This is a genomic window from Brevundimonas sp. EU05-FHT14B11, from assembly GCF_058790835.1.
The window spans coordinates 1051820-1105600 of sequence record NZ_JBYTCY010000001.1; the positions used below are offsets into that span (position 1 = coordinate 1051820).

Genomic DNA, 53781 nt, shown 5'->3' on the forward strand with positions numbered 1-53781 from the left:
TTAGAAAAGATAACTAAGCAGACGCCGCGGCGTTACGAGGACGCCTGCGGGACCGCGCACGCGCTGGATCTGGTCGGCGAACGCTGGGCGCTGCTGGTGATGCGCGAGCTGATGCTGGGCCCCAAGCGGTTCGGAGACCTGAAGGCTGGCCTGCCGGGGCTGAGCGCGAATGTGCTGACGCAGCGGCTGGAGGGGCTGGAGGCCGTCGGGCTGCTCGTGAAGCGCCGTCTGCCGCCGCCCGCCTCGGTGCAGGTCTACGAGTTGACCGACTGGGGCCGGGAGGCCGAGCCGATCGTCGGTGCGCTGGGCAAATGGGCGGCGCGGTCGCCGATGCATGACCCGACCCTGCCGCTGAGCTCCGTCTCCATGATGCTGTCGCTGAAGACGATGTTCGACGCCGACAAGGCGGGCGACGTCTGCCTGTCGATCGGCTTCCGTTTCGGCCCGGAAGAGTTCGTCGTGACGGTTGCGGATGGCGTGCTGACCGCGGAACGGGGCGTGGCGGGGACGGCGCAGGTCGTGCTGACCGCGCGGCCGTCGGACGTGGCGGCGATGGTCTACGGCTTTCGGGCGCTGGACGACCTGCGGGCTTCGGGCGAGGTGGTCGTGGAGGGGGATCCGGCGGTGTTCGAGCGATTTACGGACTTCTTCGAACTGCCGCCCAAGGCCGGCGCCTGACCTTCAGACCGCTGTTCGGCAAGTGGACTTGGACGCCTGGTCGCGCCATGCTCGGCGCCTCGCGGAGTCGTCGCCATGGTCAGTCTGGCTCATCTGAAACGCCGTCTGGGACAGTACGCCGCCTTGTGGGTGGGGGGCTTCCTGCTGGCGGGGGCGGGTGTCTGGCTGGCGGCGGTGTTCGTGGACCTGATCGACGCGGCGGACCTGGTGCTGCCGGCGGTGATGGTCGGGGTGGTGCTGGGCCTCGGAGGGGGCGTGATCACCAGCCTGCTGTCGCGCGAGACCCTGGGGACCAAGCTGGCGGTGCTGGTCCTGGCGGCTGTGCTGGCCCTGCCGCTGCTGTGGGCGCCGGTGTCGGCTGCGGTGGCCATCGCCTTCTTCGCCGACCGGTCCATCGAATATTCGCAGGCCTACGCCGCCTTCCAGATCGGGGTGGCGCGGCTGCTGTTCCCGATCAGCGAGGCCATCGGCGACGGCGACCTGTTCGGCTGGGTGTGGACGGCGTTCCAGTGGATTTCGAGCGTGGTCGGCTTCTTCTCGGCCCTGGCCAACATCTGGCCGATGATCCGGCGGCTGTTCGGGCCGGAGCCCGCCGAGGTCTAGGCCAGAATGTCCAGCAGCCCGCCATACATCTCATCGGCGGTCTTCAGTACGGCGACATTGGCCTTCAGCGCGATTTCGGCCTCGATGCGCTCGACGCTTTCGCCAGCCAGATCGTCCAAAGGCGCGCGGGCGGTGCGTTCCGCGCTGGCGGCGAAGCGGGCCGTGGCGTCGGCGACGCCCGAGGCGGCGATGGCGAAGGCCTGCATAGAGATGCTCCTGTCGAGGCCGCCATCATGAGGGGCAAGGCCTTACCCGGCGGCTGACAGGGATGGTGAACGGGCGGCGCTTGACCCCACGGCGTTCCGGGCGGAACCTTCGCCCCCATGACCAGCCAGCCCGCCCCCGGCGAACGCTACCAGTCGTTCAGCCAGTTCTATCCCCACTACATCCACGAGCACTCCAACCGGACGTGCCGGCGGATCCACATCGTGGGCAGCGCCCTGGTGCTGGGGATACTGGTGTTTTCGGTGGCGACGCTGAACCCATGGTGGCTGCTGCTGATGCCGGTGGTCGGCTACGGCTTCGCCTGGGTGGGCCATTTCTTCTTCGAGAAGAACCGGCCGGCGACCTTCACATATCCGCTGTGGAGCCTGATGGGCGACTGGCGGATGTTCTTCGAGACGGTCTCCGGCAAGCGGAAGTTCTAAAAGAGGAACGCCCCGGCGCGCTCAAGGCCGCCGCCGCCAGCCTGCGTCATAGGCCTGGCGGACGGACGGGGACATGGCCCACATCAGCTGCACCCGCATGGTGGCCGGACAGTATCGCGCATTCGCACGCCGGTGGTGGGGCGTGACCACTTCGGCGTGGTCGCGGCAATAGTCGGCGGCGGCGCGGGCGACGCGACCGACCAGTTCGTCCTGATCCGCCGGTCGGCGCAGGTTCAGGTCACCGTAGACGAAGCGGGCCTGCGGGGCGGGCGCGTCGTCGTGGGCCAGGGCGGCGGTGGCGGGGCAGGCGGCGAGCAGCAGCCCGCAAACGATGGCGAGGGATCGCATCGGGTATCTCCGGTTTGGGGGGAAGATCCTGCCGTCAGGCAAGGGGGTGGCGTGACGCCGTGGAAGCGGCGCGGACGAAGGGGATCAGGGAGCGGGCATCAGGTCAGTCGGACATCACGTCGGCGGCCTGCCGTTCAAGATCGTCGGCCTGCCGGCGGAGGGCGGAGGCGTCGTTTCGAAGGTTGACGGCGTGATCGGCCGCCTCCTGCGGCTGGGACCGATCCAGCTCGATCCGTGCGGCTTCCGCGTCCATCCGGGCGGCCTGGTCGCGCGTTCGTCCGGCCCCCTCGCGCAGGCCGGCGGCGAGTCCCTCGCGGGCCTGCGGCGGAGCGGCGGGCATCACGAGCGGGACGGGAAGAGGCAGGGCGGCGCCGGCCTCTACACCCACGGGGATATTGGCGTTCACCGGCAGATCCATGCCCATCTGCGCCGACAGGGCGAGCAGACCCTGCAGCTCGGCGGCCATCTCACGCTCCTCCTCCTCCGACATGGGTTTCAGGGTGGCGGGATCGCGGGCGGCCAGATCGCGGGCCTGCGCGCGCAAACTCGCGGCTTCCGCCCTCAGCGCGTTGGCCTCCTCGAGCATTTCGGCGCGTTCCTCCGGCTCGGGGACCAGATGAACCCGCCGGCTGATCTGGTCCGCGCCGGCCTCCAGGGTGCGAGCGCCGGCCTCGAACATCTCCAGCCCGCGATCACGCTGGCGGATCAGGACGGCGAGGGTGTCCGGGGTCAGGGGCGTCGCCGGGTTCGCGTCGGAAGGAGCCGTGAGGCCCTGGGGCAGCAGGGCGACGACGGCCGCGGCGGTGGTGGGAGCGGCGGAAGCGGCGGGGCCAGACATCGGAGCGGCGGCGGGACGCAGGGGCGCGGGCAGGGCTTCGGGCGTCCACTCCAGCGCCGCCAACGGACCGGCCATGCCGATGAAGGCGACAGCGGCCACGGCGGTCGACCACGGACGACCCTTGCCGCGAGAAGACGCATCCAGGATGGCGGCGACCCGGCGCGCCAGGTCGCTGGCGGTCGGTCCCGCCATGCCCAGCGCGGCGTGCGGGCGTGCGCTCCGGGCCATGGCGACCAGGGCACCCGCGTAATCGGTCCGGCCGATGCGGCGCACGGCCCAGGCGTCGGCGGCGTGCTCGGACTGGCGCGCCAGTTCCTTCTGAAGGAGCCAGACGAAGGGGTTGAACCACTGCACGGCGACGACGGCGTGCGACAGCATCAGGAACAGCCAGTCGTAATGGCGGATATGGCCCATTTCGTGCGTCAGCACGGCGTCGGCGCGCTCAGGTCGCGACAGCGTTTCTTCATCGATCAGGATGACGCCGCGCGGCCAGCTCCAGCTCAGCGGCGAAGCGATGCGCGACGAGACTTTCAGGCGTGGCCGCCGGCCGCCGGCGACGGCGCGGTCCAGCGCCGCGCGCCAGGCCGGATCGCTTACCGGATCGGCGCGGCGGGTCCACAGGGTCAGCGCGGCCACCCCGCCCAGCAGGCGCAGCAGCAGGACGCCGACGCCTGCCGCCCAGACGGCGCCGAGCATGGCGAGCGGGGTGATGCGGTGCGGAGGCGCGGCGCGCGCCGACGCCACCGCAGCGGCGGGGCGGGGCGGAGCGGCGGTGGCGATGGAAGGGAGAGGGGCAGGCGCTGGGGCGACGGCGGGAGCGGCGGCCGATGCGGGCTCGAGGCGAGCGAGGGCGGGGGTCTGGATCCGCAGGGCCGGAACGACGGTCGTCAGCAGGGGCAGGGCCAGGACGACCACCACGCCGAGCCGCAGCAGGGCCACGCGCTCGGCGGCCGGGCGGGATCGCAGCAGGGCCGCGGCGGCGAGGACGGCGGCGGCGACCACCCCGGACTTCCACGCCAGGTCGAACAGGACGGCGGCGCTCACAGCCCCCGCTCCCGCGCCTGATCTATGGCCTTCTGAAGGGCGTCGAGTTCTTCGTCCTTCAGGCTTTCCGCCATCCCGAGCAGGGCGGTGGCGGCGCTGGCGGCGGAGCCGTCGAAGAAGGTGCGGACCAGCCGCTGCAGCGCGCCCTCGGCGACCGAGGACGCCGCGGGCGCGGGCGCATAGACATAGGCCTGGTTGACCGTGCGGTGGACGATCAGCCCCTTGGCGACCAGCCGACCCAGCAGGGTGCGAACGGCGGAGTCGCTGGGCGGATCGCTGAGGCCGGCGCGGACGGCGCTGGCCGTGGCGGACTCCAGCCCGCACAGCACCTCGAACACCTCGCGCTCACGGCGGGGCAGGGACTCGATCACGGCGACCTCCTGTACTCTGCTACATATGTAGCATGTTACAGGTGTAGCAGGGAGTCACATTAAATCGGTGTCAGGTCGGCCCGGCGTGTCTAGTTGGACGCGCCGGTGGTGCGGGCCGAGGCGGCCATCAGCGGAGCACGGCTGGGGGCGGCGTCCCACGAAGGCGGGCAGCCGTCGAAACGGCCGGCGTCGGCGATGGTCAGGGTGCGCATGTTCAGGCGCATGGCCTGCTGCATCGAACCGCGGCCGTGGCCGGTATACAGGTCGATCTTCTGGCCCTTGATCGCGCCGCCGGTGTCGGAGGCGTACCAGTAGCCGTCGTGGATGGTGCCGTCGGCCAAGCGCAGGCCGACCGTCTCGCGGATGAACAGCACGCTGCGGCGCGGGATGTAGCGGGGGTCGACGGCGACAGTGCGCATGGCGACCGGACGGCAGCCGAGGCTGTCGTTGCCCGTCGCGCCGCCGCCGCCCGCGTGATAGAGGCGCGCCGAGGCGCTCCAGCGGGCGTCGCCGTCCATCAGGGCCTGTTGTTCGGAGGTCAGCTCGACCACGGCGCCGTCGTTGGAACCTTCATGGGTCGCGGAGGTTTCCTCAGCGCCCCACGATTGCGACGACGCCGCTTCGTAGGAGACCGGATCTTCCGTGACGTCCGCCTGGGCGGGGAAGGCCATCGCCCAAAGCAGGGCGAACGCGGCGGCAGTGCCGAGCATGAACAGACTCGCGGAATCACCGGCCCCGACTTGTCCGGCGAGGGGCTTTTCGTTTCCAATTGTGTCAAAAGACAGACATTCGCGCCCAGGTGCGACCTCCTGTCCGGATCGCCCGTGGATAAGTGGGGCTTCTGGATGGTTAAGCGCAACCGGGCTTGGCTGATGATGACAAGTCTGTAAGCTGTATTCGCAGGTTACAAACTCTTTGCTGGTGAACGATGCTTACTGTCTATGGCGATATTCGTTCCGGCAACTGTTTGAAGGTCAAGTGGTTGCTCGACTGGTTGCGGCGTGATTATCGCTGGGTCGAAACTGATGTCACAACCGGTGTGACCCGATCTCCACAGTTTTTGGCCCTGAACCCGGCGGGACAGACGCCGACGATTGTATTGGAGGACGGTCGGGCGCTGGCGCAGTCGAACGCCATACTTGTCCACATGGGCGAGGGGACGGCGCTGATCCCCGCCGATCCCTACGACCGGGCCAGGATGTTCGAATGGCTGTTCTGGGAACAGTACAGCCACGAGCCCTATATCGCCGTCGTCCGGTTCCAGCGCGCCCTCGCGGGCAAAGGCGCGGACGAGATCGAGCCGCGCCTGATCGAGCGCGGCCAGGCGGCCCTTGCCCGGATGGAGGCGGGGCTGGCCGGGCGCGACTGGCTGGCGGGCGAGGCGGCTTCGCTCGCCGACCTGGCGCTGGTCGCCTACACGCGAGTGGCGCACGAGGGCGATTTCGATCTGTCAGCCTATCCGGCGGTCAGGGCGTGGGTCGGACGGACCGAGGCGGCGTTCGGGATCGCCTGACCCCTACTGCCGCGGTTGGGGCCGGCCGCCTTCGACCCAGTCGGGCTTGAAGTCGCTGGAGGCGAGCCAGCGCATGGGCTCGACCAGGGACTGGATCGCCCGGGTCATGAACGGGATGTCCAGGTTGGCGATGGTGTCGTCGGCCGTATGGTAGCTCGGGATGGTGGCCCAACCGGACACGGTGTGGGCGACCACGCCCTGCAGGGCCAGCTGATAGTTGTCCGAGCGCTCGAAGAAATGCTGGTCCGGATAGATGTCCGGCGCGATCAGGGCGCCGCGCTCCTTCAGGGCCGGGCCGAAATTGGAGCGCTCGAAGCCGGTGATCATCATGACGCCGGCGGGCATGTTGGGGTCCTGCTGGCCGATCATCTCGATCTCGAGATTGGCGACGATGTCCGAAATCGGCACCGGCGGGTTGCGGGCGAACCAGAGGGAGCCGAGCAGGCCCATCTCCTCGGCGCCGTAGCAGACGAACAGGATGCTGCGCTTCGGCTGCTCGCCGCCGGCCAGGGTGCGGGCCAGTTCCAGCACGGCGGCGACCCCGGAGGCGTCGTCGTTGGCGCCGTGCATGATGACGCCGTCGCGGACGCCGAGGTGGTCCAGGTGGGCCGAGATCATGATCACGCCCGCCGACGGGTCCGAGCCCTGAAGCCAGCCGATGGCGTTGGTGGTGATGCGTTCGGCGCCTTCGGGAGCGATGACTTCCCAGCGCGCGCGGCGGCTGGGCGGGATGGGCTCGCGGCGGACGACGCCGGCGGTCTGCAGATAGCTGCTCATGCCCGGCGCGGGCTTGAGGCCGTATTCGGCGAAGCGGGCCGCCACATAGGCGGCGGCGACGGCCTCGTCCGGCGTCGCGCTGCCGCGGCCGCGCAGGGCGTCGCCCGCGAGGAAGGCCTCGTGCGCCTCGACCCGGGCCTGATCGACGACCAGGGGCGCCGGCGCCGCGGCGGGCGCCGCAACGGTCTGGGCCTGGGCGGCGGTGGCGAGGGCGATCAGGCCGGCGGCCAGCAACAGGGAACGTTTGAACACGACGGACCTCACAACAGGGATGACCAGCGTTAGGGCGGGCGCGAGGCTGCGGTCAAGCTGGTGCCGCAAGAAGCCGCTGGACGCCGCCGCGAGGGCGATCTAACGCGGTCACATCCACAATCCGGACCTTGCCCCATGAAGCGTTTCGCCCTCGCCGCCGCCGCCGTCTGCGTGCTGGCCGCCGTCGCCGTTCCCGCCGCTGTGCAGGCGTGGGGCAACACCGGCCACCGGCTGATCGGGATCGCCGCGGTGCGCGCCCTGCCGGACGACATGCCCGCCTTCCTGCGCACGCCGGGCGCGGCGGCCGACATCGGCGAACTGGCGCGCGAGCCGGACCGCTGGAAGGGCGGCGGCCAGCCGCACGACCGCGAGCGGGACACGGCCCACTTCGTGGACATGGACGACAACGGCTTCATCATGAGCGCCGCGGGCCCGTCGATCGACGCCCTGCCGCGCCTGAAGTCGGAATACGACGCCGCCCTCACGACCGCCGGCCTGGACGTCAATGACGCGGGCTACCTGCCGTATGCCATCTGGGACGGCTATCAGAACCTGGTGCGCGACTTCGCCTACTGGCGCGTGCTGAACGCCCAGGAGGCGCGCGAGACCGATCCGGCGAGGAAGGAGTGGTACCGCGTCGATCGCGAGCGCCGCGAGGCCCTGATCCTGCGCGACATGGGCGTGCTGGGCCACTACATCGGCGACGGCTCCCAGCCCCACCACACCACCATCCACTACAACGGCTGGGACCGGAACACGCCCAACCCCGAAGGCTTCACCACCTCGCGCCAGACGCACAGCCTGTTCGAGGGCGCCTTCACCGCCAAGGTCGCCCGTCTGGACGCCATCGAGGCCGCGATGACCGCGCCCCAGCTTGACGGCTTCGACCTGCGCGCGCGGGTGCCCGTCTATCTGCGGGCGACGCTGGGCCAGGTGACGCCCTTCTACCGCCTGGAGAAAGCCGGGGGCTTCGGCGACGGCGACGCGCGGGGAGCCGAGTTCACCATCGCCCGACTGGCCGCCGGCGCCTCGGAGCTGCGCGACTTCTACATCCTCGCCTGGCGCGACTCGGCCGATGACTCGATTGGCTGGCCGGCGGTGAAGGTGGCCGAGGTCGAGGCCGGGACGGCCGACCCGTGGCTGGCTATGATCGGCGAGGACTGAGGGTTTCGCCCGACGGCCTGCGGGGGTAGGGACGGCCCATGCCCGACCTGACCCCGCCCGTCGTCATCCTCGACAAGTCCCAGCTGGCCGACAACATCGGCGCCGTCGCCCGGGTGATGGCCAATTTCGGCCTGAGCGAACTGCGCCTCGTCAGCCCGCGCGACGGCTGGCCGCAGGAGCGGGCCTGGGCCACGGCCTCGGGCGCCGACTGGGTGCTGGACGAGGTCAAGGTGTTCGACAGCGTGGCTGAGGCGGTCGCGGATCTGAACACCGTCTTCTCGACCACGGCCCGCCCGCGCGAGACGCGGATGCCGGTGCGCACGCCGCGCGAGTCGGCGCGCATCCTGTACGACGACACCGCCTCGGGCCTGAAGACGGGCCTGCTGTTCGGTGGCGAGCGGGCGGGGCTGGAGACGACCGACATCGCCCTGACCGCCGGCATCACCACCATCCCGATCGATCCGAAGCACCATTCGCTGAACCTGGCGCAGGCGGTGGCGATCAACGCCTATGAGTGGCGCACCCTGATCCTGGACGCCCCGCCGCCGCGCTTCCGCGAGATCGACCCGCCGGCGTCGAACGAACTGCTGATCGGGATGTACGAACATTTCGAGGCGGAGCTGGAGGCCGGCGGCTTCTTCTTCCCGCCCGAGAAGAAGCGGTCGATGAGCCAGAACCTGCGCGTCATGCTGGGCCGCTCGGCCTTCAGCGAGCAGGAGGTCGCCACCTTCCGAGGCGCCATCCACGCCCTGGCCAAGGGGCGCGGCCGGGTGCTGGCCAAGATGGCGGAGGCGCGGGCCGCGGCGGACCGGAAGGCCGCCGAGGAGTGAAGGCGCTGTGGATCTATCCGCTGGCGGCGCTGGCGGAGATCGCGGGCTGTTTCGCCTTCTGGGCCTGGTTGAAGCTGGACCGTTCGCCGCTGTGGCTGATCCCCGGCGTGGCCTTTCTGATCGCCTTCGCCTGGCTGCTGACCCTCGTGCCGGCGGCGGCGGCGGGACGGGCGTTCGCCGCCTATGGCGGGGTCTATATCTGCGCCTCGCTGATCTGGATGGCGATGGTCGAGAAAAGTCCTCCGGACCGCTGGGACCTGATCGGCGGCGCGGTCTGTCTGGCCGGGGCCGGGATCATCATGTTCGCGCCCAGAGGCTGAGGTCGGGGGCTGGAGGCCGCCGCAAAAACGCCTGTTTACGGTGGAGCTTGGACGGCATGTTGAACCGTCGCCTCGTCCTTGGGTCCGCCGCCGCCCTGCTGGCCGGCTCCACCTTCGCCTCACGCGCGCTCGCGGGCGACGCCGATGAGGCGACGCTGCGCGCCCTGGCGGCCGAAACCGGCTTCACCGGCGTGCTGATGACCGGCCGAGCGGGGCGAGCCGAGCAGACTATCACCCTGGGGATGCACGACGTCGAGGCGGGGGTCCCGACGCGGGCGGACGGCGTCTACTGCCTGGCCTCGATCTCCAAATGGCTGACGGCGACGGCGGTGCTGAAGCTGGTGGACCAGGGCGGCCTGTCGCTGGAGGCGCCGATCACGACCTGGCTGCCGGAGTACCGGGCGGACACCGGGGCGAAGCTGACCCTGACCCACCTGCTGTCGAACACCAGCGGCGTGCCGGCCCTCCTGGGCGACGTCATGCGGGCCGATCCGTCGTTGCGGACGCGGGTTATCCCGACCGAGGAGGCGCTGCGCCTGTTCTGCCAGGGCGACCTGAAGTTCGAGCCGGGCGCCCAGTTCGACTACGCCTTCACCAACTGGATCATCGTCCTGGGCATCGTCGAGCGGGTGACCGGGCAGGCCTTCCCGGACGCCATCCGGACCCTGCTGCTGGAGCCGCTGGGCCTGAACGAGATCCGCGGCGACGACGCCTTCATCGAGACGCCGCGCACGGCGGTGTCCTACCGCACGCTGGAGCCCCTGGTGCGCCAGCCCAATGAGCGAATGCCGATGATGCTGGCTGCGGGCGGCTATTACGGGACCGCCGCCGACCTGCTGAAGGCCGCGCATGGGGTGTTCGACGGCGACTTGCTGTCCACGGATTCGCAGCGCCGGTTGAGGACCGTCATCGCCACGGGCGACGACTACGCGCTGGGTGGGCGGGTGCGGACTCTGATGATCGACGGACAGGCGCGCCCGGCGGCCTGGAACACGGGCAGCACGGTGGGTTATCGCGCCTTGCTGGCGCACCGGTTCGACGATGGGCGCACGCTGGTGATCCTCAACAACACCAGCCTGCCCAATCCCGTGCGCGGCCGGCTCGGCGACGCCGTCTTCGGAGCCTCGCCGCCGGCCTGAGACGGGTCACGCGGTTGATCCCGCAAATCGGTTCCTGTAGGAGCCGCCTCGTTGGGGAGTAGCCGCCGGCGACGTTCAGCCGGGATCGCGTCAACACACTCGTAGCCTTCGATCCGAGGATTGGGGACTCGTGGTGCGATCAGCGGACCGAGTGTCCGCCTGGCGAGACCAGCGTGCTTCGCGGGCCCCTACCGGCAGGGTCGCGAACGCGCTGTCTCGTGCGCCCGGCGGATTCGTTCTCATGACCCCTCTTTCCATCGCGGTGCTGTCGCTCAGCATGTCGACGGACGCCTTCGCCGCCGCCGTGGGGCGCGGCGCGGCCCATCGCCCCCCTTTGGCCACGGCCGTCCGCAACGGCCTGGTCTTCGGCGTGATCGAGGCGATCACCCCGCTGATCGGCTGGTCTCTGGGCCTGATCGCCGCCGGCTTCGTCGAACAGGTCGATCACTGGATCGCCTTCGGCCTGCTGGGGGCGGTGGGCGCCAAGATGCTGTGGGAGGCCTTCCAGCCCGTCGACGATGAAGACGGCGGCGCGAGGGCGGCGCGCAACGGCGTTCTGGCCCTGGTCGCCACCGCCATCGGCACCTCGATCGACGCGGCCGCGGTGGGCGTGGGCCTGGCCTTCATCGGCGCCAACATCTGGATCATCGCCGCGAGCATCGGCTTCACCACCTTCGTGGCGACGACCATCGGCATGCTGATCGGCAAGGCCGTGGGCGCGCGGATGGGCAAGGCGGCCGAGTTCCTGGGCGGGGTGGCGCTCATCGTGATCGGCGCCTCGATCCTGGCCGAACACATGGGCTGGCTGGCCTAGCCCAGCAGCCGGTCCACGAAGGCGGGCACGGTCCGGGTCGCCGGACCATAGAGGACCTCGTCGAAGCTGCGGGCGCCGTGGGACGGGTCGAGATTGATCTCGACCGTGCGGGCGCGGGCGCGTCGGGCGTCCTGGACGAAGCCGGCGGCGGGATAGACCGCGCCCGATGTGCCGATGGAGACGAACAGATCGCAGTCCGCGATGGCCGCTTCGATCCGCTCCATGCGCAGCGGCATTTCGCCGAACCAGACGATGTGCGGGCGCAGCCGGCCTTCGCTGCTGAACGGACTGTCGTGGCGCGGGTCGAGGTCGTCGGGGCAGTCGATGACCGCGCCGGTGGCGGTGCAGTGCGCCTTCAGCAATTCGCCGTGCATGTGGATCAGCTCGAAGCCGGGGCCGGGCGGCTGCAAGGCATGGGCGCGGTCATGCAGGTCGTCGACGTTTTGGGTCACCAGCAGGAAGTCGCCCTCCCATCGCGCGGCCAGTTCGGCGAGCGCGTGGTGGGCGAGGTTGGGCTGAACCTCGGCCAGCTGGCGGCGGCGTTTGTTGTAGAAGTCCTGCACCAGGGCGGGGTCGCGGGCGAAGGCTTCAGGCGTGGCGACATCCTCGATCCGATGTCCCATCCACAGACCGTCGTCGGCGCGGAAGGTCGGGACACCGCTCTCGGCCGATATGCCGGCGCCGGTGAGGATGACGAGGTTTCCAGAAGCCATGGGTCTTCATAGCATCGACGGGGTCGGCCCCGCAGCGCGCGGCGTCGTCCGGATGGCGGCCCGGCGCCGCCGCCATCCGGACTGGGCCGCTAGCAGTTCAGGGGAACGAAGACCTCGTGCTCGGTGATCCAGGCATAGGGCTCGCCCGGGCCGGGGTAGGGGCCGTGGCGGACTCCATTGCATTCGACGATCTGGTACCCGGCCAGCTGGGTGTGGGCTTCATCCCAGTACCAGTAGGTCGTGCCGGCGTAGATGATGGGATCGCTGACGGCGACGGCGGGCGCGACACCGGCCGACAGACACAGGGCGGCGGCCATGGCCGCAACGGCGCTTCCAAGTTTCACGGTCGTCTCTCCAAGGGTGGTTTCAGACCTTGGGACTGTCGTTTCTTTTCGGCGCGACGGCAACCTTTGCTTGTGGTTTTCGGGCGTCTCACAACCTTCGGAGATTTTCTCGGTCGCGAGAGGTTGAAGTCCGTCCAGCGCCGAACGCCCAAATGGACACTCCGGAGTTTGCTTCCACCCATGCAGGCAGGGTGAGCTTCCGCCGGGCGCGTGCGGTCGTGCGACCGGCTTTGACGCATCCCTCCGCTACAGTCCTCCGGACGTCCCGGACGAGCGTGAGCGATGTCAAGTACGCTTTACAAAAGTGCACTATGTGCACTCCATTTTTTCACAGTGCACTTTTTGGCGTCGCGACGGTCTGGCCTTTGCGACGCACCTCGTGACACACAGGCGCAAATCAAGGAGCCCAGCCATGAAAACCCGCGCCGCCGTCGCCTTCGAGGCCAAACGTCCGCTGGAGATCGTCGAGGTCGATCTGGAGGGGCCTCGCGCCGGAGAGGTGCTGGTCGAGATCAAGGCCACGGGCATCTGCCACACCGACGCCTACACGCTGGACGGCCTGGATTCCGAAGGCATCTTCCCGAGCATCCTGGGCCACGAGGGCGCGGGCGTGGTGGTCGAGGTCGGGCCGGGCGTCACCTCGGTCGAGGTCGGCGATCACGTGATCCCGCTGTACACGCCGGAATGCCGCCAGTGTAAAAGCTGCCTGAGCCGCAAGACCAACCTGTGCACCGCCATTCGCGGCACCCAGGGCAAGGGGCTGATGCCCGACGGTAGCAGCCGCTTCAGCTACAAGGGTCAGGCCATCGCCCACTACATGGGCTGCTCGACCTTCTCGAACTACACCGTCCTGCCCGAGATCGCCCTGGCCAAGATCCGCAAGGACGCCCCCTTCGACAAGGCCTGCTACGTCGGCTGCGGCGTGACGACGGGGGTCGGCGCGGTGGTCAACACGGCCAAGGTCGAGCCGGGCGCAAACGCCGTGGTCTTCGGCCTGGGCGGCATCGGCCTGAACGTCATCCAGGGTCTGAAGATGGTCGGAGCCGACATGATCGTCGGCGTCGACATCAACCCGGACAAGGAAGAGTGGGGCCGTCGCTTCGGCATGACCCATTTCGTCAACCCGAAGGAAGTGTCGGACGTGGTCGCCCATCTGGTCGAGCTGACCGGCGGCGGCGCCGACTACACCTTCGACTGCACCGGCAACACCGTGGTCATGCGCCAGGCGCTGGAAGCCTGCCACCGCGGCTGGGGCGAGAGCATCGTCATCGGCGTGGCCGAGGCGGGCAAGGAAATCTCGACCCGTCCGTTCCAGCTGGTCACCGGCCGCGTCTGGAAGGGCTCGGCCTTCGGCGGCGCGCGTGGTCGGACGGATACGCCCAAGATCGTCGACTGGTACATGGACGGCAAGATCGAGATCGATCCGATGATCACCCACACCCTGCCGCTGGAGCGGATCAACGAAGCCTTCGACCTGATGCATGCGGGTGAAAGCATCCGCAGCGTCGTGGTGTTCTGACGGCGCTTGCGTCACGGAAAAGGTTGTTTAAAAAAACGGTCTCATTCCAGGGAGGGAAGAGATGTTCACCCACATGACGGTCGGCGCGAACGACATCGAGGCGTCGCGCAAATTCTATGACGCCGCGCTCGGCGCCCTGGGCCTGGAGCCTGCGGCCGGGCCGGACCCCAAGGGGCGCTACTGGTGGCGTTCGGCGCGCGGCGCCTTCGCGATCGGCAAGCCCATCGACGGGGACCCCGCCTGCCACGCCAACGGCGGCACCATCGGCTTTCACGCCAAGACGCCCGAGATGGTCCAGGCCTTCCACGACGCCGGGGTCGCCGCCGGCGGCCGCGCGATCGAGGACCCGCCCGGCGAGCGCATCGGCCCGTTCGGCCCGATGATCCTGGCCTATCTGCGCGACCCGTCGGGCAACAAGATCTGCGCCATGCACCGGCCGGGGTGAGCGAACGCGTGGAAACGACCAAGACCCACGCCGTCCACGGCGGCGTGCTGCGTTATCTGAAGCATGACAGCGTGAAGACCGGCACGCCGATGACGCTGTCGGTCTTCACGCCGCCCGGCGCGGGGCCGTTCCCGGTGCTGATCTGGCTGTCCGGCCTGACCTGCACCGAGGATAATTTCACCACCAAGGCGGGGGCCTACGCCGCCGCCGCCGAGTACGGGGTGATCATCGTCGCGCCCGACACCAGCCCGCGCGGGGAGGGTGTCGCCGACGATCCGGCCTATGACCTGGGGCAGGGCGCGGGCTTCTATGTGGATGCGACCCAGGCGCCGTGGGCGCCGCATTTCCGCATGGAAACCTATGTCGTCGAGGAGCTGATCGGGCTGATCGACGCGAACTTCCCGACGACGAAGACGCGCTCGATCTCCGGCCATTCCATGGGCGGGCATGGGGCGCTGACGCTGGCGCTGCGCCATCCGGACCTGTTCCGGTCGGTCTCGGCCTTCGCGCCGATCAGTTCGCCGACCCGCTGCTCCTGGGGCGAGAAGGCCTTCACCGCCTATCTGGGCGACGACCGGGCGGAATGGGCTCGGCATGACGCGGCCCGGCTGATCGAGGGCGGGACGGCGCGCGGCGTCTTTGACGACATCCTGGTCGATCAGGGCGACGCCGACGGCTTCCTGGTCGAGCAGCTGAAGCCGGAACTCCTGATCGCGGCGGGCCAGGCCAGCGGGCAGACGGTCACGGTGCGGATGCAGCCCGGCTATGACCACTCCTACTTCTTCATGGCCAGTTTCATCGCCGACCACGTGGCCTTCCATGCGGCGCGGCTGAAGGCGTAGGCTCCGGGCGAACCGGAGCGACGCCGATGAAGTGGCCTGTACTGATCCTGTCCGTCCTGACCCTGGCCGCACCCGCCGCGGCGCAGCAGCAGATGGGCGATCCGTCCTTCCATCCGGTGGTGGCGCGTCCCGCCTATGCCGGCGAGGGCCCGCTGATCCAGCTGGATGCGGCGCACGGCAGCGTGCAGACCATCGGCGGACGCTATGCCGGGTTCGCGGCGCTGGTGCAGGCGGACGGCTATCGCATCCGGGCGGGCGAGCAGAAGCTGGACCAGCCGGGCGCTCTGGACGGCGTGGACGTGCTGGTCATCTCCAACGCCGTGCGGCCCGCAGACGGCGGCAGTCCCGACGCCTTCACCGCGGCCGAGATCGCGGCGCTGGACGCCTGGGTTCGCGCCGGCGGCTCGCTGTTGCTGGCGGCGGACCACGCCCCCTACGGCAGCGCCAATGAGACCCTGGGCCGGGCGCTGGGCGTCGGCATGGGCAAGGGCTACGCCTTCCGCTTCGAGGATGGGCGGATCACCTCCCAGATGGATTTCTCCGCCCAGGCCGGGACGCTGGGCGACCACCCGATCCTGCGCGGACGCGACGCGTCGGAGTCGGTCAGCCGGGTGCGCAGTTTCACCGGCCAGTCGCTGTCCGGACCGCCGGGATCGACGGTGCTGATGGCTCTGCGGCCGGACGACCACGAGGCGGCGAACGTCCAGGTGCTGGGGCAGATCAACAACCGGGTGGAGGGCGACCCCTCGACCCGGGATGCGGTGCTGGCCGAACTGGCGCGGCCGGCCCTGCCGGCGCAGGGCCTGGCCTTCGAACACGGGCGCGGCCGGGTGGTGGTGCTGGGCGAAGCCGGGATGCTGACCGCGCAGGTGGTGAAGTTTCCCGCCGATTCCGGGCGCGAGGACATGGTTTTCGGTCTACAGACCCCCGGCCACGACGATCAGCAGTTCGCGTTGAACCTGCTGCACTGGCTGAGCCGCCTTGAGGGCCTGAGATGACCGACGCTTCCTATGACGACATGTTCGCGGCCCTCTGCACCGAGGTGGGCTTCTGCCTGCACGACAAGGGGCAGAAGCGAGTGATCGCGGCCCTGCCGCTGGGGCTGGACGCAGCGACCAAGGTCGCGTTCGAGGCGGCGGGCGTCGACTATATGGCGGCGCTGGGCGATCACCGCCGCGCGGTGCGCGACTGCCTGAAGGCCAATCTGCCGAAGGCCGGCTAGTCCTCGCCGCTGCAGCCAATCCGGGGACGCACGCGTTCCTACGTCGAAGATTTCCGCCGCCGCGCCTTGGGCCTCCGCCCCGGGCCGCCTACATGCGGACCAGACTCAACCTGTCGAAAGGAGCCTCCCCATGGCCTTCACCCTCCCGCCCCTCCCGTACGCCTATGACGCCCTGGAGCCGGCGATCGACAAGGAGACGATGACCTTCCACCACGATAAGCACCACCAGACCTATGTCGACAACCTGAACAAGGCCGTCGACGCCGATCCGGCTCTGCAGGGCAAGTCGCTGGAAGAGCTGTTCGCTGGCATGTCCAAGCTGCCGAAGGCCGTGCGCAACAACGGCGGCGGGCACTGGAACCACAGCCTGTTCTGGGAGCTGCTGGCCCCGCAGGGCGAGACTGGCGAACCGTCGGCCGAACTGGCCGCCAAGATCGACGCCGAGCTGGGCGGGCTGGACAAGTTCAAGGCGGACTTCGACGCCGCCGGCGCCGGCCAGTTCGGTTCGGGCTGGGCCTGGCTGATCCTCCAGGACGGCAAGCTCAAGGTCACGTCGACCCCGAACCAGGACAATCCGCTGATGGACCTGGCCGACGAGAAGGGCGCCGTCCTTCTGGCCGCCGACGTGTGGGAGCACGCCTATTATCTGAAATACCAGAACCGCCGGGTCGATTACCTGAAGGCCTTCTGGTCGGTGGTGAACTGGAACAAGGTCAACGAACTGTACGAAGCCGCCAAGTAAGGTCGGCCGGGCAGTCCGGACTTCGGAAAGGCGTCGCATCGCTGCGGCGCCTTTCCTGTATCCTGGGGGTGGCGTTCGGGCGCGGACGCCCCAGATCAGGCGTCGCCATATTCGCGCACCGGAGTTTCCATGACCTTCTACGCCCGTCTCGCCGCCGCCGGACTGCTCCTCGCGGCCCTCGGCGCCTGTTCGCCCGAAGCGGAGAAGAAGGCTGCGGCGCCCGCGCCGTCGCCCGCCCCGGCCGCGGTCGTGCAGGCGAACACCTACGCCTTCCGCATCGGCCAGTTGGAGGCCGTGGCGCTGAAGGACGGGACGCTGAACCTGCCGGCGGGCAATACGGAGGCGAGCCCGTGGGCGAACACCGCCGAGGTCTCGGCCCTGCTGAAGGCGTCCGGCGTCACGGACGACACCGTCCATCTGTCGATCCAGCCCTTGCTGGTGAAGGACGGCGACCGGGTCGTGCTGATCGATACGGGCGCGGGCGGCCAGATGGGCACGGAAGGCCAGCTGCAGGCCTCGCTGCGTGAGGCGGGCGTGACGCCGGCGCAGGTCACCGACATCCTGATCTCTCACGCCCACGGCGATCACGTCGGCGGACTGGTGGCCAACGGGGCGCTGGTGTTCCCCAACGCCACGATCCGGCTGAGCATTCCGGAATGGACCGCCCTGCAGTCCGACGCGGACATGGCCGATCTGGTCCGGGCGATCACGCCGAAGGTGCAGGCGTTCGCCCCGGGATCGGTGGTGGCGCCGAACATCACCGCCGTGTCGCTGGACGGCCATACGCCCGGCCATTCAGGCTATGAGATCGCGCAGGGCGGCGGGCGGCTGCTGTACATCGGCGACGCTTTGCACAGTTCGATCCTGTCGGTGCAGCGGCCCGACTGGAAGAACAACTGGGACGCCGACAGCGCCACCGCGATCACCACGCGGCAGGGACTGCTGGAGCGCGGCGCCTCGCAGAACCTGCGAATCTACGGCATCCACTTCCCGTTCCCGGGGCTGGGCCGGTTCCAGCGCCGCGACGACGGCTTCGTCTGGACGCCCGAAGCCAACTAGTCGGCGCCGTACTCCCAGTCATAGGGCACGCCGGTGTCGCCGAGGATGAAGCGGACCAGATCGGCGAAGCCGGGCTCGGAGCGGACGTCGTTGGACAGGATGACCACGCACCGCTGACCGCGCTCGATGCAGACCATGGTGTTGCCGGTCGTATCGTTGTGGCCGCCCTTGAAGAAGCCGGGGCCCTGCGGACCGGTGAAGGTGACGACGCCGAGCCCGGACTGGAGGTCGGGACGGCGCTGCGCGGGCGGCAGTTCGTCCTGCAGGGTCGGGAACTGGCTGGCGGTGGTGATCGGCAGCTGGGGCCGGACCAGTTCCGCGCGGGAGGCGCGGCTGAGTCCGTCGCCGCGGATCAGGGCGGCGGCGAAGCGGGACATGTCGGTGATGGTGGTGTCCATCGACCCGGCGGCGCGCACCTTGGAACGCTCGTCATGCGGCTCTGGCGATCCGTCGATCTTCCAGCCGTCCGCCATGTTGGCCGCGAAGTCAGGGCGCCAGATCAGGCTCGTGCGGGTCATGCCCAACGGGGCGAAGGTGCGGTCGCGGGTCCAGTCGCCCAGGTCCGGGCCCGGCCCGCGGTCGATCATGAACTGGAGCAGGGTCAGGCCCTCGCCCGAATAGGCGAAGCGCGAGCCGGGATCGAAATGGATGTGGAGCTTCTCGTCCGGCTCCAGCCAGTAGAAGTTCGCGAAGCCGGTGCTGTGGGTCAGGCTGTGGCGCGGCGTGATGGCGCGCCAGCGCGGATCCTCGGCCAGAGCGCGATAGTCGGAGTAGAGGTCGGCGAGGCGCTCGTCGTAGAGCGACGGCAGGTCGGGCAGGGCTTCCGAGATCGGGCGGTCGAGATCGACCAGGCCGTCATCGACCATCTGCATGACCGAATAGGCGAAGACCGTCTTGGTCAGGGAGGCGCCGTACATGATGGTGTCGGACGTCAGGGGATCGCCGGCCTCGTTGCGCTGGCCGTAGGCCTTCACATGGGCGACCTGGCCGCCGTCGATGACCGCCACGGCGATGCCTCGGGAACCCGTCTGCTGCATGAGGCGAGCGACGGCGGCGTCAATCTCGGGACCGGCGGGGGTCCGATGGGCGGTCTGGGCCACGGCGGGGGCGGCGCAGAGGCCGAGGGCGGCGGCGAGGGCGGCAAGCAGTCGGGACGTCATGTCGGGGCTCCTTGAGGGTCAGCTTCGCCGTACCACGGGTCGGCGCCGGCGTTGACTTAAGCTTTGTCCATAGGCATAAGCGCCGCCTTCGCGCACCCGACTCCGGTCGGGCGCGGGATTTATGACGGATGATGCGTGGACCGCCGTTGGGATTGTCTCTCCAGTTGGGGAGGGACCGGGCCGCATCGCTATAGAGAGTGACTTCATGTCCAAGCGCCACAGCGCCAAGTACAAGATCGACCGCGCCATGGGTGAAAACCTGTGGGGCCGTTCCAAGTCCCCGGTGAACAAGCGTTCGTACGGCCCCGGCCAGCACGGCCAGCGCCGCAAGTCGAAAGTCTCGGACTTCGGCCTGCAGCTGAAGGCCAAGCAGAAGCTGAAGGGCTACTACGGCAACATCACCGAGAAGCAGTTCTCGGCCACCTACGCCGAAGCCACCCGCCGCAAGGGCAACAGCTCGGAAAACCTGATCGGCCTGCTGGAGTCGCGCCTGGACGCGATCGTCTACCGCGCCAAGTTCGTCCCGACCGTCTGGGCCGCTCGCCAGTTCGTCAGCCACGGCCACGTGACCGTCGACGGCAAGAAGGTCGACATCGGTTCGTACCGCGTGAAGCCGGGCCAGGTCATCGAGGTCAAGGAAAAGAGCCGCGCCATGGCTCTGGTTCTGGAAGCCCAGCAGTCGTCGGAACGCGACATCCCGGATTACCTGGAAATCGGTGATCGCGGCTTCTCGGTCCGCTACGTCCGCGTGCCGGAACTGGCCGACGTGCCGTACCCGGTGAAGATGGAGCCGAACCTGGTCGTCGAATACTACTCGTCGTAAGGTCTGGCGCGTCAGCGCAATCAAAGTTGAAGGGGCCCCGGAGCAATCCGGGGCCCTTTTGCTTTTCCGGCCCCGAACGCCGGTTCACTTCGCCAGAGAACACGCGCACAATCCGGACGTTCAGGATTTGAGGCGGGAGGTTTGGATGAGGTCGAAGGCGGGCCGACGTTCGCGTCGCTGCTTATCCGTGGAGCGCTCGGCCGGTCCGGAGGCGCGGCGATGACCGCCGAAGTCTTCGCGGACGGGATCGGAGGCATCCGGATCGTCGGCGACACCGCGCGGATCGATTTCGTGAGCCTGACCGGCGACGGCCGTTTCGAGTCGCGCGTGCGGGTCGTGGCGCCCGTCAGCAACCTCAACAGCATGATCGACATCCTGACGAAGGCGCAGCGCAGCAGGCTCGCTGCGGCTGACGACGGGACGGAGATCCCGGAATGAGGTGGGCCGCCGTATTCGCCGTGCTCTCGCTGTCGCCGCTGATGTCGGCGTGCGCCCTGATGGGCGGCCTTCTGCCCGACCGGGCGCAGAGTGTCGCCGTGGGCCAGATCGAACCCATCCACGCCGCCGCCGTCGGCCAAGGACAGGCCGTGTTCTGGGTCAGCTCGAACGGGTGCACTCGCAAGAACGACCTGAACGTCATGGTGCGGCGCTCGGGCGACACCTCGATCATCACCCTGCGCCGGATTCGGCAGGATCTTTGCGCCGACATCCAGCCGGAAGGCGTCGAGATGCGGTGGTCGTTCGAGGAGCTGGGGCTTAAACACGGTTCGCGCGTGACGGTCGAGAACCCCTATCAGCTGAGACCGACGGCCTGACTGTTCCGCCGAGAGCGGGGATGTAGGCCGGCAGCCGCCTTGCCGATTGTTCACGTGCTATTCAGCCCAACGAACGTCACATTGTCCGCAAGCTTCACAAAGAAGCGCTCTCATCATCTGGAAGGGGATTTCCACATGCGCCGTATCGCCCTCGTTCTCGCTCTCGCCATCGCCGCTCCGGTTCTGAGCGGCTGCATCATCGTCGCCACCGACAAGCCGACCACCCGCGTGGTGCATCAGGCCCCGGCGGAAGCGGGTCAGTGATCCGCGCCCTGATCGCGGCGGCGCTGGCTGCGCCGCTGCTTTCGGGCTGCGTCATCTATGCCGATGACTCGGCCCAGAAGGACGTGATCGTCAGTTGGAGCGGCGACCAGTCCGCGCCGGCGCTGGAAGCCGTTCGTTCGGCGCGGATCGCCGACGGTCGCCTGACCGTGCGGGTGGAGTCGAACGGCTGCACCGACGCCTCCCATTTCGCGGTCGATCTGACCCCGGCCGGCGACGGCTGGACCGAGGTGGCGCTGCGCCGCACCGCCCAGGACCTGTGCAAGGCCCTGGTCCCGGACGGTGTCGACGTCAGCTGGACGCTGGCCGAACTGGGCGTCGAGCCCGGCACCCGGGCGCGCCTGATCAATCCGACGAAGCTGTAGAAAAGCGAAAGGGCCGGAGACGCACAGCGCTCCGGCCCTTTTCAATTCAGCGCTTCTGGAAGGCCGGCAGCATCTCCGCCGGGATGCGATGCGGGCGCATGGTCCTGGAATCCACCAGCACCCATTCCGAAACGCCCTGGGCGCACAGCCTGCCTTCGCCGTCCTCGATGCGGACGTAGCGGGCGAAGCGCGGCCCCTGTGGATCACCAACCCAGGTGCGCGCCCTGACGCCGGTCGCGTCGGGCATCAGGGGGCGGAAATAGTCGATCTCGTGCCGGACGCCGACCCACGACCACTTCGTGCGGGTGTCCTCGTCGAAGCTGGCGTTCCAGTGGGCCGTGCCGGCGTCCTGCAGCCAGCCGACGTAGACCACGTTGTTCACGTGGCCGTTCTCGTCGATGTGCTCGGGACGGACCTCCAGCGGGAGGACGAAGATCTCGCGGTCCTCGCGCGGCTCCAGCTGGGCGCGGGCCATCAGTCTTCCTGGCCCAGCGGCACGCCCTTTTCGGCCATCAGGGCCTGAAGCTCGCCCGCGTTGAACATTTCGCGCACGATGTCCGAGCCGCCGACGAATTCGCCCTTCACATAGAGCTGCGGGATGGTCGGCCAGTCGGTGAAGGCCTTGATGCCCTCGCGCAGGTTCTCGTCCTGCAGCACATCGACGCCGACGAACGGCGCGCCGATGTGGTCGAGGATCTGAACCGCCAGCGAGGAGAAGCCACAGCGCGGCGCATCCGGGGTGCCCTTCATGAACAGCACGACGTCGTGCTGCGCGAGCGTGTCGGCGATGAAGGTGTGGACGGGGTCTGCGACAGCTTGATCGGTCACTGGGTAGGCCTTTCGGTGAAGGGCGTCAGCTAGGGTCGGACAGGGCAGGGGTCAAGGGCGTGCGGCGTTACGCCGAAACGGGCGCGCGAACGTCGGCGGCCGGGAACGCTGCGGTGCAAGCCCTCCTCACGTGGAGAAGGACGGCGTCGTCAGGCCGCCTTGTTGGCGCCGGCGACGCGGGCCATTTCGATCTGGGCGGCCAGACCGGGGGGCAGGTCGCGGTCAGGAACCAGCGACAGGGTGTTGAGCCGCTCGATGTCCGAGGCCTCGATCAGGGCGCTGGCCACCGAGGGATCGGTCAGCGAGTAGGCCAGGCAGATGGCTTCGGCGGTCCAGCCGTTGGTCTGGTGCAGGAAGGCGAAGGTGCCGACGCCCGCCAGCGGATCGGTCTTGGGTCGCGAGGACTTGGCGAAGCCGAAGAAGCCCTTCTTCTCCTCTTCGTGAACGGCGGAGGCCTTCTTGGCGGTGTCGAGGCTGTCGGGGAAATAGCCGTAGACGAAGATGGCCATGTCGCGCTCGCGGGCGTCGCGCAGACGGGAGCGGATCTGCCAGGGCGAATTCACATGGAAGGGGGTGAACAGCACGTCGAAGGCGCCGGTCGAGACGTAGGTGTCCATCACCTCGCTCTCGCCCGAGATGCCCAGCAGACGGACGCGCTGGGTGGCGCGCAGGGCCTTCAGGGCGTTCAGCGAGGACTGGGGCAGTTCGTGATCGTCCGGTTCGTCCAGCACGGCCAGGTCGAACCAGCCCAGACCGGAGGCGTGCAGGGCGCGGTCGATGGCGCTGGTCATGCCCTCGGCGGAGAAGTCCCGGTCAGAGCCGCGGCGGCCGTCGCCCGCGCCGAGCATCAGCGATACCTGCACCAGCTTGCGGTCGACGTGGCGCAGGGCCTCGCCCAGCACCTCGGCCAGCACGGGGTCGGCGGACTGCAGACGGTAGCTGTTGATGCCGGCTTCCAGGGCCGAATAGATCAGTTCGCGTCCGGCTTGGGGGCCGTCGGCGATGTCGCGGGGCCCGAGGCTGAGGGTGACCACCGAGACGGCCTGGCCGAGGTTGCCGAAGGGACGATAGCGCATGGGGTCAGCCCTCCGTCGGGACCGAGGTTTCGAGGGCCAGGGCATGCAGTTCGCCGCCCATCTTGCCCTTCAGGGCGGCGTAGACGAGCTGGTGCTGCCGTACGCGCGGCATGCCGGCGAAGGCCGAAGAGACGATCCGCGCGCGATAGTGATCGCCGTCGCCCGCCAGATCGTCGATGGCGATCTCGGCGTCGGGAAAGGCTTCGGTCAGATGGCCGCGAAGATCTTCGACGGACATGGGCATGGGCGGACGCACTCCGGGTTCGTGGTGAATGTCGCCGGTAATCCTTAATGTCCGGCTACGCGCCGGCGTTTCAGGCCGCGTGACGCTCCAGCAGGATCACCGGCGCGCCCTTGTAGGCGGTCTCGGCGTAGGGCGTGTAGCCCGCGCGCGCGGCGAGCTTGAGCGACGAGGCGTTGTCCGGGGCGATCATGCAGACGGTGCGCGGGGCGTTCAGGGCGTCGTCGCACCAGGCCAGGGCGGCCGACAGGGCTTCGAAGGCGATCCCCCTGCCGTGGAAGCGGGGTGCGATCCCCCAGCCCAGTTCGGGGGCATCGAAGGGCGGGTCCATCAGGCGGCGGTAGTCGAAGGCGCCGACACCGCCGAGATATTCGCCAGTGGCGGTCTCGCGGATCGACCAGTTGCCGTAGTTCAGCGCCTCCCAGTGGCCGATGTCGCGCAACAGGCGGAACCAGACCTCCTCGGATGACAGAGCGGCGGGGAAGATGGCGGTGGCGAAGGCCGGATCGCCCCACAGCTTCACAAGGTCCGGGAAATCGGAAGCCTGCACCGGGGTCAGGGTCAGGCGGTCGGTGATCAGGGTGGTGGTCATGTGCCGAACAGGTCCAGCATTTGCCTCCTCACATCAATCCCAGCTGCTTGAAACTGGCCACGCCGTCGCGGCCGACGACGAGATGGTCGTGGACCGAGATGTCGAGCGCCCGGGCGGCTTCGACCACCTGACGCGTCATGTCGATGTCGGCGCGGGACGGGGTCGGGTCGCCGGACGGATGGTTGTGGACGATGATCATCGACTTGGCCGACAGCTCCAGCGCCCGGCGCACGACCTCGCGGGGGTAGACGGGGGCATGATCGACGGTGCCGCGGTTCTGGACCTCGTCGAGGATCAGCTGGTTGCGGTTGTCGAGATAGAGGACGCGGAACTGCTCGCGCGGCTCGTGCTGCAGCGACAGCCGGACGTAGGACAGAAGCGCGGTCCATGAGGAGATGACGGTGCGCTTGCCCGCCTGTTCCTTCGCGACGCGGCGGGCGACCTCGTGCAGGGCGGCGAGGTCCAGGGCGGTCTCGGCGCCGACGCCTTTCGAGCGGCCACGTGAATCCTCGGCTCGGACCGTCATCAGGTCCTCGATCGAGGCGGCGAGGACGGCGGCCAATGAGCCGAAGCGCGCCAGCAGGGCCTTGGCGATGGGTTTGATGTCGCCCTGCGGCTGGCTGCGGAACAGGAACAGTTCCAGCAGCTCGTAGTCAGGCAGGTTGTGGACGCCCGCGCCGCGAGCGCGGTCGCGCAGCCGTTCGCGATGACCCACGTGGTGGGGCGATTTCGGGGGCGGCGGGGGATCCAGCATGGCGCGTCCTGTGCACGCCCAGCCTGCACCAACCGGCGAGAACGCTCAACCTCAGGCGGTTTCAGGACGTCGCGGTGGGATCGAGCGAGAACAACCTATAATCAGCTGGATAACAGAACCGTGAGTTGCTCGCAAAGCCAAGCTCGCCCTCAGTTGCTCGTGCGCAAGAGGCGCTGTTTGGGGACTTCACATGATCGGTAAATTCAAGAGTGTCGCCATGGTTTCGGCCATGGCTCTGGCCGCCGCCGGGACGATGGGCATGGCCCAGAGCACCAATCCGGAGATGACCGGCTATCAGTACGACTACTATGCCGACGCCGCGAAGACGCAGTACCTCGGAACGGTCTACGATCAGGGCTGCGGGCAGGTGCTGGACTACGTCTACGTTGTCCGGGTTCAGGTTCCGTCGGCCTATTTCGATCAGACGCCGATCTTCACCTGCCAGGGCGGTCAGATCGGGCCCATCGAGGCCTAGGCTGATCAGACAGGAGGCCCCGGACATCGCGTCCGGGGTCATCCACTATCTGACCGATCAGAACTTCGGGCGGAACAGCCCAGCGGGGCTGGCGCTGAACAGTTCAACGCCGTCGTCGGTGACGCCGCAGGTGTGCTCGCACTGGGCGGACAGGGACTTGTCGCGGGTCACGGCGGTCCAGCCGTCGGACAGGACCTTCACGTGCGGCTTGCCCAGGTTCACCATCGGCTCGACGGTGAAGAACATGCCCTTCTTCAAGGTCGCGCCTTCGCCGCGGCGGCCGTAGTGCAGGACGTTGGGGCTGTCGTGGAACAGGCGGCCGATGCCGTGGCCGCAGAAGTCGCGGACGACGGACATCCGCTGGGCCTCGACCACCTGCTGGATGGCGTAGCCGATGTCGCCGAAGGTGGCGCCGGGCTTGATCACCGCCAGGCCGGCTTCCAGCGAATCATAGGTGACGTCGATGAGCTTCCTGGCGCGGGCGTTGATCGTCCCGACCGCGAACATGCGGCTGGAGTCGCCATGCCAGCCGTCGACGATGACGGTGTGGTCGATGTTGACGATGTCGCCGTCCTTCAGGACCTTGTCGCCCGGAATGCCGTGGCAGACGACGTGGTTGATCGAGGTGCAGACGGTCTTCTCGTAACCCTTGTAGCCGAGGCAGGCGGGCAGGCCGCCGTTGTCGAGGGTGAACTCGCGGATCAGGTCGTCGATCTCGCCCGTGGTGACGCCCGGCACGACGTGCGGGGTGATCATGTCCAGGGCGCGGGCGACCAGATTGCCGGCGGCGCGCATGCCCTCCCAGGCTTCCTCGTCCTGGTGGACGCGGATCTCATGGGTGCGGACGAAGGTGTCAGCGTCCAGTTCGGGGGTCTCGTACATGCGTCGTCTTTCGGTGCGGCCCCTGTATCCCCGACCTCTTCGTCAGGAGTTGGGCCGCCATGGCAGGGCGCGATCCAGTCGGATCGCTTCAGGCGTCAGGTGGCAACTGTAGCATAAAACCTCAACCCCATGGGAGGCGGCCTGCCGCAGGGCGGGGCCGTAGGCCTTGTCGATGTCGTCGGCGGTGGTGAAGGCCGTGCAGTCCATGCGCTGGACGATGAACAGCATGACCGCCCGGCCGCCCGCATCGACCACCCGCTCCAAGGCCTTCAGGTGTTTGCCGGCGCGCTCTGTCCTGCAGTCGGGAAATTCGGCGAGACCGGCGGTGCGGCTGAAGTGGACGTTCTTGATCTCGACCCAGGCGGACGGGCGGTCCGGCGGGAGCCCGCCCCACCCGTCGCCGGCTGCGCCGTCGCCACCCTCCCCAGAAGGGGAGGGAGAAGACTGGAGCAGGATGTCGATGCGGCTGTTCTCGTCGTAGCGGACCTCGCGCCGGAGGATCGGATAGCCGGCCAGTTCGGGAATCAGGCCGTCTGCGATGGCCGCCTCGCCGATGCGGTTCGGGTTCATGGTGTTGACGCCGACGAGCCCCGCGCCGGGCAGGTCGACCATTTCCAGCGTCAGGGGCAGTTTCCGCTTCGGATCCGGCGAGCGGGACATCCACACCGGCAGACCCGGCTCGGTCAGGCCCAGCATGGCCCCGGGGTTGGGGACGTGGATGGTGGTCTCCGCCCCGTCCGCCAGCGCGATGTCCGCCAGGAAGCGCTTGTAGCGGCGGATCAGGGTTCCGCGTTCGAGAGGCGACTTGAAGCGCATGGCTTTGCCTCTAGCTTGTCGTCATGACCGACGCATCCCCCACCGCCGCCGTTCTGATCATCGGGGACGAAGTCCTGTCCGGGCGAACGCAGGACACCAATCTGAACACCATCGCGCGGTTCCTGACGGCGCTGGGGATCGACCTGATCGAGGCGCGGACGGTCGGCGACCGGACGGAGCAGATCGTCGGGAATCTGAACGCCCTGCGCGACAGCCATGACTACGTCTTCACCACCGGCGGCATCGGGCCGACGCATGACGACATCACCGCCGATGCGGTGGCGAAGGCGTTCGGCGCAGCCCTGCCGGAGCATCCGGACGCGGTGGCGATCCTGGAGAAGCGCTACGGACCGGGCGAGTTCAACGCCGCGCGGCGGCGGATGGCGCGGATCCCGGAGGGCGGGACGCTGATCGCCAATCCTGTGACGGACGCGCCGGGGTTCCAGATCGGCAATGTCTTCGTGATGGCCGGCGTGCCCAAGATCATGACGGCCATGCTGGAAGACGTGGCGCCGCGCCTGCGGACCGGGGCGGTGGTGCTGTCGCGCACGGTGCGGGTCAGCGGGGTGGGCGAGGGGGCGATCGCCGACATCCTGACGGCGGCGGCGAAGGCCGAGCGCGAGGTCAGCTTCGGCAGCTATCCCTTCGGCCACGGCTCGGCGGGAGAAGTCGGGACGAACCTAGTCTTGCGTGGGCGCGACGAGGCGAAGGTGGAGGCGGCGGTCGAGGCGCTGCTGGCCGATCTGGCCGGAGCGGGCGTCGTGGCGAAACAGGTCTGAGATAACAGGAGCGCCCATGCGGCCCGACGCCGGTACGATTCTGATCCTTTCGACCCTGGTCGCCTTCGGCGGCCCGCTGATCCTGGGACTCGCGGGTCTGGTTCGGCGGGGCGACCGCGCGATGTCCGGTCCGTCCCCGGCCTGGGACTGGCGGCTGACCGGCGTCTCCACCCTGCTGCACGTGCTGGCCTTCAACCTGATCTTCTTCGTGCAGGAGGTCTTCCTGGTCCTGCCCAAGGCCCTGACGCCGGGGCTGGAGCCGGTGCTGTTCCACAACAACCACGACTGGACCGGCGACAATCCGCTGGCCGAGCTGTTCCAGGGGACCGGGGCGCTGGCGACCCTGATCGTCGGTCTGGCGGCCTTCGCGGCGCTGCGGCTGCGCTCGCCGGCTTCGACGACGGCGCGGCTGTTTCTGGTCTGGCTGGCCTTTCACGGGGTGTTCATGGCCCTGCCGCAGGTCGTTGTCGGGACCATGCTGCCGCCAAACGACGTCGGCCGTGCGATGACCTACCTGGGCTTCACGACGCCGGCCTATTGGGCGGCGACGGCGGCGGCGCTGGCCGGAATGGCCGTGTTCGGCGTGGCGCTGGCGCGGCCGATGCTGGAGGTCGCCTCTCATCCGGCGGCTGTAGCCGGACGGGGAAGCCGGACTCTTTTTATGCTGCAAGCGGCGGTCGTGCCGGGACTGGCGGGCCTGCCCCTGATCTTCGCCTATCGGGTTCCCGGCGGTCTGGACCAGGTCGTGCTGGTTCCGGTGGTCATCACGGTGCTGGGGCTGGCGTGGCTGGCGGGGGCGGCCTGGACGGCCTCGGACGTCCGAGCGCGGGGTGGCGCGGTCGCGTGGCGTTGGCCCCTGATCGCCTGCCTGGCGGTCCTGGCGATATTCCAGGTGGTTCTGAGGCCCGGTATCGCCTTCTAGGCGCCGGCCCGTCCGAAAGCACCCACGACCGCCTGATAGGCCGGATTGCCCCGACCCTCCGCGTCCAGAAGCAGCGGGCTGTCCTTGCTGCGGCCTTCACGGACCAGCCAGCTGTCGATGTCGCGCAGGCCCCAGGTGGTGAAGGCGTAGCGCTGGCGCTCAGGCAGGAGGGCGAAGGCCTCGGCCAGTTCGCCGACGCGGGCGACCTGCTGGGCTCGCTTTTCGGTCATGGAGCGCAGGTCGGGCCTGCGGCCGTCGCGCTGCATCGGGAAGTCCAACTCCGACACATGGATCGGCAGGCCCAGCGAGGCGGCGTCGCGCATGAAGCTGGTGATCTGTCCGGCCGGGATCTCGATATCGAGGTGCGACTGGGTCCCTATGCCGCCGATGGGCGCGCCCAGCTTCAGCAGGCGCTCGACCAGCTTGAGGAAGGTCGCGCCTTTCGCCGGGATGTTCTCGAGATTGTATTCGTTCAGGAAAAGGGTCGCGTCAGGATCGGCCGCCTTGGCCTGTTCGAAGGCGCGGACCATATAGCCGTCCATGCCCAACGCGCGGCTCCAGTGGCACTCGCGCAGCCCGTTTCCGTCCTCGGCCACCGGCTCGTTGACCACGTCCCAGCCGGCCATCTGGCCGCGATAGCGACCGACGAAGGTGGAGATGTAGCGGTCGTACTCGGCGGCGAAACGGGCGCGCGGGACCGTGGCGTCGTTGAAGACTTCCCCGCCCTGCGAATACCAGATCACCGTATGACCGTGGACGCGCAGGCCGTTGTCGCGGGCGAAGGCGACGACGCGGTCGGATGGTTCGAAGTCGTAGGTGAAGCCGGCGCCCAGCGTTCGCTCCATCTTCTGCTCCCACTCCGGGGTGAGCTGCGAGCAATGGCGGCGGACGGCGGCGATCCAGTCGGGCTGGTCCAGCTGCCAGGTCATGCCGGTGGCGCCGAAGGGCGCGGGGACGATGGTCTTCAGCGGCGCGGCGATGGGGCCGGGCGCGGGCTGGGCCGAGGCCAGCCGGTCGCAGGCGACCAGAGCCAGGGGAGCGGTCAGGCATGTCCGGCGCGAGATCATGGACGCAACCTAGGGCGCCGGTCGTACCCATTTGGTGAAGACGCGGTCCTGATCCTCAGGAGCCGCCGGACAGGCTCTCGAACCATGTCAGGGTCGGCGCATAGCTCTGCGCCGCCGCGCCCATGTGGTCGGCGCCCGGGACCGTTTGCGCCGTGACAGTCCCGCGCCGCCGGGCGTGGTCGAGGAGCGCTCGAGATGAGGCGGGGGGCACGTCCTCGTCCGCCGCGCCGATCACGATCCGGAGCGGGACGCGGGGCGTCCAGGCGGCGGTTTCGTTCTCGCGCAGGGCCCGGGCGAACCAGCCGTTTCCGGCCTTGAGCGCCGCCAAGGCTTCGGGCCGGAACAGCCGGCGCGTGTCGGAGGGCAGCTGGCCGACGATGTCCTCGGGCGAATGGCTTCCGTCGAACAGGCCGGGGACGATCCGCGCCAGTTCCGGCGTCAGGAGGGCGTCCAGCGGCTGGCCGTAGTAGTTCGCATAGGCCGTGGCGGCGAAGGCCAGATAGGCCACGTTGCGCGGGCTTTCGGCGTCGGGGCCGTCCAGCTTGCCGACGACCGCGCCGAGCAGGTCATGCGGTCCGGCGATGGCCACGGTGGCGGCCAGATCGTAGCCGCCGACGGGGCGTCGCTCGAGCGCGCGATGCAGGGCCGCGGCGCTTTGGCCGCCCTGCGAGAAGCCCATGAGAAACAGCGGCAGGCGCTCGGGAAGGCCGGGGACGGCGTCCACCCCTCGGATCGCCTTCAGCATGTCGGCGGCCGCATCGACCTGGGGCTGCGCCACCAGATAGGCCTGCGGCAGGTCGGACTCGCCCAGGCCGACGTAATCCGGCAGCAGGGTGATGTAGCCAGAGCCGGCGAAGACCGCCGCCTCCTGGTCGCCGTCGGCCCGGCCGGGCAGGGAGGGCGAGACGGCGCGCGTCGTCGTGGTGCCGTGCAGGTAGACGACCACTCCCTTGGGCGCGACGCCATGCGGAACGGCGACAAGGCCCGAGACCGGGACAGGCCGTCCCTTGACCTGGGTCCAATAGACCAGCCGGTACAGGTCGACGTCGTTGCGGACCCGGATCGCGCCCGGCAGGTCGTCTGCGGTCCGCTGGAGGGCGGCGCGATCCCGCGTCTCGATCGGGTCGAGGCGGATCACCCAACCGGGAAGCGGCGCCCCCGCCGCGGGGGGCGGGCGCAGCAGCGGCTCGCTCGGAGCGCCGACGCAGCCGGCGAGCAGACCCAGGGCGACGAGGCCGGACGCCAGAACACGAAGACGCATCACCGAACTCCCACATGTGCGAAACGCGGCGCAGGGCCGCGCGAACGGCCAAGCTCAAGGACAGATTTCGGGGGACTGTGGCGGATGTTGGCCGGGGCGGCGCGATCAGCTCGCGCGGCGGCGCAGGCCCATTTCGTCGAAGGCCGCCGTCTCGCGCTTGCCGGCGGCGATCATGGCGGCGAGGCGGGTCGTCTCGGCGACGTGCTCGAACTTCTTCAGCTCTTCGAAAGCGCCGGTCAGGGCGTCACGGGCGCCCACTTCCTCGGCGTCGATCTCGGCCACGTCGTTCTGGGCGGCGGATTTCCGCATCTTCCAGCCGTTGAGATAGGCCTGAAGCAGCATGGCGGCGTCGGCGTCCTGACGGGCGCGTTCCTGCTCGACCTCGACCTCGGCGTCGAGCACGGCCAGACGCATTTCAGCGGAGGCGCGGCGCGCGGTGATCTCGGCCAGACGCTTCTGCAGCGTCTCGACCTCGTAGTTGGAGATCCGGATCAGCGATTGGGCCCAGGCGGTCATTGGTCTACTCCGGTCACTGGCTGATCATGCCTTGGTTCAGAATTGCTTCCAGCCGGGTAAAGGAATCGGAAAGACCGGTGTGGTCGTCCTTGTCCTGACCCAGGAAAGCTTCCAGCGCGGGGTTCAGCGCGATGGCGCGATCGACGATGGGGTCGGCGCCGGTGCGATAGGCGCCGATCTTGATCAGCTCCTCCATGTTCGCATAGGCCGACAGGCATTGGCGGGCGCGCTTGTTCAGCTCGCGCTCGGGCGGCGTCTGGCAGCCCGGCAGGGTCCGGCTGACAGACTTCAGCACGTCGATGGCCGGGAAGCGGCCGCGCTCGGCGATCTTGCGGTCCATGACGATGTGGCCGTCCAGGATACCGCGCACGGCGTCCGCGATGGGTTCGTCATGGTCGCCGCCGTCCACCAGCACGGTGAACAGGGCGGTGATCGGACCGGCGGTGGTGCCGTCGGGCCGGACCGGACCCGGGCCCGCGCGCTCCAGCAGCTTGGGCAGTTCGGTGAAGACGGTGGGCGTATAGCCCTTGGTCGTCGGCGGCTCGCCCGCGGCCAGGCCGATCTCGCGCTGCGCCATGGCGAAGCGGGTGACGGAGTCCATCAGGCACAGGACCTCGAGGTCCTGATCGCGCAGGTACTCGCTGATCGCCAGGGTCATATAGGCCGACTGGCGGCGCTTCAGGGCGGGTTCGTCGGAGGTGGCGACCACGACGATGGCGCGCTTCAGGCCTTCCTCGCCTAGGGTCTCCTCGATGAACTCGCGGACCTCCCGGCCCCGTTCGCCGATCAGGCCGACGACGACGACATCGCAGGTGGCCTGCTTGGCCAGCATGGACAGCAGCACTGACTTGCCGACGCCGGAGCCGGCGAAGATGCCGAGGCGCTGGCCCCGGCAGGTGGTGGTGAAGACGTCCATGGCCCGCACGCCGAGGTCGAGACGCTCGCCGACACGGCCACGCGAGTGGGCTGGGGGCGGGGGCGCGCGCAGGGGATAGCTGGCCGGACCCTGGGGCAGCGGACCCTTGCCGTCGATGGGATTGCCGAAGGCGTCGATGATGCGGCCCAGCCAGGCGGTGGTCGGGCGGACGCTGGCGGCGGTGTCGATGATGCGGATGTCGGCGCCGGGGGCCACGCCCTCGACCGGGCCGAACGGCATCAGCAGGGCCTTGGCGTCGCGGAAGCCGACGACCTCGGCGGGCAGGGCGCTGAGGCCGCGTCCGCGCTCGATCTCGGCCCGTGCGCCGACGGCCAGACGGCTGAGCCCGCCCTTGGACTCGATCAGCAGCCCGCTGACGCCCGCGACCTTGCCGGTCACGACCAGCGGATCGATCGCTTCGACGGCGGCGGCGAGATTGCGCAAATGGGACCCCTGAACAGGCCTCCACGGATGCGGGATCGTGGTTAACCGGAGGTGAAGATCAGGGGCGAGCCGCCTCCACCAACGGTGCATAGCTCTTAAAGTCGTCGGCGGCGCCGGCGTAGAGGGCGAGAGCGGCCGCCTTGTCCGCTTCGCCCTCCTCGGTCCGCCCAAGCGCGATACGGGCCAGGCCGCGGCCGTAGAGGGAGGCCGGCAGTTCCGGGTTTTCGGCCAGGGCGGCGTCGTAGATTTCGAGCGCCGCGGCGGTGTTTCCTTGCTGCAGAAGAACCCGGGCCTTGCTGTCGAGAATGGCGGCCGAGCCGGGAGCGAGCGCGAGGGCCGCATCGCAGTCCTGCAGGGCCTGATCCAGCAGGGCGCCGACGAGGGCGGCGCTCCAGCACAGGTTGTTGAGCATGCCGGCGTCATCTGAGTGGGCGCTTCGGACGGTCTGGAAGTCCGCCGCGGCCTCGTCTGGACGCCCGAGCGTCAGCGCCGCACCGGCGCGCGCGATCAGCAGGTCGGGCGGCGGAGTCTCGCCATCAACGATCAGTCCGTTGATCAGGTCATAGGCTTCCTGCGCTCTGCCGTGGGTCAGTCGGTAGCGGGCCACCGGCAGAACCACCCGGGGATCGTCGGGATGTTGAAGAAGGATCTCGGTCGTCGCGGCCTCGAGATCGTCCTGACGATCGGCGAGCTGGAAGGCCGCGATCCGGAGCATCTTGGTGTCGATGCGCGACGGATCGGCCGCCAGCAGGGCGTCGATGTCCCGCAGAGCACGGTCAAACTGCTTCTGCGCCAGATAGGCGTTCGCCCGCATGCCGAGGGCGAACTCGTCGGTCGGCGCCTGGCGCAGGGCGCGGGTCATTTCGATCACCACATCCTGGTAGCGTCCCTCCGCCCGGGCGATCAGCGCATTGCCGTTCATCGCGATCCGTTCGGACGGATCCAGATCGACGGCCTTCTCCAGGTCGGAGGCGGCGCCCGCGCGGTCACCGGCCCAGAAGCGGTAGACGCCGCGATTGGCCCATGCCCGGCTGCTGTCCGGAGCCAGCGCGATGGCCTGGGTCGCCGCATCGGCCGCGCCGCGCGGGTCGCCGGCCCGCGACAGGGCGACGGCCCGGTCAAGCCAGGCGCCCTCCGTCGTCGGCCTGTCGGCAGCCAGGGCGGTCTGATCGGCCTCGGTCAGACGGTAACCGGTCGGGGCGATGATGCGCGGGTAGTCCGCCCGGCGGTTGTCGGCGGCGATGCGGCCCGCGTCGGCCTCGACGGCCGTGACCTCGGAGGTCAGGCTCTGCACCAGAACTTCGATCGTCGCGGTGTCGCCCTCAAGCCGGACGGTGCGGCTCATGTGATGGCCCAGCTCGGTGCGGTCGAACTGGCCTCCGGCGGTCCGGAAGCCCGCGCCGCCGTCCGGGAGGCGCACGGTCACCAGCTGCCGGTCGAAGACCGGATGGTTCACCGCATAGGGCGTGTGGCGGAACGGACCCTCGGTGCGTTCGATGGCGGAGAGCGACTGGTAGGTCGAGCCGGGCGGGATCAGGCCGCCGTTGCTCCAGTCCAGCGGCATGGAGCCCTTGACCGTCAGGGTCAGGACATTCGCTTCGCGGTCATAGCTGGAACCGATCTCGTCGATCACCACGTCGTGCAAGAGGCCGGTCCAGATGCCCCTCAGGCCCTGGTCCCTTTGCTGCGGGGTGATGAGGCCGATCTGGCCGGCGAGGGCCGCCGCCCCGTCGCCGCGCATGATCAGGGAGCCGGTGACCGGAGCGGGGGCGTGCTGCCCGGCCGTCGCGTCGAACGCGATGATGGTTTCCGACTGGGGGACGGAGAGCGGCGCGGTTTCGAGCCGTTCCAGCTGACCGTTCGCCGCGACGAGCGGCAGGGCCCAGTGTAGCGGGGGAACGATGATGTCCTCCAGCCGGCGGTCGCCCATCCGGGTGCCGTCGAGCCAGTAGGTCTTGTCCGCCACGACCGCCCGCACCAGGACGTGATCGAAGCCTTCGAGGGTCGGCAGGCGCTGGCCGACCAGGTCGCCCTGCGCGAGGCTGACGACCGCGGGTTCGGCGGAGATGCCAAGGCCGTCCAGCAGGGCGAGCAGCAGGGCCGTCTTGCCCTTGCAGTCGCCGAAACGCCGGTTCCAGGTTTCGTCGGCGTCGGCGGGGGTCATGGCGCCTTCGCCCATCAGCAGGGCGACATAGCGGATCTCGTCCTGGACCAGCCGCAGGGCGGCGGCGGCCTGAACGGCGGGGTCGTCGGACAGCGCCCGAATGCGGGCGATCTCGGCGTGCAGCGGAGAGTCCGGCGCCAGGCGGCGCGCGCGGTCGTAGAGGGGCGTGAGCGTGGCGGCGACCTCGGCCCAGTCGCGGTAGGCGCTCAGCTCGATCAGGTTGATGGCCTGGAACCGAACGGGAACGTCGTCGGGGATCAGGATGGGCTGGGCGTTCTCCCGCACGACATCGATGCTTGAATAGGCGCCGTTGCGGCGGACGGGCACAGGGATCCAGTTGTCGGTGGCGCGGACGGTGACGGGCATGGCGTTGGGCCAGGACGCCCTCACCCGCTGCCGCTCGACCACCAGGGGCATGTTCAGGTCGATGGCCTGGGCCAGTTTCTCGCCCGGGACGGAGTCGCGCGAGGTGATGGTGTAGGCGACGTCCAGCACATCGCCAACGCGCAGGCTCGCCGGCTGGAGCACCGCCGTCAGCCGGCCGTCGAGCATGGCCAGCTGCAGGTTCTCCTCACGGCGGAGCGTCTCGAAATCCTGCGACGCCAGCACGTCGATGGACTGGCCGTCGCGCAGGATGGTCACGTGGTGGATCGTGATGTCCTGGCTCTCCGGGCTCCAGGTCAGGGCGATGTTGCCCAGCGCGATCACGCCCTGGGGCGAGGCGGCCGTGCTGCGGGTCCGGATGTAGACGAACTGCTGATCGTCCTCGGCCCGGAGCTGGCTGTCGAGCAGCAGGAAGCGGAGGCCTTCGCCCGTGGCGGCGCGGGCGGGCGCGGCGGTTTCGTCGGACGGCAGGACCCAGGCGGGCGTCGGGCCCTTCAGAACCCGGCCGCCGGCCTCCGCCGGAGCGGCGAACGTCGCCAGCATCAACGCAAGGCCGATCACGGCTGTGCAGACGGCCCGCAATGAAGTCGGCATCCGGAGTTCCCCCACCCAAGGTCTCCATCGCTGATACAGCGTGAGCGCGAGAGGGCAAGCGGGTGAAACGCCGGAGGCGCGTGAGGCCCGGATTCGGCCGCGCGGGAAGTCAGTTCGCGGTCGGAACCGGGGCGTCGGACGGCGCGTCACGGCCGGTGGTCAGGATGGCGCCGACCGAGGCGACGATGATGCAGCCGATGGCCAGCCACTGCAGGCCGCTGAGCTGTTCGTGCAGCAGGATCAGGCCCGCAATGGCGCCGATGGCCGGTTCGCCGGAGAGCAGGACGCCGAAGGTGCGTTTAGGGATGTGGCGGAGCGCGATCATCTCCAGCGAATAGGGCAGGGCGCTGGACGCCAGCGCCACGCACAGGCCGACGATCAGAACGGCGGGCGCCAGCAGGTTCATCCCGGCGGTGGCGACGCCGAAGGGCAGGATGACCAGGGCGGCGGTGCTCATGCCCAGTGCGACCGACTGGCCCGCATGCATGTGCGACAGGCGTTTGCCGAAGACGATGTAGAGCGCCCAGAACACGCCCGCGGCGGCGGCGAAGGCCACGCCGACGGGATCCAGGGCATGGGCCCCGCTCCAGATCGGCAGCAGCATGCCCAGCCCCGCGACGGCGCAGGCGATCCAGACGAAATGGATCAGCCGCCGCGCGTGGATCAGGGCCAGGACCAGCGGGCCGGAGAATTCGATGGCGATGGCCAGCCCCAGGGGGATGGTGCGCAGGGACATGTAGAAGCTGAGGTTCATCAGGCCCAGCACCAAGCCGTAGAGCAGCACCCGTCCGGCGTCGGCGCGGTTCAGGCGGAACCGCCACGGCCGCCAGATCGCGACCAGCACCAGGGCGGACAGGCCGACACGCAGGGCCGAGGTCCCTTCGGCGCCGACGACAGGGAAGAGCTGCTTGGCGTACGACGTGCCGATCGCCAGCGACACCATTCCCAGCATCAACGCCAGGTAGGGCATGGCCGCCAGGAAGGCGGGGGAGGACAGGGAGCGGCGGGCGGCGGTCATGTACATAAGGAAAGCATAGTCCGGAACCGGTTGCGCTTCCCGGCGATTTCAGGTTCCAGTGCGACTGAAATCGTCATGAAGGTCCTGTATATGACGGAATTCGTCACCCTCGATGCGTTTGACCACAAGCTGCTCGCACGCGTCCGACGCAACAATCTGGAGCCGGCCCGGGTGACGGCCGAGGCCGTAGGGCTGTCGGAGTCAGCGGTTCTGCGCCGGTTGCGCCGGTTGCGGGCCGAGGGGGTGATCGTCGCCGACGTGGCGGTGGTCGATCCGGCGCGGGTGGAGCCCCGCATCGTGCTGCATGTGCTGGTGGAGATGAACACCCAGGAACGCCGCCACACCGACGCCTTCAAGGCCGCCATGGCCGCCAGTCCGGAAATCCAGGCGTGTTGGGACGTGACGGGAGAGACGGATTTCCTGCTGAATGTCTCAGTGCGGTCTATGGCGGAGTACGAAGCCTTCTGCCAACGAGAGATGACCACCGACACTCATGTTCGAGCCTTCAAGAGCATGATCACGATTCGCGAAGTCGTGAGCTTCGATCCGGCCCGGGCGGTCTTGTCCGGTCAGGGCTGATTACTTGAGGGTTAATAGCAACCTACGGGTTTATCCGCGAGACTTGGACAACCAATCGTAAAGCCACCGAGCAGCAGCATACAATCATGGGTGGCGACGCGATTGTGATCGCCCGATGCGGGAGGCTGTCATGTTCACCGGGCGTCGTCAGAACACTGAACTGCTGGACAAGGTGTCCGAACTTGAAGGGCGGATGGCGGCGATCGGCCGCTCGCAGGCGGTGATCGAGTTCAATCTCGACGGCACCATCATCAACGCAAATGAGAATTTCCTGCTGGCGATGGGCTACAGCCTGGATGAGATCCGGGGCGCGCACCACCGCACCTTCATGGACGCCGACGAGGCGGCCTCGGCCGAGTACGCGGCCTTCTGGCGCGCGTTGAACGAGGGGCAGTTCGCGGCCGGCAAGTTCCGGCGGCTGGCCAAGGGGCGCCGCGAGATCTGGCTGCAGGCCTCCTACAATCCGATCATGGGGGCGGACGGTCGCCCGGTTCGGGTCATCAAGCTGGCCGTCGACATCACCCGAGAGGAACAGGAGAGCCGCCGGAACGAGGCCACGCGGATCGAGGCGGAACAGGCGCAGACGATGCTGGTCGAATCCCTGGCCTCCAGCCTGTCGCGTCTGTCGGACGGCGATCTGACGACCTCGATCGAGGGTCAGATGAGCGGCGGGCACCAACGCATCTGCGAGGACTACAACTCGGCGATCGACAGCTTGCGCGCGGCGTTGACGCAGGTGACGGAGGCGGTCGGCGGATTGCGCGGCGGATCGGACGAGATCTCGTCGGCCTCCGACGACCTGTCGCGCCGCACCGAGCAGCAGGCCGCTTCGCTGGAAGAGACCGCCGCAGCGCTGGACGAAATCACCGCCACCGTGAAGCGAAGCGCCGAGGGCGCCCGGCAGGCCTCGACCGCGGCGGCGGGCGCACGCTCGGAAGCGGAACGCTCGGGCGAAGTCGTGCGCGACGCCATCTCCGCCATGGATGAAATCCAGAAGAGCTCGGTGCAGATCGGCGAGATCATCGGGGTGATCGACGAGATCGCATTCCAGACCAATCTGCTGGCGCTGAACGCGGGGGTCGAGGCGGCCCGGGCCGGAGACTCCGGTCGCGGCTTCGCTGTCGTGGCGTCGGAAGTTCGATCCCTGGCGCAGCGGTCGGCGGAGGCCGCCAAGGAGATCAAGGCGCTGATCTCGGCCTCGACAAGCCAGGTCGCGGCGGGGGTGAAGCTGGTGGACGAAGCCGGATCGGCCCTGTCGGCCATTGTCGTGCGGGTCGCGGAGATGGACGCGCTGGTGTCCGAAATCTCGGCCTCGGCGCAGGAGCAGGCGACGGGCCTGCAGCAGGTCAACAGCGCGGTGAACCAGATGGATCAGGTCACCCAGCAGAACGCGGCCATGGTCGAGGAGACCACGGCGGCGGCGGCGAACCTGAAGACCGAGGCCGCGCAACTGGCCGCCCTGGTCGAACGCTTCGAGACGGGCACCCGGACGGGAGCCGCGACGCCGACGGTGCACACCCTTCGGCCCCGCGCGGCTCCGCCCGCGCCGTTGGTGCGCGAGCGGGCCCGTATCGTCGCCTTCGCCGGCGGCGGCGCGGCGGGCGGGGCGGTGCAAGAGGACGGCTGGCAGGAGTTCTGATCGCCTGAACGGGCGCCACGCTGACCGCGAAGGCTTCATCCGGCCCTTGCGTCATGACGCGCCTACCCCAGATCGGAGAGGTTCAGTCCCGCAGAACGTGCTTTAATGTCACGCTCTGATCGCCGCCCGGAAACCTCCCCATGACCGACGCTTCGTACGACGCCAGCCGCCACCGCAAATCGGGCCGCGGCAAGATCTATGACTCCATCATCGACACGATCGGCGACACGCCGCTGGTGGGGCTGCCGCGCCTGTCGGCCGAATATCAGCCCAAGGCGCGGGTGCTGGCCAAGCTGGAGTTCTTTAACCCGATCGCCTCGGTGAAGGACCGGATCGGCGTGGCCATGATCGAGGCGCTGGAGCAGGCCGGGAAGCTCGGGCCGGGCAGCGTGCTGATCGAGCCGACGAGCGGCAACACCGGGATCGCCCTGGCCTTCGTGGCGGCGGCCAAGGGGTACAAGCTGATCCTCGTCATGCCGGAGAGCATGTCGATCGAGCGCCGCAAGATGCTGGCCCTGCTGGGCGCGGAGCTGGTCCTGACCCCGGCCGAGAAGGGGATGAAGGGCGCGATCGCCATGGCGCAGGACCTGATCGAGCGGACGCCCGGCGCCGTGAGCCCGGCCCAATTCGACAATCCCGCCAACCCCGCCATCCACCGCGAGACCACGGCCGAGGAAATCTGGGCCGACACGGGCGGCGCGGTCGACATCATCATCGCCGGCGTGGGCACGGGGGGCACCATCACCGGCGTCGGCCAGGCCCTGAAGGCGCGCAAGCCCTCGGTGCAGATGATCGCGGTCGAACCGACCGCCTCGCCCGTGCTGTCCGGCGGCGAGCCGGGGCCGCACAAGATCCAGGGGATCGGCGCGGGCTTCATCCCGACCATCGTCGACCGCTCGGTCATCGACGGCGTCGAACAGGTGTCGAACGAGGACGCCTTCGAGATGGCGCGCAAGGCGGCGCGGCTCGAGGGCATCCCGGTCGGCATCTCGTCGGGCGCCGCGCTGACGGCCGCTTTCCGGGTCGCGGCGCGCGAGGAGAACGCGGGCAAGACAGTGGTGGCGATCATCCCGAGCTTCGCCGAGCGCTATCTGTCGACGGCCCTGTTCGAGGGGCTGTAGGCGGGTCTGTTACCGGTTCGTTTCAGGCGCATGGCGGAAGCGGGTCGAACCTGACCGAAGCTTAACTTTACAGGATGGGCGCGGCGCGGCGCATTGGCGGACCCTTGTTCGTCGATGGAGCGGTCATGCGCGCCCTTCTCGCCTGTCTGAGCCTGCTCGCCGCCTCGCCCGCCCTGGCGCAGGACGACCTGACGACCTTGTCGGACGAGTTCAACGACGGGGCGCTGACCGGCTGGAGCCGCTTCGACCAGACCTTTGGCTGGCCCGACAAGATCAAGGCCCTGGATGTCGGCGAGAGCACACCGGGCGCGCTGCATCTGGAGCCCTATCATTCGGCCTGGGTGCGCGACCTGAACGCGCCCTTTCTGTTCCGTGAGGTACGGGGCGATTTCGACGTCCGCGCCCGGGTGAGGGTGCGCGGCCATGCGGGCGATATCCCCGGCGGGACCTGGTCGCTGGGCGGGCTGATGACGCGGGTCCCCAGCCGATTGAGCGCCGCGCAATGGGCGCCGAGGGCCGAGAACTGGCACTTCATCACCACCGGCGTGGGTCATGTCGCCGGCGAGCCGATGACGGAGACCAAATCCACCTTCAACAGCTATTCCTCGCTCAAGCTACGGCCGTTCCCGACGGGATGGGTCGAGTTGCGGCTGGTGCGGGTCGGCATGGTGCTGATCGCCCTGGCGCGGCCGGAGGGCGAGACCCATTGGCGGGTGCGCGACCGCTTCTATCGAATGGAGAACAGCCTGGTGATGCAGGTCGGGCTGATCGCCTACACGACCAGCGACGCCGTTCCGCCGGGACCTGAGAATCCGGAGGTCATCAACCGCGAGGTCAATCGCGACGCGCCGGTGGATATGATCCTGGAGGCGGACTGGATCCGCTTCTCGCGCCCGCGTCCGCAGGTTTCGCCGGACTGGTACGGGCAGGTGAGAGCCAATCCGCTGGCCGATCCCAACCTGCCGGAGGCCGAACTGCTGGCGCTTCTCGGCGACTGATGAACAGGCTTTACCCTAGGTTGTCGGAGGCCGGCGGTCGTCACAGGCGGTTAACCGCGCGCGATCTATCGTGGGCACGATATGTCCGAGCCCGCCGCCCAGCCCGAGGAGACCGCGCCCGTCGCCGGGCTTCGCGCGCGCCATGCGCTGCTGAAACGACTGGCGGACGTGGTGTCCCTGCCGGCCAGCCGGATCAATGCGTTCGAACGGTCGGTGACCGGCGACCTGCTGGTCGAGATGCTGCGGCTGGCCTCTCCGGAAGACCGGCGCAGGGTGGCCGCGCGACTGGCCCCGCTGGCGGAGCTGCCCAACGCCCTGGCGCGGATGCTGCTGCGTGACGAGCCGCAGATCGCCGGCCTGCTGATCGAGCAATGCGCGTCGCTGTCCGACGCCGATCTGGTCGCCTGCGCGCGGGACGCCGAGGTCGAGCACCGCTTCCTGATGGCCAGCCGTCGCGGCCTGTCGGAGGTGGTCAGCGAGACCCTGCTGAGTTTCGGCGAGAGCCAGGTCATCGAGGCGGTGCTGCGCAACACGACGGCGCGGCTGAGCCAGGTGGCGGTCGAAGGGGTGGTGAGCCTGAGCCGGACGGACCGGCACCTGTGCGCCCACCTGCTGAAACGGCCTGAGCTGCGTCCGTCGGGCGCCTACGTCATGTTCTGGTGGAGCGGCCCGGAGGATCGCCGGACCATCCTGCAGCGGTTCGCCGTGTCCCGGGAGGTGATGCAGGAGGTGTCCGAGGACGTCTTCGCCATGGCCGCCGAGGAAGGCTGGCAGGACCCGGTGTCGCGCAAGGCGCTGCAGTTCATCGAGCGCCGCCAGCGGAACCGCGCCGCCATCGCCAAGAGCCCTTACGGTGGCCTGGAGGAGGCGGTGGCCGCCGCGGGCCAGATGGGGCTGTCGCGAGAGATCGCGACCGAGATCGCCTACCTGTCCGGGGTGAAGCCGATCACCGGGGCCAAGATCCTGGGCGATCCGGGCGGCGAGCCGCTGGCCATCCTGTGCAAGGCCACGGGGCTTGGACGGGGCGAGCTTCAGTTGCTGTGGCGATCCATGCGGCGTCCTGAAGCTCTGTTGGACGGCTCTCCCGATCCGGTCTGGGAACGCGTGCAGATCACCTATGAGATGCTGGCCGTTGACCGGGCGCAAACGGTCCTGCGCTACTGGAACTGGTCGCTGTCTTCAGCCCTGACCCCCGCTCTACTCAGGGCGATCCGGGACGGCGAGGAGGAGGGGGTGGACGACTATTCGGCCCCGGAGCGCGCGGCGATGCTGGCGTTGGCGGAAAACTTCGGTCGCTGAACGATCAAGCCGTGGTGCCTCATCAGATTTGAGGTGCTGACACGGCGCCATTGCTTTCAAAACAGAAGCTCTCTATTCAAAGCGCCGACGATTGGTCGATGCTGATTCAGTCGAACCGAACAGAGATTGTAGGCGGGATGGCTATGGAAGAGACTTCGCAACTGCTCGAGATGACCGCCGATATCGTGTCGGCCTATGTCGGCAACAATAACGTGCAGGCTTCGGAAGTTCCTGGCCTGATTTCGAGCATCCACGCGGCGCTGTCGCAGGTTTCGACCGGTGCGGTCGAGCCGGAGCCGGAACCCCGCGAGCCCGCCGTTCCGGTCCGCAAGTCGATCACGCCGGATTATCTGATCTGTCTGGAAGATGGTCGCAAGTTCAAGTCGCTGAAGCGCCACCTGCGCACCAAGTACAACATGAGCCCCGAGGAATACCGCGCCAAGTGGAACCTCCCGAAGGACTATCCGATGGTCGCTCCGAACTACGCCAAGGCGCGTTCGGATCTGGCCAAGCAGATGGGCCTGGGCCAGGGCGGCCGTAAGCCGGCCCGCACCGCGACCCGCGCCAAGAAGTAAGCGTCCGCAAGGACAGACGAAGACGCCCGCCGGATCGCTCCGGCGGGCGTTTGCGCGTGTGAAGTGACTAGTGGCCAGTGATTAGTGGCTAGCCACCAGCGTGCGGCCGCGCCGTTCGAGCCGCCCTTCCGCGACCAGAGAATTTGCAAACACCAGCCACTTGTTATGCGGCCTGAGCGCCGCGGCGCATGCGCCAGAAGCGCAGGGTGCGGAGCGCCGCCTCGCGGCTGAGTTCGGCGTACATGCGGGCGTAGGAGTGGGCCTTGGCCATGGCGTCGCCGTCGTCGTTCAACAGGACCACGGCGTAGGTGAGGAACAGGGCGCGATCGAGATCGGCCGCCTTGCAGACCACGGCGAGGGCGTCGAGTTCGCGTCGATCGACGATCTGGCGCGCGGTGTGGAAGTCGATGTCCGACAGCTGGGCCAGGGCGATCAGGAAGGAGGTCCGACCGCCCGAGCGGAGGAAGCGAGCCAGCATCTGGGGCGTCAGTTGCCCAGCGGCCTTCAGCTCCTCGACGTAGGCGAGACATTCCGAATAATCGGCGGGCAGTGCGCCGTCGTCGGTGGCCACGCGCGCGCGGCCGGCGGCGAGCGCGGCGTCCAGCAGGGCCGGATCCATGCGCGCGTTCTGTTCGAGAATCTGGTTCCGCAGACGCGCCTCGACGACGAAATACATATCGTTGAGCAGGTCGGCGGGCAGGCCCACGCGAGAGACGGTGGCGTCATGCAGGGCCGGATTGGCCTTGGCCCGCTCGACGGCGACCTCGGAGGCCTTGCGCGACAGGCGGGCGCCGTCGTTGCGCAGCAGGGTCCCGAGCGTCTCGTCGTCGCCGCGCTCGACAATGACCTCGGAGATGGCTTCGGAGACCGAAGGGCGTGCCGAGACGGCGCGCAGGTGATCCTGGCCATGGTTGCGCACGACGCCCAGCAGGTCCTCGTCGGTCAGCACGGGCGAGTGGGCCAGGACGGCGCCGGCGACGGCGGCCTCGTCATTGGCCAGGCGGCGGATCAGGGCGTGGGGCGCATCCGGGGTGTTGGCGAAGCGGCTGGAGAGCTCCGCGCGGACGGCCGTCTCCATATCGTCGGCCAGCTTGGCCAGGACGGCGCCGTAGAGGGTGTCTTCGGTCGCGGTGCGCGCGGGCGAACCGAAGAAATGCTCGGTCAGTTCGCGCAGCAGGGCCCGGCGCTTCTCGCTCGACCCTTCTTCAGCGAGGGCGATCAGATCGGGCAGGCGCGACACGGCCACGGTGTCGCTCACTGATAGTCCCCTTCCGGCGCGGCGGGCTGGGCACGGACACGGCCCTGGGCGTCGCGGATCAGGGTCGGCGCCTGCTCCGGCTGGGCGAGGTCCTGGGATGCAATGGTCACGGGCGTGGTGATGGCCAGGGCGTCGACATAGGTCGGCTGGGGCAGGGTCAGGGCGTCGGGTTCGCGCCCGTTCTGGCGATGCACCGAATAGTAGCGGGCGCTCTGGGCGGAGGGACGATCCTCGGGGTTGGCGGCGACCATGGCCACGCGAGGGGACGGGGGCGCGGCGCGGGCGGGCTCGACCTGCTCCTGAGGGGCCGGGGCGGCCTGCGCCGCGGGAGCCGGCGTCCGCTGCAGGCGGAAGATCGGAGCGTCGCGGCGAGGCGCCATGGGGTCGTCCGACGGACCCGCGACGGCGGCGGCGGGAGGAGGAGCGGCGAGGGCGATCTCGGCGGGCGCCGGCTGACCCCGTCCGCCCTGGTCAGGGAGGAAGTCGGGAACGGCGCGGGCCGAAGGCGCTGGTGGCGGTGGCGTGACCGGGGCGGCCATGGCCACCGGCGCCGGCGCCGCAACGGGCGCAGGCGCGCGGAGCCAGGCGGTGGCCGGGGTCAGGGTGCGGCGCGGCGCGTCAGAGGCGACGGTCGGGGTTGCGGGAGGCGCCTCGTAGGCGCCGCCGTGAGGAATGACACGATTGGAGCGGCGCGGTTGCGCGTCAGGGCGGGCCGAGACGTCGGCGAGCGCAGGCGCGGCGGCGCCGGCTCCGCGGCCGGCCCAGTTCAGATAGCGGGCCTGGGTCGGCGCCGGGGTCTGGGCGGCGGCCACGCCGACGGCTCCCGTCGTCGCGAGGACGAGGACCGCAAGGCCGAGGGTCTGGCAGTTGGCGCGACGCAAGGGGCGTCTCCGAACGCGGGGAGTTGGAGAGGCACGGTATCCGCGGCGGGCTTAACCCGTCGCTAACGCCCGGATCAGGAGAGATACGCCCGCACGCGGCGCTCAACGAGACCGACCACACCGCTGAGCGCCAGCCCCATGGCCATCAGGCAGATCAGGGCCGCCAACATGTCGGCGGTGCGCAGGCGGTTGCCGGATTCGAGCAGCCGCCAGGCCAGGCCCTGGGTCGCGCCGGAGCCGGAGACGAACTCTGCGACCACCGCCCCGATGACCGCCAGACCCGAGGCGACGCGAAGGCCCTCCAGCGCGAAGGGCAGGGCGGCGGGGATGCGCAGGCGAATGAGGCGCTGGATGCGTGAGGCGCCGTAGAGGTCGAACAGGCGTTCGAGGTCCGGGTCGGCGGACTTCAGCCCCGTCAGGACGCCCGAGAAGATCGGGAAGAAGGCGACGGCGGCGGCCAGGGCGACGACCGCGCGGTCGGCGTGGTCGAGCCCGGCCCAGATCAGGACGAGGGGCGCGATGGCGACGATCGGGGTCACCTGCAGGGCCACGGCGAGCGGACGGACGGCGTGCTCGGCCGTGCGGCTGATCGACACCGCCAGAGCCAGGCCGCCGCCGAGCAGGGCCGCGACAGCCAGGGCCTGCAGCGCCATGCGGAAGGTCTGGAGGGCGGACCCGGCGAGAATGGGCGCGCGTTCGACGAGGGAGACGACGACCGCGCTGGGCGGCGGCAGGAAGTAGACGGGGACCTGCCACAGGCGGCAGGCGATCTCCCAGACCGCGAGCAGCAGGGCGATCAGCGCCAGCGGGGCGACAAGGCGGCTCACGCGACGCGGTCCGGCATGGCGTGGGCGAGGGCGGCGGCCAGGGTCTCGACCGTCTCGCGGTAATCGGGATCGGCGCGCCAGCCCGCCTGGCGCGGGATATCGCCTGGCGTCGGGCGTGCCATGGCCACCTGTCCGCTGACGGCGTCGAGCACGACGGTGCGTCCGGCCAGATAGACGGCTTCCTCGATGTCATGGGTGACGAAGACGATGGCGGGGCGTGGCGACCGTCCGGCCCAGAGGCTGTGCAGGTCCTCGATCAGATGGCGGCGGGTGACGCTGTCGAGCGCGGCGAAGGGCTCATCCAGCAGGAGCAGGTCGGGCTGGGTGACCAACGCCCGGGCCAGGGAGGCGCGCATGGCCATGCCGCCCGAGAGCTGGCGCGGGCGGGCGGTCAGGCGTTCGCCGAGGCCGACGGAGGCGAGGGCGGCGGCGGCCAGGGCGCGGGCCTCGTCCTTCGGCGTTCCGGACAGCTCGAGCGGCAGGGCGACATTGGTCTGGGCGTCCGCCCAGGGCATCAGGGTGGGAGATTGGAAGACGAAGGCGGTGCGGCCCGGGGCGGTGGTGATCGCCTGGCCCTCGGATGGGCGCTCCAGTCCGGCGAGCAGGCGCAGGGCCGTCGATTTGCCCGCACCGGAGGCGCCGACGACGGCGACGATCTCACCCGGGGCGACAGACAGGTTCAGGGGGCCGATGGCGGCCCGGTCCGCATAGCGGACGACGGCGCCGGTCAGCGCCGCGACGACGTCAGCCACGGCCACGCCCGGGCAGGTATTGGGTGGTGAAGGCCTGCCGCCAATCCAGGTTGGTCGGATAGACGCCGGCCTGGCTGGTGACGTCGAAGAAGGCCTGCCAGCGCTCGTTGGTCATGGTTCCGAGGCCATAGAGGGCGGCGTCTCCGCCATCGACGATGCCGTTGGCCTTCAGCTTGGCGCGGGCCTGATCGAGAATGTCCTGGGTCATCTCCGGATTGTCTTTCCGGATCAGGGCGTCGGCGGCCTTGCCGTCGCCCTGGATGTAGTCGCGCCAGCCTTCGGCCGAAGCGGCGATGAAGCCGCGCAGGGCGTCGCCGTTGTCGCGAGCGAAGGCGTTCGGGGCCAGCACCATGGTGGCGTAGGAGGGGTAGCCTTCGTCGGCGAGCAGGAAGACGCGCGGCTCGAAGCCCGCCTCCTTCTCGATCGTGTAGGGCTCAGACGTCAGATAGCCCTGCTGCACGGCGCGCGGGTCGGCGAGGAAGGGCGCGGGGTTGAAGGTGTATTTGCGGACCTGATCGTCGGTGAAGCCGTACCTGGCCTTCAGCCAGACCCAAAAGGCGTTGATCGAGGCGTCGGCCAGAAGGAAGGGGCGTCCCGCCAGGTCCGCGATGCTCCTCAACGCGGGATCCGGGTGGGCGATGAGGACCTGCGGATCCTTCTGGAAGAAGGCGGCGACGGCCTTCACCGGGGCGCCCTCGGCGACCAGGCTCATGGGGATGAAGCTGTTGGAACCCATGCCCAGTTCGACGGCGCCGGCGGCAAGCAGCTGAGGCACGTTCACGCCCGGGCCACCCTGGATGATCTGGACGTTCAGGCCGCGCTTTGCATAGGCCCCCGAGGCGAGCGCCTGATAGAAGCCGCCGTGCTCGGCCTGGGCGCGCCAGTCGGTCGCGAAGCGCAGGCGAATGCGGCCATCGGCGTCGGGTTCGACCTCGGAACGGTTGCAGCCCGCCAGCACGGTCGTGGCGGCCAGAGCCCCGGCTCCGGCGAGCAGGGTGCGGCGGTCGGGTGCGAAACGGCGATTCCCACGCGAGGTCATGGCCTTATGTACGGCCAAGGCGATGGCGGCGAAAGGGCGAAGGAGAACGGCGCCAGACGCCGGAATTGAGCGAGGGGACGAAGGGCCTCGGCGAACCGGTGCTCCTCGTCCCCTCGCCAAGTCCGGGTTGGACTTGGCCTTTGAGGTTTCAGACCCTGGCTTCAGCATCAGCGGAGCGAACCCCGGCGATGGTCAGCTGTATCTTCTCGCGCTCCTGGTCTCCGGCGTTCCACAGGTCTGGCCTGCGCCGTCCTTCGATCCTGATCCGGTTCCCTTCCGGTTCCGTCTCTGGCCGAAGCCTTCGACATTCCCTTGGAGCCTTGATCCTGCCTCCCGCCCGTTACGGTCCAAAGACCGCCCGCAGCGTCGGGTCAGAGAGCCGGGCCGGTTCGCCTTGAGCCCCGGGTCTCCCCGGATTTCCGCGCCGCCGTGTCCCTCGGCCTGATCAAGCTCGCTCTAAATCCCGGATCCAGCAAGCACCCCGAATCATCCGGTTGTGGACGATTTTCGGGATAAAACTTGTCCGAACCCTGTATCGACTTTCGTACGGCAACGAATTTCTTCGAATTGTGAAGCTATTGCAGCGTTATTCACAGGGGCGCGAAACAGGGTCAATTCTGATCCGAATCGCCCGGAAATTCGCTCACCCGGAGACGTTGCGGTCCAGCCAGCCGCTGATTTCCTTGAGCGCTCGCCGGGCGACCGGACCGCCGAAATGGATGAAGCCGTGTGGGGCGAGCGGAATCTCGATCAACTCCGAGCGCGCGGCGGCGGACCAGGCGTCGGCCATCAGCAGGCTGTCGTCGCGCAGGGGATCCAGATCACCGGCGATGAAGAGAGCGGGTGGGAGACCGCGCATTGAGGCCTGCAGCGGGGAGACGTCGGGACGACGGCGCCCGGCCTCGTCGCGATCAGGCAGCAGGCGCCCGAGATCGGCGGCCAGGGTCGGGCCGTTGAGGATCAGGGCGTCCCGGCCCGCGGCGCGGACGGACGGCGTGCCGCTGAGATCGTAGACGCCATAGACCAGGACGCAGCCGCGCACCGCGCCGAGGCGGCCCTCGTCGCGCAGGGCCATGGTGGTCAGGGCGGCCAGGTGGGCGCCGGCGGACTGGCCGCAGATGAAGACATCGGTCGTGCCGAAACGGGCGGCGGCGTGGTCGATCAGCCAGCGCCCCGCGGCGGCGCAGTCGGCGATGGCGTGCTGGAGCAGGACGCCTCGGGTTTCGCTGAGCAGGCGATAGTCGACCGAGACGACGGCCAGGCCGGCTTCGGCGGCGAGGTCGGCGTTGAGATGATCGTTGAGACCCGCGCTGCCGACAACCCAGCCGCCCCCGTGCATGTCGAGGACCACGCCGCGCGGCGGGCCGGGCGGATGCAGGATGCGCAGGGTGACGTCGCCGTCGGGAGAGGAAATACACAGGGTCTCGACGCGGACGCCGCGACGGCGGAGCCAGGCCGCAGTGACCGCCTGGGCCGCTCCCCCGAAGGCGCCGCTGGCCCACTGGCCGGCCTGCAGTCGCCAGCCGTCGGTCTTGAGGCGAGGCATGACGCCGAGCGCGGCGTTGGTCCGGGCGGCCGCGCGGCGTTCGGACGGGGTCAGCTCAAGACGGCGGACGGCAGCGGGCATGGCGGAAGGCTAGGCCGAACGGCCGCGCTTGGCGATGCGGCGTTCGGACGCCGAAATCAGGCGCCGAGCGCGGCCTTCTTCTCTTCCAGCTCGAGCCATTCCAGTTCGGCGTTCTCGAGCTGCTCGCGCGCCCGGGCGGCCGCGGTCATGGCGCGGTCGAAGGCCTTTGGATCGCGGCTGTAAAGTTCGGGATCCGCCAGGGCGGCGTCGTGCTTGGCGATCTGGCCGGGCAGGCTTTCAAGCAGGCCTTCCAGCTCCTTGAGGCGATGGCTGTCCTTGAAGGTCAGCTTGCCGGGCTTCTTGGGCGCGGCGGCGACGGAGGCCGGGGCGGGGTTGGCCTCGGCGCGTTTGGCGGCCTCCTTGTCCTGTGGGCGCGGATTGGCGCCGGGCTGGAGGAACCCGGGGTTCTGGCGAATGAAGTCGGTCCAGCCGCCGGGGGTTTCGACGATGTCGCCGCGGCCATTCATCGCGATGGTCGAGGTGGCCAGGCGGTCGACGAAATCGCGGTCGTGGCTGACCAGAATCAGGGTGCCGTCATAGGACTCGAGCAGCTCTTCCAGCTTGTCGAGCGTGTCCATGTCGAGGTCGTTGGTCGGCTCGTCGAGGACCAGCATATTGGCGGGCTTGGCCAGAGCGCGGGCCAGAAGCAGGCGGTTGCGTTCGCCGCCCGACAGCGTCGAGATCGGCTGGCGCAGCTGGGCCTCGGAGAAGAGGAAGTCCTTGGCGTAGGCGGCCACATGCTTGGAGACGCCGCGCACCAGGATGGAGTCGCCGCCGCCGGGGGTGAGGGCGTCCCACAGGGTCATGTCGGACTTCAGGCCCTCGCGGGATTGATCAAGATAGACCGGGTCGAGATTGGCGCCGAGGCGGACGCTGCCCTCGTCGGCCTGGAGTTCGCCCAGCAAGACCTTGACCAGCGTGGTCTTGCCCGCGCCGTTGGGACCGACGATGGCCAGTCGGTCGCCGCGGATGACACGGGTGGTCAGGTTCTTGAAGATGATGCGATCACCGAACCGCTTGCTGACGCCCTTGAGGTCGGCGACCAGCTTGCCGGAGGTGACGCCGCTGTCGACGCCGAGCTGGAGCTCGCGCGGCAGGTCCTTGACCCGATCGGCGCGGTCGGCGCGCATGGCCATCAGGGCGCGGGCGCGGCCCTCGTTGCGGGTGCGCTGGGCGGTGATGGAGCGGTAGAAGGTGTAGGTCTCGGCCTCGATCTTCTTGGTCAGGCGGCGCAGCGACTCCGCCTCTTCTTCCATGACCTTGTCGGCCCAGTCGTCGAAAGCGACGAAGCCCTTGTCGAGCGTGCGCACGCGGCGACCTTCGAGCCAGTGCACCGACTGGGTGACGCGGTTCAGGAAGGCGCGGTCGTGGCTGACGACCAGGACGGAGAAGCGCGCGGAGAGCAGTTCGCTCTCCAGCAATTCGATGGCCAGGATGTCGAGGTGGTTGGTCGGCTCGTCGAGCAGGAGCAGGTCCGGTTCCTCGGCGAAGGCCTTGGCCAGCGCGGCGCGGCGGGTCTCGCCACCGGAGAGATTGACGGCCGGCTTGTGCGGGTCGAGGCCGAAGGTGGTCAGCCAGCTTTCGGCGGTCCAGGGCTGGGCGCCGCCCGAGGCGGCGTAGTCGAGCAGGGTCTCGCCCGCGATGTCCGGCTCCTGCGGGACATAGGCGAAGCGAACGCCGGCCTGGACCGAGCGGTCGCCGGCGTCGGGCTCGATCAGGCCCATGACCATCTTCATCAGGGTCGACTTGCCCGCCCCGTTGCGGCCGACGAGGGCGGCGCGGGTGCGCGGTTCGATGGCCATGTCGACACCGTCGAACAATGGGCGTTGACCGTCCTGAAGACGGACATCCTTGAGGGCGACGAGGGGGGGACGGGCAGCCATGGCGGGCCATATAGAGGAGGGGGCGACGCATCGCCACGGCCTTGCGCGATTGACCCTTACCGTCCAGCCGGTATGTAAGGCGAATGGACATCAAGACACGCCGCCGCGCGCCCGACACCACCCGCGCCGAGATCATGGACAAGGCGCTGGAAGTCGTCGCCCAACTGGGGCCCCGAGGCTTCACCCTGGACGCGGTCGCGGCGCGCACCACGGTCAGCAAGGGCGCGCTGCTTCATCATTTCCCGACCAAGATGGCCTTGCTCGAAGGCGTGGTGGACTATCTGGGCGAGACGTTCAGCGCATCGGTCCTGGACGAGGCGGCGCGCGATCCGGAGCCGTACGGACGGCTGGCGCGCGCCTATCTGCGCGTGACGATCAACGATGCGGTGACTTCGGAAGACGTGAGCATCGGGCGGGCCATCCTGGCCGCCTGCGCCATCGAGCCGTCCCTGCGCGAGCGCTGGTCGACAGCGACGGCTCCGGTGCGGGCGGACGATCCGACCGACCCGGTCGGGGCGGATGACGCCCTGCTGTTGCGACTGGTGGCCGACGGCCTGTGGATGTCGGACATCTTCGGAGTCTACGACGTATCACCGGACCAGCGCCGGGCGCTGCTGTCGCTGCTGACGCCGGGCCATACCCTGATGGAGACGGCGCGATGAACCCGCTGACCTGGGCCGCCCTGGCGGGCGCCATCGGGCTGGAAGTGGCGGGGACGACGATGCTGCAGATGTCCCAGCAGTTCACCCGGCCGTGGCCGACGCTGGGGATGGGCCTCTGCTACCTGATCGCCTTCTACCTGCTGTCGATCGCGCTGAAGCAGATTCCCGTCGGGCTGGCCTACGCGATCTGGAGCGGGCTGGGCGTGGTGATGATCGCGGCGATCGGGGCAGTGCTGTTCAAACAGAAGCTGGATCTGCCGGCCATCGCCGGGCTGGCGATGATCGTCGGCGGCGTGCTGGTGATCAACCTGTTCTCCAGGTCGGTCAGTCACTGACGATCAGGCCAGCGCGCCGGGTTTGCGCTTCTTGCGGCCAGGCTCGGGAAGGAAGGCGGCGGCGCCGGTGATGACGCCAGCGATCACCAGCCAGACGGCGAAGGCCGCAGGAGCGGTCTTCGCCATTGCTTCCCCAAAGCCCGAGACGAACAGGGCGCCGAACCAGCCCGTCGTGAGCCAGATGCGCCGGAACTGGAATGCGGGGCCGAAGCGATCCGTCGCCAGGGCGCGATCCATGAAGGCGAAGCCGCAGACCAGGCCGACAGCGAGGCCTGGCGCGCCGGTCCGGGCGGTGAGGACGGCGAGGCCGCCCACCACGACGGCGCCGACGATCAGAACCAGGGAAGTCAGACGCTGGCGATCCGGGCTCTGGTAGAGCCATTCCTGTACGATGGCGTGGCCGCCGAAGCGGAAGACCAGGGTCGCGCTGACCATGGCGGCGATCAGTGTCGGCTGCGAGGCGGAGGCGGGCAGGGAGAGAACGTAGAAGAGGATCGGGACGACGCCGATGAATTCGGAGATCCGGTAGCGGGACATGGGCGGAGGCGGGATGTGGGCGGTGACGATCCGCGCCCAGGCGACGAGGCCCAGTCCGGCCAGCAGGATCCCTGGCCACAGCCAGTCCATGTTGGGGAAGAAGGGGGCGACTGTGAGCAGGGCTGCGGCGGCCGGGGCCCAGCCCAGGCGCTTCCACAGGGGGGCGTCCCACGGATAACGATCCGCCCATTCACGGGCCGGCTTGAGCACGCCGTTGACCCAGGCCGCGCCGATCCCGGTCATGGCGGCCAAGGCGACCACCCAGGCAGCGAGGATGTTGAGCAGGGCCGTCGGACCGAATGCGCCCGTGCTGACCGCGATCAGAGCCAGGATCGGCGGTACGATCAGCAGGCTGAGCAGGAAGAGGGCGC

General features: G+C 69.1%; 63 protein-coding genes (2 of these 63 only partly in view). 32 read left to right on the forward strand and 31 right to left on the reverse strand.

What is annotated here, in order from left to right:
- Both AC3WRV_RS05170 and AC3WRV_RS05175 read left to right on the forward strand, forming a co-directional pair.
- Window positions 1-678 carry the 3' portion of a winged helix-turn-helix transcriptional regulator gene (locus AC3WRV_RS05170; RefSeq protein WP_492312401.1) on the forward strand. The gene continues 6 nt to the left of window position 1, outside the view, so only the last 678 of its 684 coding nucleotides appear in the window; its start codon lies off the left edge, out of view; it ends in the stop codon at window positions 676-678.
- A 75-nt stretch (window positions 679-753) separates the two neighbouring features.
- Window positions 754-1281 carry a hypothetical protein gene (locus AC3WRV_RS05175; protein ID WP_492312402.1) on the forward strand — a complete coding sequence of 176 codons (528 nt, stop codon included), beginning with the start codon at window positions 754-756 and terminating at the stop codon, window positions 1279-1281.
- Here the strand turns inward: AC3WRV_RS05175 and AC3WRV_RS05180 are convergent.
- Complete coding sequence (locus AC3WRV_RS05180; RefSeq protein WP_291836610.1) at window positions 1278-1487, reverse strand: flagellar hook protein FlgE; 210 nt, start codon at window positions 1485-1487, stop codon at window positions 1278-1280. The genes AC3WRV_RS05175 and AC3WRV_RS05180 overlap by 4 nt on opposite strands.
- 117 nt (window positions 1488-1604) lie before the next feature.
- Between AC3WRV_RS05180 and AC3WRV_RS05185 the strand changes: the two genes are divergently transcribed.
- On the forward strand, window positions 1605-1928 hold the full coding sequence (locus tag AC3WRV_RS05185; RefSeq protein ID WP_492312403.1) for an Mpo1-like protein: 324 nt from the start codon (window positions 1605-1607) through the stop codon (window positions 1926-1928).
- A 21-nt stretch (window positions 1929-1949) separates the two neighbouring features.
- Here AC3WRV_RS05185 and AC3WRV_RS05190 read toward each other — a convergent pair whose 3' ends face one another.
- The 4 genes from AC3WRV_RS05190 to AC3WRV_RS05205 form a co-directional block, all read right to left on the reverse strand.
- Window positions 1950-2276, reverse strand: coding sequence for a UrcA family protein (locus tag AC3WRV_RS05190; RefSeq protein ID WP_492312404.1), 327 nt, complete (start codon window positions 2274-2276; stop codon window positions 1950-1952).
- A gap of 103 nt (window positions 2277-2379) precedes the next feature.
- On the reverse strand, window positions 2380-4158 hold the full coding sequence (locus tag AC3WRV_RS05195; protein ID WP_492312405.1) for a M56 family metallopeptidase: 1779 nt from the start codon (window positions 4156-4158) through the stop codon (window positions 2380-2382).
- Window positions 4155-4529 (reverse strand): BlaI/MecI/CopY family transcriptional regulator, encoded by a 375-nt coding sequence (locus tag AC3WRV_RS05200; protein WP_492312406.1) that lies wholly within the window; start codon window positions 4527-4529, stop codon window positions 4155-4157. Before AC3WRV_RS05200 ends, AC3WRV_RS05195 begins: the two co-directional genes overlap by 4 nt.
- Window positions 4530-4618: 89 nt before the next feature.
- Window positions 4619-5239, reverse strand: coding sequence for a 3D domain-containing protein (locus AC3WRV_RS05205; protein ID WP_492312407.1), 621 nt, complete (start codon window positions 5237-5239; stop codon window positions 4619-4621).
- Window positions 5240-5457: 218 nt separating this feature from the next.
- Between AC3WRV_RS05205 and AC3WRV_RS05210 the strand changes: the two genes are divergently transcribed.
- Window positions 5458-6042 (forward strand): glutathione S-transferase family protein, encoded by a 585-nt coding sequence (locus tag AC3WRV_RS05210; protein ID WP_492312408.1) that lies wholly within the window; start codon window positions 5458-5460, stop codon window positions 6040-6042.
- A gap of 3 nt (window positions 6043-6045) precedes the next feature.
- Here AC3WRV_RS05210 and AC3WRV_RS05215 read toward each other — a convergent pair whose 3' ends face one another.
- Entirely contained in the window at window positions 6046-7071 is a 1026-nt protein-coding gene (locus AC3WRV_RS05215; RefSeq protein ID WP_492312409.1) for a M28 family metallopeptidase, read from the reverse strand.
- Between the two features lie 135 nt (window positions 7072-7206).
- Here AC3WRV_RS05215 and AC3WRV_RS05220 point away from each other — a divergent pair, with 135 nt between their 5' ends.
- The 5 genes from AC3WRV_RS05220 to AC3WRV_RS05240 all read left to right on the forward strand — a co-directional run bounded on the left by AC3WRV_RS05220 (window position 7207) and on the right by AC3WRV_RS05240 (window position 11338).
- A complete protein-coding gene (locus AC3WRV_RS05220) occupies window positions 7207-8235 on the forward strand; it encodes a phospholipase C/P1 nuclease family protein (RefSeq protein ID WP_492312410.1) in 1029 nt (342 codons plus the stop codon).
- A gap of 38 nt (window positions 8236-8273) precedes the next feature.
- Window positions 8274-9065: an RNA methyltransferase gene (locus tag AC3WRV_RS05225; protein WP_492312411.1), complete on the forward strand. Its 792-nt coding sequence runs from the start codon at window positions 8274-8276 to the stop codon at window positions 9063-9065.
- The gene (locus tag AC3WRV_RS05230; protein ID WP_492312412.1) at window positions 9062-9385 is read left to right on the forward strand and encodes a YnfA family protein; all 324 of its coding nucleotides are present in this window, start codon (window positions 9062-9064) and stop codon (window positions 9383-9385) included. Before AC3WRV_RS05225 ends, AC3WRV_RS05230 begins: the two co-directional genes overlap by 4 nt.
- 56 nt (window positions 9386-9441) lie before the next feature.
- Window positions 9442-10524, forward strand: coding sequence for a serine hydrolase domain-containing protein (locus tag AC3WRV_RS05235; RefSeq protein ID WP_492312413.1), 1083 nt, complete (start codon window positions 9442-9444; stop codon window positions 10522-10524).
- A gap of 241 nt (window positions 10525-10765) precedes the next feature.
- The gene (locus AC3WRV_RS05240; RefSeq protein WP_492312414.1) at window positions 10766-11338 is read left to right on the forward strand and encodes a manganese efflux pump MntP; all 573 of its coding nucleotides are present in this window, start codon (window positions 10766-10768) and stop codon (window positions 11336-11338) included.
- On the opposite strand, the gene AC3WRV_RS05245 is transcribed toward AC3WRV_RS05240, so the two are convergent.
- Together AC3WRV_RS05245 and AC3WRV_RS05250 are read right to left on the reverse strand one after the other, a co-directional pair.
- Window positions 11335-12051: an NAD-dependent deacylase gene (locus AC3WRV_RS05245; protein WP_492312415.1), complete on the reverse strand. Its 717-nt coding sequence runs from the start codon at window positions 12049-12051 to the stop codon at window positions 11335-11337. The genes AC3WRV_RS05240 and AC3WRV_RS05245 overlap by 4 nt on opposite strands.
- Before the next feature lie 89 nt (window positions 12052-12140).
- On the reverse strand, window positions 12141-12395 hold the full coding sequence (locus AC3WRV_RS05250) for a hypothetical protein (RefSeq protein WP_492312416.1): 255 nt from the start codon (window positions 12393-12395) through the stop codon (window positions 12141-12143).
- Window positions 12396-12807: 412 nt separating this feature from the next.
- Here AC3WRV_RS05250 and AC3WRV_RS05255 point away from each other — a divergent pair, with 412 nt between their 5' ends.
- The 7 genes from AC3WRV_RS05255 to AC3WRV_RS05285 all read left to right on the forward strand — a co-directional run bounded on the left by AC3WRV_RS05255 (window position 12808) and on the right by AC3WRV_RS05285 (window position 18224).
- The gene (locus AC3WRV_RS05255) at window positions 12808-13914 is read left to right on the forward strand and encodes an S-(hydroxymethyl)glutathione dehydrogenase/class III alcohol dehydrogenase (protein WP_492312417.1); all 1107 of its coding nucleotides are present in this window, start codon (window positions 12808-12810) and stop codon (window positions 13912-13914) included.
- A gap of 61 nt (window positions 13915-13975) precedes the next feature.
- Window positions 13976-14359: a VOC family protein gene (locus tag AC3WRV_RS05260; protein WP_291838376.1), complete on the forward strand. Its 384-nt coding sequence runs from the start codon at window positions 13976-13978 to the stop codon at window positions 14357-14359.
- 8 nt (window positions 14360-14367) lie between these two features.
- A complete protein-coding gene (fghA, locus tag AC3WRV_RS05265) occupies window positions 14368-15201 on the forward strand; it encodes an S-formylglutathione hydrolase (protein ID WP_492312418.1) in 834 nt (277 codons plus the stop codon).
- Window positions 15202-15227: 26 nt separating this feature from the next.
- A complete protein-coding gene (locus AC3WRV_RS05270; protein WP_492312419.1) occupies window positions 15228-16199 on the forward strand; it encodes a DUF4350 domain-containing protein in 972 nt (323 codons plus the stop codon).
- Window positions 16196-16423: a hypothetical protein gene (locus AC3WRV_RS05275; protein ID WP_492312420.1), complete on the forward strand. Its 228-nt coding sequence runs from the start codon at window positions 16196-16198 to the stop codon at window positions 16421-16423. Before AC3WRV_RS05270 ends, AC3WRV_RS05275 begins: the two co-directional genes overlap by 4 nt.
- A 130-nt stretch (window positions 16424-16553) precedes the next feature.
- Complete coding sequence (locus AC3WRV_RS05280) at window positions 16554-17165, forward strand: superoxide dismutase (RefSeq protein WP_492312421.1); 612 nt, start codon at window positions 16554-16556, stop codon at window positions 17163-17165.
- A 129-nt stretch (window positions 17166-17294) separates the two neighbouring features.
- Window positions 17295-18224: an MBL fold metallo-hydrolase gene (locus AC3WRV_RS05285; protein ID WP_492312422.1), complete on the forward strand. Its 930-nt coding sequence runs from the start codon at window positions 17295-17297 to the stop codon at window positions 18222-18224.
- Here AC3WRV_RS05285 and AC3WRV_RS05290 read toward each other — a convergent pair.
- Complete coding sequence (locus tag AC3WRV_RS05290; RefSeq protein ID WP_492312423.1) at window positions 18221-19384, reverse strand: serine hydrolase domain-containing protein; 1164 nt, start codon at window positions 19382-19384, stop codon at window positions 18221-18223. The two genes, AC3WRV_RS05285 and AC3WRV_RS05290, sit on opposite strands and share 4 nt — an antisense overlap.
- 205 nt (window positions 19385-19589) lie before the next feature.
- Here AC3WRV_RS05290 and rpsD point away from each other — a divergent pair, with 205 nt between their 5' ends.
- From rpsD to AC3WRV_RS05315, 5 genes are all read left to right on the forward strand, one after another.
- On the forward strand, window positions 19590-20207 hold the full coding sequence (rpsD, locus tag AC3WRV_RS05295) for a 30S ribosomal protein S4 (protein ID WP_291832678.1): 618 nt from the start codon (window positions 19590-19592) through the stop codon (window positions 20205-20207).
- Window positions 20208-20426: 219 nt separating this feature from the next.
- On the forward strand, window positions 20427-20645 hold the full coding sequence (locus tag AC3WRV_RS05300; protein ID WP_492312424.1) for a hypothetical protein: 219 nt from the start codon (window positions 20427-20429) through the stop codon (window positions 20643-20645).
- Window positions 20642-21022, forward strand: coding sequence for a hypothetical protein (locus AC3WRV_RS05305; RefSeq protein WP_492312425.1), 381 nt, complete (start codon window positions 20642-20644; stop codon window positions 21020-21022). Before AC3WRV_RS05300 ends, AC3WRV_RS05305 begins: the two co-directional genes overlap by 4 nt.
- Before the next feature lie 135 nt (window positions 21023-21157).
- Window positions 21158-21286 carry a hypothetical protein gene (locus AC3WRV_RS05310; RefSeq protein WP_291832670.1) on the forward strand — a complete coding sequence of 43 codons (129 nt, stop codon included), beginning with the start codon at window positions 21158-21160 and terminating at the stop codon, window positions 21284-21286.
- The gene (locus tag AC3WRV_RS05315; protein ID WP_291832667.1) at window positions 21283-21669 is read left to right on the forward strand and encodes a hypothetical protein; all 387 of its coding nucleotides are present in this window, start codon (window positions 21283-21285) and stop codon (window positions 21667-21669) included. Before AC3WRV_RS05310 ends, AC3WRV_RS05315 begins: the two co-directional genes overlap by 4 nt.
- 46 nt (window positions 21670-21715) lie before the next feature.
- On the opposite strand, the gene AC3WRV_RS05320 is transcribed toward AC3WRV_RS05315, so the two are convergent.
- From AC3WRV_RS05320 to radC, 6 genes are all read right to left on the reverse strand, one after another.
- Window positions 21716-22144 carry an acyl-CoA thioesterase gene (locus AC3WRV_RS05320; RefSeq protein WP_291832664.1) on the reverse strand — a complete coding sequence of 143 codons (429 nt, stop codon included), beginning with the start codon at window positions 22142-22144 and terminating at the stop codon, window positions 21716-21718.
- Complete coding sequence (grxD, locus tag AC3WRV_RS05325; RefSeq protein WP_291832661.1) at window positions 22144-22497, reverse strand: Grx4 family monothiol glutaredoxin; 354 nt, start codon at window positions 22495-22497, stop codon at window positions 22144-22146. The genes AC3WRV_RS05320 and grxD overlap by 1 nt, the downstream gene beginning before the upstream one ends.
- Window positions 22498-22646: 149 nt before the next feature.
- Window positions 22647-23573 carry an aldo/keto reductase gene (locus AC3WRV_RS05330; protein WP_291832658.1) on the reverse strand — a complete coding sequence of 309 codons (927 nt, stop codon included), beginning with the start codon at window positions 23571-23573 and terminating at the stop codon, window positions 22647-22649.
- A 4-nt stretch (window positions 23574-23577) separates the two neighbouring features.
- Window positions 23578-23817: a BolA family protein gene (locus AC3WRV_RS05335; protein ID WP_291832654.1), complete on the reverse strand. Its 240-nt coding sequence runs from the start codon at window positions 23815-23817 to the stop codon at window positions 23578-23580.
- A 70-nt stretch (window positions 23818-23887) separates the two neighbouring features.
- The gene (locus AC3WRV_RS05340; RefSeq protein ID WP_492312426.1) at window positions 23888-24406 is read right to left on the reverse strand and encodes a GNAT family N-acetyltransferase; all 519 of its coding nucleotides are present in this window, start codon (window positions 24404-24406) and stop codon (window positions 23888-23890) included.
- 28 nt (window positions 24407-24434) lie between these two features.
- Window positions 24435-25160 (reverse strand): RadC family protein, encoded by a 726-nt coding sequence (gene radC / locus AC3WRV_RS05345; protein ID WP_291832647.1) that lies wholly within the window; start codon window positions 25158-25160, stop codon window positions 24435-24437.
- A 190-nt stretch (window positions 25161-25350) separates the two neighbouring features.
- On the opposite strand from radC, the gene AC3WRV_RS05350 reads away from it, so the two are divergent.
- Window positions 25351-25635 carry a hypothetical protein gene (locus AC3WRV_RS05350; protein WP_291832644.1) on the forward strand — a complete coding sequence of 95 codons (285 nt, stop codon included), beginning with the start codon at window positions 25351-25353 and terminating at the stop codon, window positions 25633-25635.
- Window positions 25636-25692: 57 nt separating this feature from the next.
- On the opposite strand, the gene map is transcribed toward AC3WRV_RS05350, so the two are convergent.
- Window positions 25693-26517, reverse strand: coding sequence for a type I methionyl aminopeptidase (gene map, locus AC3WRV_RS05355; protein ID WP_291832641.1), 825 nt, complete (start codon window positions 26515-26517; stop codon window positions 25693-25695).
- 42 nt (window positions 26518-26559) lie between these two features.
- Entirely contained in the window at window positions 26560-27333 is a 774-nt protein-coding gene (locus AC3WRV_RS05360; RefSeq protein ID WP_492312427.1) for a DNA/RNA nuclease SfsA, read from the reverse strand.
- Between the two features lie 23 nt (window positions 27334-27356).
- On the opposite strand from AC3WRV_RS05360, the gene AC3WRV_RS05365 reads away from it, so the two are divergent.
- On the forward strand, window positions 27357-28112 hold the full coding sequence (locus tag AC3WRV_RS05365) for a competence/damage-inducible protein A (protein ID WP_492312428.1): 756 nt from the start codon (window positions 27357-27359) through the stop codon (window positions 28110-28112).
- 16 nt (window positions 28113-28128) lie between these two features.
- Window positions 28129-29034: a hypothetical protein gene (locus AC3WRV_RS05370; RefSeq protein ID WP_492312429.1), complete on the forward strand. Its 906-nt coding sequence runs from the start codon at window positions 28129-28131 to the stop codon at window positions 29032-29034.
- Here the strand turns inward: AC3WRV_RS05370 and AC3WRV_RS05375 are convergent.
- The 6 genes from AC3WRV_RS05375 to AC3WRV_RS05400 form a co-directional block, all read right to left on the reverse strand.
- A complete protein-coding gene (locus tag AC3WRV_RS05375) occupies window positions 29031-30101 on the reverse strand; it encodes an endo-1,4-beta-xylanase (protein WP_291832631.1) in 1071 nt (356 codons plus the stop codon). The genes AC3WRV_RS05370 and AC3WRV_RS05375 overlap by 4 nt on opposite strands.
- A gap of 55 nt (window positions 30102-30156) precedes the next feature.
- Window positions 30157-31362: an alpha/beta hydrolase family protein gene (locus tag AC3WRV_RS05380; protein WP_492312430.1), complete on the reverse strand. Its 1206-nt coding sequence runs from the start codon at window positions 31360-31362 to the stop codon at window positions 30157-30159.
- Window positions 31363-31467: 105 nt separating this feature from the next.
- Entirely contained in the window at window positions 31468-31878 is a 411-nt protein-coding gene (locus AC3WRV_RS05385) for a flagellar export protein FliJ (RefSeq protein ID WP_492312431.1), read from the reverse strand.
- 13 nt (window positions 31879-31891) lie between these two features.
- The gene (gene fliI, locus AC3WRV_RS05390) at window positions 31892-33238 is read right to left on the reverse strand and encodes a flagellar protein export ATPase FliI (RefSeq protein ID WP_291832623.1); all 1347 of its coding nucleotides are present in this window, start codon (window positions 33236-33238) and stop codon (window positions 31892-31894) included.
- A 58-nt stretch (window positions 33239-33296) separates the two neighbouring features.
- Entirely contained in the window at window positions 33297-36380 is a 3084-nt protein-coding gene (locus AC3WRV_RS05395) for a DUF3857 domain-containing protein (RefSeq protein ID WP_492312432.1), read from the reverse strand.
- Between the two features lie 109 nt (window positions 36381-36489).
- Entirely contained in the window at window positions 36490-37404 is a 915-nt protein-coding gene (locus tag AC3WRV_RS05400; RefSeq protein WP_492312433.1) for an EamA family transporter, read from the reverse strand.
- A gap of 84 nt (window positions 37405-37488) precedes the next feature.
- On the opposite strand from AC3WRV_RS05400, the gene AC3WRV_RS05405 reads away from it, so the two are divergent.
- The 6 genes from AC3WRV_RS05405 (at window position 37489) to AC3WRV_RS05430 (ending at window position 43609) form a co-directional block, all read left to right on the forward strand.
- On the forward strand, window positions 37489-37977 hold the full coding sequence (locus tag AC3WRV_RS05405; protein ID WP_492312434.1) for an Lrp/AsnC family transcriptional regulator: 489 nt from the start codon (window positions 37489-37491) through the stop codon (window positions 37975-37977).
- 130 nt (window positions 37978-38107) lie between these two features.
- The gene (locus AC3WRV_RS05410) at window positions 38108-39616 is read left to right on the forward strand and encodes a methyl-accepting chemotaxis protein (protein ID WP_492312435.1); all 1509 of its coding nucleotides are present in this window, start codon (window positions 38108-38110) and stop codon (window positions 39614-39616) included.
- A gap of 140 nt (window positions 39617-39756) precedes the next feature.
- Window positions 39757-40737 carry a cysteine synthase A gene (gene cysK / locus AC3WRV_RS05415; RefSeq protein ID WP_291832608.1) on the forward strand — a complete coding sequence of 327 codons (981 nt, stop codon included), beginning with the start codon at window positions 39757-39759 and terminating at the stop codon, window positions 40735-40737.
- A gap of 125 nt (window positions 40738-40862) precedes the next feature.
- Window positions 40863-41735, forward strand: coding sequence for a DUF1349 domain-containing protein (locus tag AC3WRV_RS05420; protein WP_492312436.1), 873 nt, complete (start codon window positions 40863-40865; stop codon window positions 41733-41735).
- A gap of 81 nt (window positions 41736-41816) precedes the next feature.
- The gene (locus AC3WRV_RS05425) at window positions 41817-43034 is read left to right on the forward strand and encodes a DUF2336 domain-containing protein (protein ID WP_291832602.1); all 1218 of its coding nucleotides are present in this window, start codon (window positions 41817-41819) and stop codon (window positions 43032-43034) included.
- A gap of 143 nt (window positions 43035-43177) precedes the next feature.
- The gene (locus AC3WRV_RS05430) at window positions 43178-43609 is read left to right on the forward strand and encodes a Ros/MucR family transcriptional regulator (RefSeq protein ID WP_291832600.1); all 432 of its coding nucleotides are present in this window, start codon (window positions 43178-43180) and stop codon (window positions 43607-43609) included.
- A gap of 163 nt (window positions 43610-43772) precedes the next feature.
- On the opposite strand, the gene AC3WRV_RS05435 is transcribed toward AC3WRV_RS05430, so the two are convergent.
- The 7 genes from AC3WRV_RS05435 to AC3WRV_RS05465 form a co-directional block, all read right to left on the reverse strand.
- Window positions 43773-44867, reverse strand: a complete 1095-nt coding sequence (locus AC3WRV_RS05435; RefSeq protein WP_492312437.1) for a DUF2336 domain-containing protein — start codon at window positions 44865-44867, stop codon at window positions 43773-43775.
- Complete coding sequence (locus AC3WRV_RS05440; RefSeq protein ID WP_492312438.1) at window positions 44864-45748, reverse strand: hypothetical protein; 885 nt, start codon at window positions 45746-45748, stop codon at window positions 44864-44866. The genes AC3WRV_RS05435 and AC3WRV_RS05440 overlap by 4 nt, the downstream gene beginning before the upstream one ends.
- A gap of 74 nt (window positions 45749-45822) precedes the next feature.
- Window positions 45823-46575, reverse strand: a complete 753-nt coding sequence (locus AC3WRV_RS05445) for an ABC transporter permease (RefSeq protein ID WP_492312439.1) — start codon at window positions 46573-46575, stop codon at window positions 45823-45825.
- On the reverse strand, window positions 46572-47327 hold the full coding sequence (locus AC3WRV_RS05450; RefSeq protein WP_291836264.1) for an ABC transporter ATP-binding protein: 756 nt from the start codon (window positions 47325-47327) through the stop codon (window positions 46572-46574). Before AC3WRV_RS05450 ends, AC3WRV_RS05445 begins: the two co-directional genes overlap by 4 nt.
- Window positions 47320-48366, reverse strand: coding sequence for an ABC transporter substrate-binding protein (locus tag AC3WRV_RS05455; RefSeq protein WP_291836261.1), 1047 nt, complete (start codon window positions 48364-48366; stop codon window positions 47320-47322). The genes AC3WRV_RS05450 and AC3WRV_RS05455 overlap by 8 nt, the downstream gene beginning before the upstream one ends.
- 643 nt (window positions 48367-49009) lie before the next feature.
- Window positions 49010-49993 carry an alpha/beta hydrolase gene (locus tag AC3WRV_RS05460; protein WP_492312440.1) on the reverse strand — a complete coding sequence of 328 codons (984 nt, stop codon included), beginning with the start codon at window positions 49991-49993 and terminating at the stop codon, window positions 49010-49012.
- 56 nt (window positions 49994-50049) lie between these two features.
- Entirely contained in the window at window positions 50050-51876 is a 1827-nt protein-coding gene (locus AC3WRV_RS05465) for an ABC-F family ATP-binding cassette domain-containing protein (RefSeq protein ID WP_492312441.1), read from the reverse strand.
- 83 nt (window positions 51877-51959) lie between these two features.
- Here AC3WRV_RS05465 and AC3WRV_RS05470 point away from each other — a divergent pair, with 83 nt between their 5' ends.
- Complete coding sequence (locus AC3WRV_RS05470) at window positions 51960-52538, forward strand: TetR/AcrR family transcriptional regulator (protein ID WP_492312442.1); 579 nt, start codon at window positions 51960-51962, stop codon at window positions 52536-52538.
- Complete coding sequence (locus tag AC3WRV_RS05475; RefSeq protein WP_492312443.1) at window positions 52535-52873, forward strand: DMT family transporter; 339 nt, start codon at window positions 52535-52537, stop codon at window positions 52871-52873. The genes AC3WRV_RS05470 and AC3WRV_RS05475 overlap by 4 nt, the downstream gene beginning before the upstream one ends.
- A 3-nt stretch (window positions 52874-52876) precedes the next feature.
- Here the strand turns inward: AC3WRV_RS05475 and AC3WRV_RS05480 are convergent, their stop codons facing one another.
- On the reverse strand, window positions 52877-53781 hold the end of the coding sequence (locus tag AC3WRV_RS05480) for a J domain-containing protein (RefSeq protein ID WP_492312444.1). Its footprint extends 943 nt past the window's final position; 905 of the gene's 1848 nt are visible here — the last part of the coding sequence; its start codon lies beyond the right edge, outside the window — the gene reads right to left on this strand; its stop codon occupies window positions 52877-52879.

Bases quoted from the DNA above. Each gene is read 5' to 3' on its own strand.
- AC3WRV_RS05175 (WP_492312402.1), top strand. From the start codon at position 754: ATGGTCAGTCTGGCTCATCTGAAACGCCGTCTGGGACAGTACGCCGCC.
- AC3WRV_RS05180 (WP_291836610.1), bottom strand. From the start codon at position 1,487: ATGCAGGCCTTCGCCATCGCCGCCTCGGGCGTCGCCGACGCCACGGCC.
- AC3WRV_RS05185 (WP_492312403.1), top strand. From the start codon at position 1,605: ATGACCAGCCAGCCCGCCCCCGGCGAACGCTACCAGTCGTTCAGCCAG.
- AC3WRV_RS05190 (WP_492312404.1), bottom strand. From the start codon at position 2,276: ATGCGATCCCTCGCCATCGTTTGCGGGCTGCTGCTCGCCGCCTGCCCC.
- AC3WRV_RS05205 (WP_492312407.1), bottom strand. From the start codon at position 5,239: ATGCTCGGCACTGCCGCCGCGTTCGCCCTGCTTTGGGCGATGGCCTTC.
- AC3WRV_RS05210 (WP_492312408.1), top strand. From the start codon at position 5,458: ATGCTTACTGTCTATGGCGATATTCGTTCCGGCAACTGTTTGAAGGTC.
- AC3WRV_RS05220 (WP_492312410.1), top strand. From the start codon at position 7,207: ATGAAGCGTTTCGCCCTCGCCGCCGCCGCCGTCTGCGTGCTGGCCGCC.
- AC3WRV_RS05225 (WP_492312411.1), top strand. From the start codon at position 8,274: ATGCCCGACCTGACCCCGCCCGTCGTCATCCTCGACAAGTCCCAGCTG.
- AC3WRV_RS05235 (WP_492312413.1), top strand. From the start codon at position 9,442: ATGTTGAACCGTCGCCTCGTCCTTGGGTCCGCCGCCGCCCTGCTGGCC.
- AC3WRV_RS05240 (WP_492312414.1), top strand. From the start codon at position 10,766: ATGACCCCTCTTTCCATCGCGGTGCTGTCGCTCAGCATGTCGACGGAC.
- AC3WRV_RS05245 (WP_492312415.1), bottom strand. From the start codon at position 12,051: ATGGCTTCTGGAAACCTCGTCATCCTCACCGGCGCCGGCATATCGGCC.
- AC3WRV_RS05255 (WP_492312417.1), top strand. From the start codon at position 12,808: ATGAAAACCCGCGCCGCCGTCGCCTTCGAGGCCAAACGTCCGCTGGAG.
- AC3WRV_RS05260 (WP_291838376.1), top strand. From the start codon at position 13,976: ATGTTCACCCACATGACGGTCGGCGCGAACGACATCGAGGCGTCGCGC.
- AC3WRV_RS05270 (WP_492312419.1), top strand. From the start codon at position 15,228: ATGAAGTGGCCTGTACTGATCCTGTCCGTCCTGACCCTGGCCGCACCC.
- AC3WRV_RS05275 (WP_492312420.1), top strand. From the start codon at position 16,196: ATGACCGACGCTTCCTATGACGACATGTTCGCGGCCCTCTGCACCGAG.
- AC3WRV_RS05280 (WP_492312421.1), top strand. From the start codon at position 16,554: ATGGCCTTCACCCTCCCGCCCCTCCCGTACGCCTATGACGCCCTGGAG.
- AC3WRV_RS05285 (WP_492312422.1), top strand. From the start codon at position 17,295: ATGACCTTCTACGCCCGTCTCGCCGCCGCCGGACTGCTCCTCGCGGCC.
- AC3WRV_RS05290 (WP_492312423.1), bottom strand. From the start codon at position 19,384: ATGACGTCCCGACTGCTTGCCGCCCTCGCCGCCGCCCTCGGCCTCTGC.
- rpsD (WP_291832678.1), top strand. From the start codon at position 19,590: ATGTCCAAGCGCCACAGCGCCAAGTACAAGATCGACCGCGCCATGGGT.
- AC3WRV_RS05300 (WP_492312424.1), top strand. From the start codon at position 20,427: ATGACCGCCGAAGTCTTCGCGGACGGGATCGGAGGCATCCGGATCGTC.
- AC3WRV_RS05305 (WP_492312425.1), top strand. From the start codon at position 20,642: ATGAGGTGGGCCGCCGTATTCGCCGTGCTCTCGCTGTCGCCGCTGATG.
- AC3WRV_RS05310 (WP_291832670.1), top strand. From the start codon at position 21,158: ATGCGCCGTATCGCCCTCGTTCTCGCTCTCGCCATCGCCGCTCCGGTT.
- AC3WRV_RS05320 (WP_291832664.1), bottom strand. From the start codon at position 22,144: ATGGCCCGCGCCCAGCTGGAGCCGCGCGAGGACCGCGAGATCTTCGTC.
- AC3WRV_RS05330 (WP_291832658.1), bottom strand. From the start codon at position 23,573: ATGCGCTATCGTCCCTTCGGCAACCTCGGCCAGGCCGTCTCGGTGGTC.
- AC3WRV_RS05335 (WP_291832654.1), bottom strand. From the start codon at position 23,817: ATGCCCATGTCCGTCGAAGATCTTCGCGGCCATCTGACCGAAGCCTTT.
- AC3WRV_RS05340 (WP_492312426.1), bottom strand. From the start codon at position 24,406: ATGACCACCACCCTGATCACCGACCGCCTGACCCTGACCCCGGTGCAG.
- radC (WP_291832647.1), bottom strand. From the start codon at position 25,160: ATGCTGGATCCCCCGCCGCCCCCGAAATCGCCCCACCACGTGGGTCAT.
- AC3WRV_RS05350 (WP_291832644.1), top strand. From the start codon at position 25,351: ATGATCGGTAAATTCAAGAGTGTCGCCATGGTTTCGGCCATGGCTCTG.
- map (WP_291832641.1), bottom strand. From the start codon at position 26,517: ATGTACGAGACCCCCGAACTGGACGCTGACACCTTCGTCCGCACCCAT.
- AC3WRV_RS05360 (WP_492312427.1), bottom strand. From the start codon at position 27,333: ATGCGCTTCAAGTCGCCTCTCGAACGCGGAACCCTGATCCGCCGCTAC.
- AC3WRV_RS05365 (WP_492312428.1), top strand. From the start codon at position 27,357: ATGACCGACGCATCCCCCACCGCCGCCGTTCTGATCATCGGGGACGAA.
- AC3WRV_RS05370 (WP_492312429.1), top strand. From the start codon at position 28,129: ATGCGGCCCGACGCCGGTACGATTCTGATCCTTTCGACCCTGGTCGCC.
- AC3WRV_RS05375 (WP_291832631.1), bottom strand. From the start codon at position 30,101: ATGATCTCGCGCCGGACATGCCTGACCGCTCCCCTGGCTCTGGTCGCC.
- AC3WRV_RS05380 (WP_492312430.1), bottom strand. From the start codon at position 31,362: ATGCGTCTTCGTGTTCTGGCGTCCGGCCTCGTCGCCCTGGGTCTGCTC.
- AC3WRV_RS05385 (WP_492312431.1), bottom strand. From the start codon at position 31,878: ATGACCGCCTGGGCCCAATCGCTGATCCGGATCTCCAACTACGAGGTC.
- AC3WRV_RS05395 (WP_492312432.1), bottom strand. From the start codon at position 36,380: ATGCCGACTTCATTGCGGGCCGTCTGCACAGCCGTGATCGGCCTTGCG.
- AC3WRV_RS05400 (WP_492312433.1), bottom strand. From the start codon at position 37,404: ATGTACATGACCGCCGCCCGCCGCTCCCTGTCCTCCCCCGCCTTCCTG.
- AC3WRV_RS05405 (WP_492312434.1), top strand. From the start codon at position 37,489: ATGACGGAATTCGTCACCCTCGATGCGTTTGACCACAAGCTGCTCGCA.
- AC3WRV_RS05410 (WP_492312435.1), top strand. From the start codon at position 38,108: ATGTTCACCGGGCGTCGTCAGAACACTGAACTGCTGGACAAGGTGTCC.
- cysK (WP_291832608.1), top strand. From the start codon at position 39,757: ATGACCGACGCTTCGTACGACGCCAGCCGCCACCGCAAATCGGGCCGC.
- AC3WRV_RS05420 (WP_492312436.1), top strand. From the start codon at position 40,863: ATGCGCGCCCTTCTCGCCTGTCTGAGCCTGCTCGCCGCCTCGCCCGCC.
- AC3WRV_RS05425 (WP_291832602.1), top strand. From the start codon at position 41,817: ATGTCCGAGCCCGCCGCCCAGCCCGAGGAGACCGCGCCCGTCGCCGGG.
- AC3WRV_RS05430 (WP_291832600.1), top strand. From the start codon at position 43,178: ATGGAAGAGACTTCGCAACTGCTCGAGATGACCGCCGATATCGTGTCG.
- AC3WRV_RS05455 (WP_291836261.1), bottom strand. From the start codon at position 48,366: ATGACCTCGCGTGGGAATCGCCGTTTCGCACCCGACCGCCGCACCCTG.
- AC3WRV_RS05460 (WP_492312440.1), bottom strand. From the start codon at position 49,993: ATGCCCGCTGCCGTCCGCCGTCTTGAGCTGACCCCGTCCGAACGCCGC.
- AC3WRV_RS05465 (WP_492312441.1), bottom strand. From the start codon at position 51,876: ATGGCTGCCCGTCCCCCCCTCGTCGCCCTCAAGGATGTCCGTCTTCAG.
- AC3WRV_RS05470 (WP_492312442.1), top strand. From the start codon at position 51,960: ATGGACATCAAGACACGCCGCCGCGCGCCCGACACCACCCGCGCCGAG.
- AC3WRV_RS05475 (WP_492312443.1), top strand. From the start codon at position 52,535: ATGAACCCGCTGACCTGGGCCGCCCTGGCGGGCGCCATCGGGCTGGAA.